This window comes from Paenibacillus rhizovicinus (assembly GCF_010365285.1).
Lineage (GTDB): Bacteria > Bacillota > Bacilli > Paenibacillales > Paenibacillaceae > Paenibacillus_Z > Paenibacillus_Z rhizovicinus.
This window is the reverse complement of the sequence record NZ_CP048286.1, coordinates 3,255,001-3,312,671: the sequence shown is the minus strand read 5'-3', so window position 1 is coordinate 3,312,671 and position 57,671 is coordinate 3,255,001. Positions and strand designations below refer to the sequence as shown.

Genomic DNA, 57,671 nt, shown 5'->3' with positions numbered 1-57,671 from the left:
GCGGCGCGCATCGTTAACCGTGCGGCGTTCTACTTGGGCAAATCGATGGCGACCGTATCCGTCGTGCTGAATCCGCAGCGCTTTATCATTGGCGGCGGCGTGTCGAAAGCAGGCGAATTCCTATTCGAGCAAATTCGCGAGGTATTCCGCAAAGCGGCTCCGGATATGGCGCAAGTGGGCGTTGAAATCGTCCCTGCGATCCTCGGCAACGATGCTGGCGTAGTCGGCGCGGCAGGTCTCATTATTCGTTCTTAAGTTTGACGTTTGCCAGAGATGGCGATAGGGAAGAAGCTTGTTCTGCTGTCTGCAAGGGCGGCGGTAACTGCTTGTTCTTCGAATAGATAAGTACGTCTACCAATACGTATGCGCTGCTTATCTTTCTGTTTGATGAAACGCGCGCCGTGGTTTACACGGCGGCGTTCGTTTCATCTGGATGAGGAGGGATTGACGATGAGCTCGATAGTAGCGAAGGCTAGACTCGTCATCATCACGGGCATGTCCGGTGCCGGCAAGACGATTGCGGTACAGAGCTTGGAGGATCTAGGCTTCTTCTGCGTCGATAATTTGCCGCCGGTGCTTATTCCGAAATTTGCCGAACTGATCGAGCAGTCCAATGGCAAAATCGGTAAAGTGGCGCTTGTGATCGACCTGCGTGGACGCGAGTTTTTTACGGCGTTGTCGGAATCTCTCAACTATGTGAAAGAGCATTACACGATCGGGTACGAAATCTTGTTCCTGGACGCGACCGACAGCGTGCTCGTTCAACGTTATAAGGAAAGCCGTCGGATGCATCCGCTGGCGACCGAAGGGCTTCCGCTCGAGGGCATCAAGCTGGAACGCCGTATGCTGGAGGATCTGAAGGGGTGGGCGACGCAGGTTATCGATACGAGCAACCTGAAGCCGGCCCATTTGAAGGAACGCATCATGTCCCGGTTTACGAACACCGACTTGAGCACGATTTCAGTGAACGTGACCTCCTTTGGATTTAAATACGGCATCCCGATCGATGCGGATTTAATCTATGATGTCCGTTTCCTGCCGAACCCGCATTACGTAGACCATCTGCGTCCGAATACGGGCCAGGATCCCGAAGTTTACGAGTACGTCATGAAGTGGCCGGAGACGCAGACATTTCTTGCGAAGCTGCTGGATATGCTCCAATTCCTGATTCCTCTCTACCGCAAGGAAGGGAAGAGCCAGGTCGTCATCGGTATCGGCTGCACCGGGGGCAAGCATCGCTCGGTCGCCATTGCGGAATATTTGGGCCGCATGCTCGGCAGCAGCGATACGGAGGTCGTGCGTGTCAGTCATCGAGATGCAGATCGTGATCGGAGCTGAGGCGAAACATGACGGAACGTAGACAACAAGAACAGAAGCCTCGGATTGTCGTCATTGGCGGCGGTACGGGTCTATCGGTTATGCTTCGGGGATTGAAGGAGAAGCCGCTCGACATTACCGCGATCGTAACGGTCGCGGACGATGGCGGCAGCTCCGGCATTCTCCGAAACGAACTGCAAATGCCGCCTCCGGGCGATATCCGCAGCGTTCTGATCGCTCTTGCGGATGTCGAGCCTTTGCTGTCCGACATGCTGAAGTATCGGTTTAATTCCGGAGCCGGTCTCGCGGGTCACAGCTTGGGCAACTTGATGTTGGCGGCGATGACGGACATCTCAGGGGATTTCGTCTCGGGGGTTCGCATGTTAAGCAAAGTGTTGGCCGTCCGGGGACGCGTGCTTCCGGCAGCCGGCGAAGCGATCGTTCTGAAGGCGGAGACCGTCGACGGAATGATCATTACGGGCGAATCGAATATTCCGAAAGCGGGCAAGGCGATCAAGCGGGTCTTTATCGAGCCGCCGGACGTCGAGCCGCTGGAAGAAGCAGTCGAAGCGATCCGGGAAGCAGACGCGATTCTGATCGGGCCCGGCAGCCTGTACACCAGCATCATTCCGAATTTGCTCGTGCCGAAGCTCGCGCAGGGCATCGTGGAATCGGACGCGGTCAAAATCTTCGTCTGCAACGTCATGACGCAGCCGGGCGAGACGGATAATTATTCCGTCGGTGACCATTTGGCGGCGGTCCATGCGCATATCGGACATCATTTGTTCGATTACGTGATCGTGAATGACGGTGAAATTCCGGAGCAAGTACAGCAGAAGTACGCCGAAATGGGCGCGAAAGCCGTGCATTTGGATTTGGAAGAAGTGAAACGGCGCGGTTATGAAGTCATTGCCGACAAGCTCGTCTTGTTCCGCACTTATCTGCGGCATGACGCGGCGAGATTAAGTCATCATATTTATCAGCTTGTGGAGAATTGGATGCAACGAAAGAGGTGAGGTTACATGTCTTTTGCGGGACAAACCAAAAAAGAATTGACGCTCATCGAAGCGGACCCGTGCTGTGAGCGGGCAGAACTGTCTGCGCTGATTCGCATGAACGGTTCAGTCTCGTTATCCAGCCGGAAAGTCATCCTCGATATTTCGACGGAAAACGCAGCAATCGCAAGACGGATTTACTCCCTCATCAAGAAGCAGTTTGCGGTGCACACCGAGCTGCTCGTTCGCAAGAAAATGAGGCTGAAGAAGAACAATGTCTATATCGTTCGGATCCCGACCAACGTACAGGAGATTTTGAGTCAGCTTGAAATCGTATCGGAAGGATTCGTCTTCAATCAAGGGATCGACCGGGAAATGATCCGCAAGTCGTGCTGCAAACGTTCCTATTTGCGGGGGGCCTTCTTGGCTGGAGGTTCGGTGAATAACCCGGAAGGATCTTCGTACCATTTGGAAATTGCCACGATGTATGAAGAGCACTGTCAGGCGCTCGTGGAGCTGGCGAACAAGTTTGACTTGAACGCGCGCTGCATCGAACGGAAGAAGGGGTTCATCTTCTACATGAAAGAGGGCGAGAAGATCATCGAGCTTCTCAGCATCATCGGCGCGCATCAAGCGCTTTTCAAGTTCGAGGATGTCCGAATCATGCGGGATATGCGCAACTCCGTCAACCGGATCGTAAACTGCGAGACGGCGAATTTGAATAAGACGATCGGTGCGGCTGTCCGCCAGATCGATAATATCAAGCTGCTGGAGCGGGAAGTGGGACTGAGTTCGCTGCCCGAGAAGCTCCGTGAAGTAGCGCATATAAGGCTGATGCACCCGGATTTGAATTTAACGGAAGTCGGCGAAATGCTCAAAGGTAAAGTGAGCAAATCGGGCGTCAATCATCGCTTGCGTAAAATTGACGAGCTTGCGGAAAAATTAAGGAACGGATAGGCAAAGGCTAGTGTACAAGTCGCAAAAGTGGTATAATAATGAGTAAAATGACGTTTGCATGTATGTAAGGGATGAATTTCGTATAGGGGGTAAGGTTTCCATGACAAGGCATCCGGTTGTCGTTCGACTGAAGACGGGTCTTCATGCAAGACCGGCCGCACTTTTTGTTCAGGAAGCGAATAAGTTTTCTTCCGAGGTCTTCGTAGAGAAAGACGATAAAAAAGTGAACGCAAAATCGATTATGGGGATTATGAGCCTTGCAATTAGTTCAGGTACTGAGGTTACGATTAGCGCGGAAGGTTCGGATGCCGACCAAGCTGTAACCGCTTTAGTCAACCTGGTCAGCAAAGAAGAGCTCGAGAATCAATAATTGTGATCGAGCAGCCGTTTCAGGCTGTTCGTTTCGGTGACGAGGAAACTCCCGCAGGGGGGTTTTTTCTGTTTTTTCAGGGGAATTAACAAACTTGGCCGTTTACGCAACATTGGCGGACAAGAGCGCGTCTTAATAGGTAAGCAACACCTATTCTTGGTAAAAAGGGGCGAGATGAATGATGATGATGAAACCGAAATGGGCGCTTGTACCCGTGTTGGCGCTAGCCGTAGGCGTAGGCGCAATGTTTGGAGCAGGCGGACATGGCAGCAAGCCGGTTTATGCGGTAGACAATCCCTCGGTCGCACAGAAAAGCACGATTACGGTAGCGGGTACCGGCAAAATCGATGCGGCACCGGACGTGGCGTATTTGAACGTAGCGGTGGAAGCGAGAGCGGCAACGGCGAAAGAGGCGCAATCGAAGAATGCGGCACAATTCGCGGGACTCACGAAGCTGCTGTATGACACGTACAAAACGGCGGCGAAGGATGTAAAGACGACGGGCTTCTCCGTGCAGCCGGAATATGAATACAACAGCAAGGACGGCACGAGTAAGATTAAGGGCTACTTGGCCGTTCACAACATTCAAGTCACGACCCGCAACCTGGATGGCATCGGCAAGCTGCTGGATGATTTGTCGGCTTCGGGTGCCAATCGCGTAGACGGCGTACAGTTCGATACAGAGAAACAGGATCAATACGAGCTGCAGGCGCTGGATAAAGCGATGGCGAATGCCAAAGCGAAAGCAGATACGCTGGCCAAAGCAGCGGGCAAACAAGTCAAAGAAGTGACGGCTATCACGCAAAACGACGCAAACAGCGGACCGATTTTCTACAACAAGAACGAAATGTCCGCAGCGGCGAGTGACGCAGCTGCCCCGGCAAGCACAGCCATCCAAGCCGGAGAAATCACCATCTCGACCGATATTACAGTCGTCTATGAAATGCAGTAATTAATAAAGGCAGACCAGTCTCCGGTCAGGAGATGGGTCTGCCTTTTCTTACAGAGCACTGTATGGTGAAGAGCGCCAGAGAAAGAATAGACCGCGCCGTTTGCGAACGGCGCGGTCTATCTCTGATTATGCGTAATGCTTATGATGGCGTCTGAGTCGGTCTAGGCTAGTGATTGGCGTTCATCGTCGATGCTCAATCCGCGCTGCTCGATGGCATGTTCGATCAAGGCGATAAATTCTTCGGACAGCTGCATGGCCTTCGCTTCTTGATAAACTTCCATCAAGTGAGTATCGCTGAGCGGACGCAGCAACAACGACCTGTCCTGCATCGGCAAAAACAAGTTGTGGGTATCGGGTTCATGCGTGGAAGCGTGTTGGAGATTCGATTCGAACGCAGGCGCATAAGGTGTATAGGAAGTGCTTGTGTGGTTGGATCGAATGAAATTTCGCACGCTTGCGAATGGATTCGTAAGTTTCATGCGTGTGCAACTCCGTTTTATAGATTTCAAAACAACATATATTTACAAATACGAGAACCTAACTCGAGGTGGATATGGAATCATTTAGTACATATTAACATGGTTCGAGAGTAGCGTCCCTAAGCATTCGGCGGGTTGAATGATAGTTGACAAAACGTCGAATGTATGTTAATTGAAACTCCGGTTCCGCCGACAAAAATAAAAGAGCGTTAATCCAGGAAGGATTAACGCTCTTTGCTTGCGAGTAGAACCGTTCTTACAGCTTCTCGATGACTTTGTCGACGAGACCGTAGGCTGCGGCTTCCGCTGCGGACATGAAGTAGTCGCGGTCGGTGTCGCGCTCGATTTTCTCAAGCGATTGGCCGGTGCGCTCTACAAGAATGCGATTCAGCGTATCGCGCGTTTTGAGAATGTGCTTCGCGCGAATTTCGATGTCGCTGGCTTGGCCTTGCGCGCCGCCGAGCGGCTGATGGATCATTACCTCGCTGTTAGGCAGGGCATAACGTTTGCCTTTGGCGCCTGCGGCCAGAAGGAAAGCCCCCATGGAAGCGGCCATACCGACGCAGATCGTCGAGACTTCGGGCTTGATGAAATTCATCGTATCGAATATAGCGAGACCTGCCGAGACCGAACCGCCAGGACTGTTAATGTAGAGTGAGATATCTTTGTCGGGATCGTCGGCCGCAAGGAACAACAGCTGCGCGATAATGGAGTTGGCGACCATGTCGTTGACGGGCGTGCCAAGGAATACAATGCGATCCTTCAGCAAACGGGAGTAAATGTCGTAAGCACGCTCTCCGCGATTGCTCTGCTCGATAACCATTGGTACGAAATTCATCGATTCCATTTTAATTCCCTCCTAAAAAGGTAATGGTTGTTATGATGGTGAAACGTGTAAACCCATCATAGCGGAAAAATAAACAAAAGTCAAAGAAGGTCAAATTATCAGGCAAAGGCCCGCAGTACCTGAATCTCATGGGCGATACAATGCGGTCATGCTGGCAGAGGAAGCTCGATAAACCTGTGCGGCCGGAAGGTTACGTTGGGTCGGATTTGGAGATGCTTGTTGAGGTGGCGGGAGCAGAGAGGCATGAAAAAAGGGCCTCCCGATAATCGGAAGACCCTTGCTCTGTATGTAGTTGAAGCATGCATAGAAGTTAATGGCGCGCCCGCGAGGAATTGAACCTCGATCTCAGGCTCCGGAGGCCTACGTCATATCCATTGGACCACGGGCGCATTGTGACAGCAAATATGATTATAGAGGATAACGATTAGAAAAGCAAGCATGGGTTGAGAAATAATTTTGTGTAAATCGTGTCGGTAATCGGTTTCATTCAGCAAACCGACCTTGCTCCCTTCCATCGAATGGGTTACAATAGTGGTGGGACTTAAAACGATCAGGCGGGACGATTTACGTCCCTAGCGTTTTCGTCCCAACGAATTGACCCAGCTCTTCTGCAACAGGAGTGGATGTTGAATAATGCACGCTCTTATCGCCATGCAACAACAGCTTCTGCCGGATTTGCTTGTCGTCATGCGCAAAAGGTATCTAATCCTCCGCCAGGTCATGCTCTCGGATATGATCGGCCGCCGTTCTCTTGCCGCATCGCTGGAGATGACGGAGCGCGTACTCCGAGCGGAAACGGATTTCCTGAAGGCGCAGGAGCTGCTGATCATCGATGCCGCGGGCATGCGAATCAGTGAAGCGGGAAGACGCTTGCTCGAAGAGATGGAGCCGTTCTACAAAGCCATGTTCGGCTTATCCGAGCTGGAAGAGAAAATCCGCAGGCATTTCGGCTTGCAGCAAGTGGTCATCGTACCGGGAGATTCGGATGAATCGCCTGTCACAAGGCGCGAGCTTGGCAAAGCCGGCTGCTCCGTGCTTCGGAAGGCCATGGGCAACAACGATGTCGTCGCCGTCACAGGCGGAACGACGCTTGCCCAAGTGGCGAACCAACTGACATCTCAGACCCCGCTCAGAGGGAACTGGTTCGTTCCGGCTCGAGGGGGATTAGGAGAAAGCTTGGATTACCAGGCCAACACGATTGCCTCCACTATGGCGAAACGGACGGGTGCGCAATACCGGATGCTTCATGTGCCTGATCATTTAGGTGAAGAAGCTTATACCTCCCTGATGCAGGAGCCGAACGTGCGCGAAATCGTCGAAGTGATTCGCAAAGCCCGCATCGTCATTCATGGCATCGGGGACGCTATGGTAATGGCCCGGCGCAGACGCGTGGACGATTCCGTCGTGAATGCCATGGAAGCCGAAGGGGCGCTAGCCGAGTCGTTCGGGTATTATTTCGACCGGAACGGAGCCGTTGTCCATAAGATGCTCACCGCAGGCTTGCGGCTGGAAGACATTATGGATACCGAGGTCGTCATCGCGATCGCGGGCGGAAGGAGCAAAGGCGAAGCCATTGCCGCCGTCATGCGTTTCGGTCATGATGACGTACTGGTAACGGATGAGTCTGCTGCGCTTGAAATCGCGGCGATCATTGATAATAACCCGGATTGATTGCGAGACTACGAACACTTAGAACAGTAAGAACAGAATTGTTATCATGACGAGTCGAAGGCGGCCCGCCGGCTGTCCGCGATCTACGTCTTGAAATAAATGAAATTATGCCTAGGAGGAAACAAAAATGGTAAAAGTTGGTATTAACGGATTTGGTCGTATCGGTCGTAACGTGTTCCGTGCAGCATTGAACAACCCGAATGTTGAAATCGTGGCTGTTAACGATTTGACAGACACTAACACACTGGCTCACCTGCTTAAGTACGACACGACTCATGGTCAACTGAATGGTACGGTTGAAGCTAAAGAAGGCGCGCTGATCGTGAACGGCCGCGAAATCAAAGTTTTTGCTGAACGCAACCCTGAGAACCTTCCATGGGCATCCGTAGGCGCTGAAATCGTTGTTGAATCCACAGGTATCTTCACAGCGAAAGAAAAAGCCGAGCTTCACTTGAAAGGCGGCGCGAAGAAAGTAATCATCTCCGCACCAGCTTCCAACGAAGACATCACGATCGTAATGGGCGTTAACGAAGACAAATACGATGCAGCTGCTCACACAGTTATCTCCAACGCATCTTGCACAACGAACTGCCTGGCTCCATTCGCAAAAGTGCTTAACGACAAATTCGGTATCGTTAAAGGCATGATGACTACGATTCACTCGTACACTAACGACCAATCCGTACTTGACGTTCCTCATAAAGACCTGCGCCGTGCTCGCGCTGCCGCAGAAAACATCATTCCTTCTTCGACAGGCGCTGCAAAAGCAGTATCCCTTGTACTGCCTGAGCTGAAAGGCAAATTGAACGGCATGGCTATGCGCGTTCCTACGCCTAACGTTTCCGTAACTGACCTGGTTGCTGAACTGAAAGTTAACGTTACGGTTGAAGAAGTTAACGCTGCGCTGAAAGATGCTGCTAACACTTCGCTTAAAGGCATCTTGAACTACTCCGAAGAGCCGCTTGTATCGAGCGACTACAATGGCGACCCTGCTTCCTCCACGATCGACGCACTGTCGACCATGGTAGTTGAAGGCAACATGGTTAAAGTGATTTCTTGGTACGACAACGAGTGGGGCTACTCGAACCGCGTTGTTGATCTGGCTGCATATATCGCGTCGAAAGGTCTGTAAGAGGAGACCATCCCCCTAAGTCCCCCTTGCAAAGGGGGATTCCGAGGGTCCCCCTCTGGACACCCGATGTTTGGCGAAGGAGCTGCCTTGGTAGCTCCTTCGCGGTGGTTTACGGGGACCCGCCATACGCCCTTGTTGCTCCGCCCTGCGGGGCTCCGCGGGGGCGTAAGCTTCCATTTTGGCGCTCCTGTGCAACTGGCAGGTCAAGAGACTTCTGGGCCGTTCGAGAGGCTGAGAGGCCGCATCGGCGCTTCGCTGATGCTTGGAAGGGCGTATGGCGGTTCCCTGCTGGAACCCGGCAGGGCATGATGCCTGCGGCACCACAATGATACGAGCATGATGCCTGCGGCATCACTACACATAGATATAGATCCGCGCTTGCGGAATGGATAGCTTGGAGAATTTAAAATATACTTTGACCTTTTTTCCGCCTTATGGCGGCTTGGGTACTCGGGAGGATTTCTGCTAATGAACAAGAAAAGTGTGCGCGACGTAGAAGTGGCAGGCAAACGTGTATTTGTTCGTGTGGATTTTAATGTGCCGATGGAAAACGGAGCGATTACGGACGACAAACGTATCCGCGAAACGCTGCCTACCATCAATTATCTGATCGAGAACGGCGCGAAAGTGATTTTGGCGAGCCACCTGGGTCGTCCTAACGGTCAAGTCGTGGAAGAATTGCGTTTGACGAAAGCCGGCGAGCGTCTGTCCGAGCTGCTGGGCAAGCCTGTCGTTAAAACCGACGAAGCGGTCGGAGAAGCGGTTCAAGCGAAAGTGGCCGAGCTGAACGCCGGCGACGTGCTGTTGCTTGAAAACGTTCGTTTCTACGCGGGCGAAGAGAAGAACGATCCGGAATTGGCGAAAGCTTTTGCCGAGCTGGCCGACCTGTTCGTTAACGACGCATTCGGCGCCGCTCACCGTGCGCACGCATCGACGGAAGGCATCGCTCACTACCTGCCGGCCGTATCGGGTCTGTTGATGGAGAAAGAGCTCGACGTACTGGGAAAAGCGCTGCTTAAACCTGAGCGTCCGTTTACGGCGATCGTTGGCGGTTCCAAAGTGAAGGACAAAATCGACGTCATCAACAAAATGATCGAGATCGCCGACAACATCATCATCGGCGGCGGCCTGTCCTACACGTTCTTCAAAGCGCAAGGCCATGAAATCGGCCAATCGCTGTGCGACAACTCCAAGCTGGACCTGGCGCTTGAGTTCATCGAGAAAGCGAAGTCGCTTGGCAAGCAATTCCTGCTGCCGGTCGATATCGTCATTACGGACGAGTTCAGCGCGAAAGCGAACACGCAAATCGTTGATGTCGACGGCATCCCTGCTGACTGGGAAGGCATTGACATCGGACCGAAAACGCGTGAACTCTATGCGAACGTCATTAAAGAATCCAAACTGGTCGTTTGGAACGGACCGATGGGCGTATTCGAAATCGAGCCGTTCTCCCACGGTACGCGCGCTGTAGCACAAGCTTGTGCCGAAACTGCGGGCTACACGGTTATCGGCGGCGGCGACTCCGCTGCGGCAGCCGAGAAGTTCCACCTGGCCGACAAAATGGATCACATCTCCACGGGCGGCGGCGCATCGCTGGAATTCATGGAAGGCAAAGCGCTTCCGGGCGTCGTTGCATTGAACGATAAATAAGCAAGAATCAAATAAGTAATAAGTAAGCAAGCAGAAGGAGCGATAATGACAATGCGTAAACCGATTATTGCGGGTAACTGGAAAATGTTCAAAACCGTTTCCGAAGCGACTGCATTCTTCGCGGACGTGAAAGGCAAAGCAGAAGTAGACGGCGTTGAAACGGTCATCTGCGCACCGTTCACGACGCTGCCGGCGCTCGTTGAAGCGGCGAAAGGCACGACGATCTCCATCGGCGCGCAAAACGTCCACTTCGAGGACAACGGCGCGTACACGGGTGAAATCAGCGGCGTGATGCTGAAAGATCTTGGCGTGAACTATGTGATCATCGGCCACTCCGAGCGCCGTGCTTATTTCGCGGAATCGGATGCGATCGTGAACAAGAAAGTCCATGCGGCATTCAAGCATGGCTTGACGCCGATCGTTTGCGTAGGCGAGAAGCTGGAAGAGCGCGAAGCCGAGCAAACGAAGGATGTTTGCAAAGTGCAAACGGAAGCGGCTTTCCAAGGCCTGTCCGCAGAGCAAGCGGCTGAAGTCGTTGTCGCTTACGAACCGATCTGGGCGATTGGCACAGGCAAATCGTCGACTTCGGCTGACGCGGAAGACGTTATCGCGTTCATCCGCGACGTTATCGCGGGTCTGTACGACGCAGCGACGGCAAATGCGGTCCGCATTCAATACGGCGGCAGCGTGAAACCGAACAATGTTAGCGAATATATGGGTCAATCCAACATCGACGGCGCCTTGGTAGGCGGAGCGAGCCTTGAGCCTGCTTCCTTCATTCAGCTAGTCGAGGGGGCGAAGTAAATGACGGCACCGGTAGCGCTGATTATCTTGGACGGCTTCGGCCTTCGCAATGACGTGACGGGCAACGCGGTCGCGCAAGCGAATAAGCCGAACTACGACCGTTATTGGGCGACCTACCCGCACACGACGCTCACGGCGAGCGGCGAAGCGGTAGGTTTGCCGGAAGGCCAAATGGGAAACTCTGAGGTTGGGCACCTGAACATCGGCGCAGGACGAATCGTATACCAGGATTTGACCCGCATCAGCAAGTCCATCCGCGACGGCGAGTTTTTCGACAACGAGACTTTGCTTGGCGCGGTTCGCCATGCGAAAACAAACGGCAAGAAGCTTCACCTGTACGGGCTGCTGTCTGACGGCGGCGTTCACAGCCACATCGCGCATTTGTTCGCGCTGCTGGAACTGGCGAAGAAGGAAGAGCTGGACGACGTGTACATCCATGCATTCCTCGACGGCCGCGACGTCTCCCCTGACAGCGCGAAGGGCTACCTGGAGCAGCTGACGGCGAAGATTCAAGAAATCGGCGTTGGCCGCATTGCGACCGTGCAAGGCCGCTATTTTGCAATGGATCGCGACAAACGCTGGGAGCGCACCGAGAAATCGTACCGCGCGATGGTGTATGGCGACGGCCCGAAATATACGGATCCGATCAAAGCGGTAACGGAATCGTACGAGAAATCGGTATTCGACGAGTTCGTCATGCCGACGGTTATCGTAAAAGAAGACGGCAGTCCGGTAGGCGTCGTAGAATCGGAAGATGCGGTCGTGTTCTTCAACTTCCGTCCCGATCGCGCGATCCAGCTGTCGCAAGTATTCACGAACGAGGATTTCCGCGGTTTCGACCGCGGGCCGAAAGCGCCGCAGAACCTGTATTTCGTCTGCCTGACGCTGTTCAGTGAAACGGTAGGCGGGTATGTTGCGTATTCACCGAAGAACCTGGACAACACATTGGGCGAGGTTCTCGTGCAGAACAACAAACGCCAGCTTCGCATTGCCGAAACCGAGAAGTATCCGCACGTGACGTTCTTCTTCAGCGGCGGACGCGATCACGAGCTTCCGGGCGAAACGCGCATTCTCATTCCATCGCCGAAGGTAGCGACTTACGACCTGAAGCCGGAAATGAGCGCGTATGACGTTGCGGCGGCAGCGGTGAAAGAAATCGAAGCCGACCGTCAAGACGTGATTATCCTGAACTTCGCCAACCCCGACATGGTCGGCCACTCCGGCATGCTGGAGCCAACCATCAAGGCAGTCGAAGCAACGGATGCTTGCCTCGGACAAGTCGTAGAAGCGGTGCTTGCCAAAGGCGGCGTTTGCCTGATTACGGCGGACCACGGCAACGCGGATATGGTAATCGACGAGAGCGGCCGTCCATTCACGGCCCACACGACGAATCCGGTTCCGTTCATCGTGACGAAGAAAGTCGGCGCGCTGCGCGAAGGCGGCATTCTGGCGGACATCGCTCCGACGATCCTGCATTTTGCAGGTCTGAGCCAGCCGGAAGAAATGACCGGCAAGTCGCTTGTTCAAGCTTAAGAGATACAGTACAATCGATAACGATTAAGTCCGGTCGGACTGTGCCGCGATCGGCGCGTCCGGCCGCAAACAAAACGATAAATTTTAAAGGAGTGTTTCGTTCATGTCTATCATTACTGACGTATATGCACGTGAAGTGCTTGATTCCCGCGGTAACCCTACAGTTGAAGTCGAAGTTATGCTGGAGTCCGGCGGCAAAGGCCGCGCTATCGTACCATCCGGTGCTTCCACTGGCGCTTACGAAGCAGTCGAGCTTCGCGACGGCGACAAATCCCGTTACCTCGGCAAAGGCGTTCTGAAAGCCGTCGAGAACGTAAACACGATCATCGCACCAGAAATCATCGGCCTGGACGCGCTGGACCAAGTGCTGATCGACCGTAAAATGATTCAACTGGACGGCACGCACAACAAAGGCAACCTGGGTGCAAACGCGATTCTTGCCGTATCGATGGCTTGCGCACGCGCAGCTGCCGACGCGCTTGATGTACCTCTGTACACGTACCTGGGCGGATTCAACGCGAAAACACTGCCAGTACCAATGATGAACATCGTTAACGGCGGCGAGCACGCGGACAACAACATCGACGTTCAAGAGTTCATGGTTCTGCCAGTCGGCGCAGAAAGCTTCAAAGAAGCGCTTCGCATCGGCGCTGAAATCTTCCACAACCTGAAATCGGTTCTGAAAGACAAAGGCCTGAACACGGCTGTCGGCGACGAAGGCGGCTTCGCACCGAACCTTGGTTCGAACGAAGAAGCAATCACGACGATCATCTCCGCTATCGAGCGCGCTGGCTACAAGCCGGGCGAAGACGTATTCCTCGGTATGGACGTTGCGTCCACGGAATTCTACAAAGACGGCAAATACCACCTCGAAGGCGAAGGCCGTTCGTTCACGTCCGCCGAGTTCGTGGACCTGCTCGCTTCTTGGGTTGATAAATACCCGATCATCACGATCGAAGACGGCTGCTCCGAAGACGACTGGGAAGGTTGGAAGCTGCTTACCGACAAACTGGGCGGCAAAGTCCAACTCGTTGGCGACGATCTGTTCGTAACGAACACGGAGCGTCTGTCCGACGGTATCGAGAAGGGCGTAGGTAACTCCATCCTCGTTAAAGTTAACCAAATCGGTTCGCTTACAGAAACATTCGACGCGATCGAAATGGCAAAACGCGCTGGTTACACGGCTGTTATCTCCCACCGTTCCGGCGAGTCCGAAGACAGCACGATCGCGGACATCGCGGTTGCGACTAACGCTGGCCAAATCAAAACAGGCGCTCCGTCCCGTACGGACCGCGTTGCGAAATACAACCAATTGCTTCGCATTGAAGACCAACTGGGCTCCACGGCGCTGTATGCAGGCAAAAGCGCGTTCTACAACCTGAAAAACTTTAAATAAAAGGTTTGCGGGATTGGATTGCCGGATCATTCCGGCATCCCCTAGCAAAACTACATCGGGAGCATAAGCTTTGGTTGCAGGTGCAGCTGAGGGCGAAAGCCAAAAATGCAAAAGAATGTCCCACAAGGTACGGTAGTTTCGCCTTGGGGGACAGCTATAATTAGGGGAGAGAAGCGGGGCGCAAGGACCTGCAGCTCTCCTCTTTTTATTATGTCATGGCAGACTATACTCATTATTCGAGGTGGATATTGTGGCAAAACCGGTAGTTAGCTTGCAATTGTACACGCTTCGTGATCAAACGGAGAAGGATTTTCTGGGCACGATTCGCAAAGTAGCGGAGATGGGTTACACGGCAGTTGAATTCGCGGGGTATCATAATACGCCGGCGAACGAACTCAAAGCGCTGCTAGACGAGCTTAAATTGGAAGCGCCTTCGGCGCATGTCGGACTGAACTTCGGCGAGCCGGAGAAGATCGCTACCGACCTGGACAAGCAAATCGAGTATGCCAAAGAGCTGGGCCTGAAGTATATCGTAACGCCTTGGGCGCCGCTGCCGGAAAATCCGACGATGGACGACGTCAATAAACTGGCCGGCATCCTGGAAGCCGCAGGCAAGCAAGTGACCGCGGCAGGACTCAAATACGGTTACCACAACCACGATTTCGAATTCAAGCAAGTAGACGGCAAACCGGTCATCGACTGGCTGCTCGAGAAAGTTTCGGCGGATTACCTGATTGCCGAATTCGATCTGGGTTGGGTGCATATGGGCGGCCAGAAGCCGGTTGATTACGTAACGCGTTATGCGGGCCGAGTACCTTTGGCGCATTTTAAAGATTTCGGCGTAGGCCGCAGCGATACGGAAGTCGGAAGCGGCGTCGTTGACTTGAAAGGCGTGCTCGCAATCGCCGAGCAGGTCGGCATCGAGTATTTCATCGTGGAACAAGAGCAGTTCCAGAATTCGTCGCTGGAGAGCGCGAAGCTGAGCTTGAATTTCTTCCGCGAGAATGGGTTTTAAGGATAAGAAGGCCCCGGGCTTGGGATTTTCCTGAGCTTCGGGGCTTTTTTTCGCGTCGGGGGACCCGTGGCTCGCAAATGGCAGTAGAGTATGGACAGGCTCCTATGCTATAGTGCAAAAAGACCAGAATGTGGGAGCGAAGCTTCGTGAATGTCATCATTGTTATCGTGTTGTCGGCTTTATTAATGGTTGGCGGCTTTATGCAGGGACTGTTTTTCGATAAGGACTTCTATAGTATCGCGGTTGTTGCGACGGGACTCTATGCCGTTGTTTCGGCTGTCGCGCTACGGAAGGGAGAACTGCGGGTACGAGGCGGCGGGGGCAAGCGGGCGGCGCTCGCGCTGCTGCTTCCGGCTGTTTTGGCTATTTCGCTGGTTCACGCCGAGAGTGTTAAAGCGACATTGGATCAAATCGTGCGTTTCACGACCTATGGCTGCATCTTCCTGCTGCTGCGCCAGGTCAGAACGCGGGTTCCGAATGCCCGCGCGCTCATGCTTGCGATCGTACAAGCTTCCGGGGCGGCGCTCGGGATTGCTGCTTGGCTCGGCTATGCAGGCTGGCTTCCTTCAGCCGGCACGGTAGTGGCCGGGCGAATGGCCGGCGCGCTGCAATATCCGAATACGTTCGGCGGGGTGTCCGCGCTGCTGCTGCTCGTGTCGCTGCTGCTGCTTGTTGGGAAAGGGCAAACGGGCAGGGGGGAATTAGGCGGTGCGCAAACAAGCGGAGCGCGAACAGGCCATGCACAAACAAGCGGAGCGCGAAAACGGCGCAGCTTAGGGATGCTGCTGCAAGCCGCGCCGCTTGGCGTGCACGCAAGCGGCTTGCTGCTGTCGCAGTCGCGCGGCGCAATGCTCGCGCTGGCGGCGGCCTTGCTCATCGCCAGCGTGCTGCTGCCGCTGGCGCGCCAGCTTGCGCTGGCGGCGGCAGCGCTCGCCGCGCTGGGCTGCGCCTTCGCGGCGGCGCTGCTCCTGCCGCCGCAAGAGACAATGGCGGCGGCCCCTTCCGCAGCCGCGCCGCTCGTGCTGGCGGCGGCTTCGCTGATCGCCGCCGGGCTCGGCGCAGCCGCGGCGCGCGCGATCGCGGCCTTCGCCGCCGCAAGTCCGCGCTTCGCGCGATTGGCCGCGCGCCCTCATGCGCGGCTGGCCGTGCCGGCAGGCGCGCTGCTGCTCGCGGCGCTGGCCGCGCTGGATCTGATGCGGCATGGCCTGCTGTACGCGAGTCTGCCCGCATCGTGGAAGCAAAGCATCGCCGCGCTTGCGCAAACCGATACGCTGCGCGAGCGGCTCATCATGCTGCAGGATGCGATGGCCCTCGTGCGCACCTCGCCGCTGTTCGGCCACGGCTGGGGCAGCTGGCGCATCCTGTTCACGCAAGTGCAGCAGACGCCCTATGAGTCGGGCGAAATCCACAATGGCTGGGTGGAATGGCTCGTGTCCGCCGGTACAATCGGGCTGGCGGCATTCGCTGCCATGATGGCAGCGGTACTGATCGCCTTAGCCCGTCAGTGGAAGCGCGGCAAGGCGGATCCGCTGCCGCTGGCGGCGATGACGGGGCTGCTGCTCGTGCTGCTGCACAGCCTGACGGATTTCGACCTCTCCTTCGGCTATGTATGGCTGCTGCTGATCTGGCTGATCGCGGCGGCGCTGCCTGCGGAAGCGCGCGAGTCACAAGCGGCAGCAGCGCCCGCGATCCCGCGGTGGCGGCATCGTGCCGCCAGTCTCGCATTCGCGCTGCTAGCGCTGGCATCCTTCGGTATCGCGTCGCTATCGATAACCGCAAACACGGTTTACGCGCAGCTAACCGATCGCGCGAGCACGGACGAAGCGATTGCCATTCTGAAGCGGGCGAACGCGCTCGACCGTTTTCAAGCCGTTCGCGAGCTTCAGCTTGCGGGCGCCTTTGCCGTACGCTATATAACCGAGAATGGCAACAAGGACGATGCGGCCGCCGCAGACCGTGCGCTGCGCAGAGCGATCGCACTCGAGCCGCATAACGCCTCGCTGCTGCAGAAGTGCGCGGCGGTCTATTATCAGATTGCCGACGCGAATCAAGCGATTCGGCTGACGGAGCAAGCCTTGGGGCTGGATCGCTTCAACGCTGCCCTGTACGGCGAAGCGGAGCGGCTTCGAGTGAATGCCGCGCTGTTGGCTTCGGACAGCTCGGCCCGGCAGTACGGGCTGCAAAGCGCGCTCCAGCACTATGAGCGCAACCGTCTGGCAGTGGCGGAGTTTCACGCTCGCATGCCGGAGTCGGACTGGCATGCCTTTAACGGCAGGGGACTGCGCATGGAGCCCGCGGCTGCCTATTATGGCGCGATCGCAGCCTATCTGCTGGGGCGAGACGAGGACGCGCTTACGATCGTAAGCACCGGGGATTACACCGATGATGTTGCAATGGCAAGCAGAGCAGCCGCGCTGGAGGTCGTCGTTCTCCGCAAGCAAGGCAAGACGGACCAGGCGGAAGAGCAATACCAAGCGGACAAAGATCGCTTCTTGAGCTTTGATGATGCGATTGCGTCGTTCGAATCTCTGACGACAGCAGCAAGCTAAAGAAACTGGTTTCCTTCCTGGTCTCCTTCTTGGTTTCCTTCCTGGTTTCCTTTCTAATTTTGCCGCTTTTCAACTAGAATGATATAGCTGCGCTTCCAAGCCGGGAAGCGCGGCTTTTGTCGTTTCTGCTGCCTTTTCCGCAACAAACGACAGTTTTCAGCACGGATTATCCACTCTGCTTACTGGTATTTCACGAATTGTCGAATTTTGAGAAAACGGTTGACAGATATTGCTAGTCTTCTTAGTATTAGTGGTAAACTAGGAAATAAGAAGGAGATTCACAATGAAGATGAGGCTTTCTACCCGCATTAGCTTAGCAGTTTCAGCATCCGTACTGGCATTCGGCGTAACCGCTTATGCCGCTAGCGCTATTTTTCCCGATGCAAGTCTGAACAAACTGATCGAAGAGTCGACCGGCAAGAAGAACGTGACGGCGGCTGACGTAGCGCGTGTCAACTATGTAGAAGATTACGACGATGCAGCGAAAATCAAGTCGCTCAAAGGGTTGGAGAAAGCGACCAGCCTAGTCATGCTTTCCCTGCCGCGCAATCAGATTACGGACGTGGCGCCGCTCAAGGGATTGACGAAGCTCGAGTATCTGTATCTAGGCAGCAATCAAATCGCCGATGCCGCGCCGCTTAGCGGTTTGAGCGGTCTCCGCTCGCTCGACCTGAGCAATAATAAAGTGACGGACCCGGCACCGCTGAAAAGCTTGAAGAAGCTGCAAACGCTCAATCTGTCGAACAATGCCGTGAAAGATATTAAATCGCTTGCGTCCTTGTCCGAACTGCAATACTTATATGTCAATAACAACAAGCTGACTGATGCGAGCGCAGTAGCGGGCCTGTCGAAGCTGCAGGAGCTGAACCTGTCTAACAACCAGCTGAAGTCGATCAAATCGCTCCAGAACCTGAAGAACGCTCGCGCGGTACTGCTCGGCGGCAATCAATTCAGCGATCTGAGCGCGGTCACTGCGCTTGGCGCGAAGAAATCCGTGACGGACAGCACCTACCTGTGGCTGGATATGAAGCAGAACGGACTCGCGAACCTGAACGGCATCGAGAAAATGACCCGTCTGGAGCAGCTTGACGTCAGCTTCAACAAACTGACCGATATCTCCGGCATCGTTAAACTCGTGCAAGCGCAAACGCAATATCCGTTCCTGACGACGCTTAACCTGAGCGGCAACAAAATTTCCGATCTCAGCGGGTTGTCTCAAATCGCTAACAAAATCAATTCCATTAACATCAAAGGCAACCCGGTCAACTATGAATCGCCTGCAACGCTGAAGCTGTTCAAGCAGATCGAGCTGAATGGCGGAACGGTTATCGGGAGCAAGCCGGTCGTGAAAACGTCGAAAGCGGCCGCGCTGAAGCTGATTACCGTGAAATCCGCGGATAAATTCGCTATCAACTCCTACGATGCGATGTATTCCGATATTCCGGCGTCCTTGTCTCCGGCTTCTTACATCTACAGGCTGGACAAAATCAAGCCGGCCGACGGCCAGGCGAAAGCGGGAACGCTGACGCTGAAAGTCGAGCAAGCGCTGCTGTTCAATACGAAGACGGACAAGCTTGCGATCTGGTACCAAGGCGGCGACAACAAATGGGTTAAAGTCGGGGGCACCTTCGACAAAGCGACGCACTCCATTACGGTTTCGCTTAAGAACGGCGGTTCCTATGCCGTGTTGCTGAGCAAATAATAGGCAATGATTAAAGGCGGCTGCCTCCTGCGAATAGCGGGAAGCGGCCGTTTTTATTTACCGTGCCGCAGCGTCCCGGTGCAGCGCGGAGACGTTTGCGGAATGTCGCTAAAAGTTAAATTGTCGTCGGGTAATTGCAAATACTTCTGATTGCGTTAAGCATACAATGAGCGCATAGGGTCAAGAATGGGGCGGTTAAAGCCGACAATCAGTAACCAACTTATAAGAGGGGCAGGGATCGGTATGGATCCGGCAATCAAACCGGCATCGCGGTCATTCGAGGATGCGACGCCGCTGCTGGCGGAACCGGCAGAATTGAGGAGAGTCGCTGCCGAGAAGGGGTATTTATTTTTCAAGCGCTTTTTCGCCCGGGAAGAGATTATGGAAATGCGGGAACTGCTGCTGGGCGTTCTTCAACAAGAAGGACTGCTGGACGCCGGCTCTCCGCTCCTTGACGGGATCGGCCATCTGCCCCTCATTAATAAGCTTACGCCCGAGGAGATTAATTGGAACGGCATCGGCACGACGCAGCGGGTGTATCATAACGTGCAGAAGCTGCAGGAGTTCCACGCCTTCGCGCATCATGCCAAGCTGCTCGCCATGTTCGGCGTCTTGTTCGGCGAGCGCGCGTTTCCGCATCCGCGCAATATTGCACGCATTATGCTGCCAAGCGAATCGCTCAAAGTAACGCCGCCGCATCAGGATTTTCTGCATATCCAGGGCAGTGCCGATACTTGGACTTGCTGGGCGCCGATGGGCGACGTGCCGCGTTCGCTCGGCGGGCTTTCCCTCCTCGAAGGCAGCAATCAAGCAGGGCTGCTCGGAGTGACGGCTGCCGAAGGCGCGGGCGGGCTGGAAACGATTCTCTGCAACCTCGGCTACGAATGGGCGGAGGGGGATTACGAGGCGGGCGATATGGTCATCTTCCACAGTCTGACCGTGCACAAAGCGCTGCCGAACCGACAGCCCGGACGGGTGCGATTGTCGCTTGATCTGCGTTATCAGCCGGCGAGCCAGCCGATCGAACAGGCATCTCTGCTGCCGCACGGGCCATTCGAATGGGATGAGCTCTACGAGGGTTGGACGAGAGAGGACCTGAAGTATTATTGGAAGCGGGAATCCTTCGTTTTCCTGCCGTTCGACGAGTCCATCCGCTGGCAGAAGGATAAAATCTGTTAGCTTGTATTCATTTCCCCCCTATGGTACAATGAGATTGCTGTTTCTAGGTCTTGTCCCCTCTATCGACAAGGCATCGGCAAACGACAAATTTGCTCCTTGTGCAGGAGGTGGAACCATGGATATTACGTTTAAAATTTTGCTTGTTATTTTTGCGCTTGCGTTGATTGGCGTAGTTCTCCTTCAAAAAGGGAAGAGCGCAGGGCTCTCCGGTGCAATTTCCGGCGGTGCCGAGCATTTGTTCGGAAAAACGAAAGCGCGCGGCTTGGACCTGTTTCTACAGCGTCTGACGGTTGCTGTCGCGGCGGGCTTTTTTATACTGGCACTTGTTGTTGCATACTTGGTTAAAGTTTAATGACAAGCATGGAAGCGGGCTACGGCCCGCTTTTTTTAATGCCTTCTGATTATGGAAGATGTTAACAGGTTAATGACACGAGGGTAATTTTGTGATTTTGAGGGCTGCCGCGGATGGTGGTTCCTGCTTTCGTGTATACTATATGGTATATAATAATCTATTAACCGACTGCTGCAATTGTGGATGGACGGCATCGCGGTATTATGAGGTGAGAAAGAATGGTAACAGAGCAGCAGCTCCTTGATTATATGCGCGAGCAAACGTACAAGCCGTTGACATACCAAGAGCTGGATAAGCAGCTTGGCGGAGCGGGCAATGCGGGATCTTTCCGGACGTTTCTGGTTTTGCTGAACGAGCTGGAGAACGAGGGGAAAATCGTTCGCAATGACAGCGATCGATATGGCCTTCCCGAACGGATGCATTTGGTACGCGGACGGATTCAGGCGCATGCGAAAGGATTTGCTTTTCTTATCCCGGAGGATAAGGGACATGGGGACGTGTATATCGGCGCCCATGATTTGAAGAGCGCGATGAACGGCGATATCGTGCTGGTGCGCGTTACGTCGCGCAGCGCGGCGGGCGGCCGCATGGAAGGCGAGATCGTGCGCATCGTGGAACGCGCGGTGACGCAGATCGTCGGCACGTTCCAGAACCACGAAGCATACGGCTTCGTGCTGCCGGACGACAAACGGATTAACCGGGATATTTTCATCCCGCAAGGGCAGTTCCACGGAGCGGTCACGGGACAAAAGGTCGTGGCGCGCATTATTTCGTATCCGGAGGGCCGCTCGGCCGCGGAAGGCGAAATTATCGAAGTGCTCGGCCATAAAGATGATCCCGGCATCGATATTTTATCTATTATTCGTAAGCATCAGCTGCCGGAAAGCTTCCCGGATGATGTAATGGCAGAAGCGGAAGCAGCGCCGGACGCGATCACCGAGGACGAAATCGTGCGTCAGGGACGCCGCGATCTGCGGGATAAAGTCATCGTCACGATTGACGGCGAAGATGCCAAGGATCTCGACGACGCGGTCAACATCGAACGGCTGGAGAACGGCAACTACGTGCTAGGCGTTCACATTGCGGACGTCGGTTATTACGTGCGCGAGAACTCGGCGCTGGACCAAGAAGCCTATCGCCGCGGCTGCAGCGTTTATCTCGTGGACCGGGTTATTCCGATGCTGCCTCACCGTCTGTCGAACGGCATCTGCTCGCTGAATCCCAAAGTGGATCGGCTGACGATGTCCTGCGAAATGGAGTTCGACGCGACGACGCTGAAGCGGGTTCGCCATGACGTGTTCACGAGCGTCATTCGGACGAAAGAGCGGATGACGTACACGAACGTACGGAAGATCCTGCAAGGCGAGGACGCGGAAGTAACGGAGCGTTACGCCGAGCTGGTCGATACCTTCAAGCTGATGGAAGAGCTTGCGATGCGCCTGCGCGGCATGCGCATGAAGCGCGGCGCGATCGATTTCGACTTCGTGGAATCGAAGGTGATCGTCGATGAATCGGGCAAAGCCGTCGATATCGTGAAACGCGAGCGTTCCATCGCAGAGTCGATCATCGAGGAATTCATGCTGGCGGCGAACGAAACGGTCGCCGAGCATTTCTATTGGCTGAAGGTGCCGTTCATCTACCGGACGCACGATAATCCCGACCAGGAGAAGCTGCTGCATTTCGTGCAGTTCGCGGCTAACTTCGGGTATACGATCAAGGGCAAAGGCGGCAGCGTTATTCATCCGAGAGCGCTTCAGACGCTGCTGGACGACGTTCGCGGTTCGAAGGAACAGACGGTTATTTCCACGGTCATGCTGCGTTCGATGAAGCAGGCCAAATACGACGCGGAAAGCCTCGGTCACTTCGGCCTTGCCGCAGAATTCTATTCGCACTTCACTTCGCCGATCCGTCGCTACCCCGATCTTGTCATCCATCGCGTTATGCGCGAGGTGCTCGAGAGCAAGGGCACGCTGAGCGAGCCGCGCCAAGAGGCGCTGGCCGCGCGGATGCCGGACATTGCGCAGCAGTCTTCGGAGCGGGAGCGCGTCGCGGTAGACGCGGAGCGCGATACGGAGAAGCTGAAGAAATGCGAGTATATGCTGGACAAAGTCGGCCAGGAATTCGAAGGCATCATCAGCAGCGTGACGAGCTTCGGTATCTTCGTGGAGCTGCCGAATACGGTCGAGGGGCTCATCCGGCTCAGCGAGCTCTCGGACGATTATTACCACTTCCACGAGCAGCACATGCTGCTTATCGGCGAGCGGACGTCGAAGACGTTCCGCATCGGCGATGAGGTGCGCATCCGCGTGGAGCGCGTCAATATGGATGAGCATACGATCGACTTCACGATGCTCGAGAATTTGGAGCAGGGCGCGGACAACGGCGAGCTGGCGCGGGAGCTTGGGTTTAGCGGCCGCGGAGAGCGCGGTTCTGCGCGCGGCGGCCGTGGCGGTCGCGGAGGCCGGGGCGGCAGCAGCGACGCGAACTCCGCGCAGCGGAGCGTTGTGCGCGAGCCGCGCGCGGGCGGTGCGCGCGGCGAGGGCCGCGGCGGCCGTGGCGGAGCCGGCCGCGATAGCGGCTCCGCGCAGCGGAGCGAACGCGGCGGCGCGGGAGCGGCGCGTGGCGCGAGCTCGGGCCCGCGGGGCCGCGGGCCGCGCAGCGGCGAAGCCGGCGGCGGCGCGGCGGCTGGAGCCGCAGGCGCGGCGAGCGGAGCGGAGCGCCGCGGGCGCAGACGCGGCAATCGCGAGGAACGCGGCGGGCAGCAGCCGGTTAACGGCGGCGTTGCGGAGCAGGCAGCCGCGCCGCGCGGTCAACGCGACCAGCGCGCATGGAAACCGGAGGACGACTTCAATTTGAATCGTCTCCTCGGCAACGATAGCAGCTCGGGCGGCGAAGCAAGCGGCGGCGCTCAAGGTAGCGGCGGCGAACGCCGTAAATCGGTTCGCACCGATATGTGGGGCTTGCCGGTCCGCAATGCCGGGTCGCTCAAAGACTACGGCGAAGATCCGGACGACGCGAACCGTTCGCGCGGCAGACGCGACGGATCGGGCCGCGGCCGTTCAGGCGGAGATCGCTTCGGCGGCGGCAATGGCGGTGGCAGATCCAGCGCAGGACGCCGCAGCTCCCGTTCGGGCAGTCAAGGCGGTCAAGGCGGCGGTCAAGGCGCTCAGGGTAATAAACCGGCAAACGGAAATGCAGGCGGTGCGCAAGGCGGCGGCCAGGGTAACGGCACAGGCTCCCGCCGCAAGAAACCGGGCGGCGGCGCGGCAGGCGGCCAGCTGCAAGTGGCACCTAACGCCGGCGGAGGAACGGCCGAAGGCAGCGCGCAGCCGCGCAAGAAGAAGTCCGGCGGCGGTAATGCGACGGCGGCTTTCGTCCGGAAGAAACGCAAGTAGCACGCGGGTTCTGCAAGCTTTACCATTTCTTGATTTCGGTTCGCAAAGTTGTTACAATGGACTTCTAGCTGCGGTTAGAAGTCCTTTGTATCTTTTGGGGCATTTGGCAGCGGCAGGCAGGTCAAGCCTAATTACGATTACGGGAGAGGTGAACGGCATGGCGAAGAAAAGTGACGGCAAACAGCTTGCGCAGAACAAGAAGGCTTCCCATGACTATTTCATCGAGGATACCTTCGAAGCGGGCATGGTGCTGATGGGGAGCGAGATTAAGTCGGTGCGTATGGGCAAGGCGAATATTAGCGATGCGTTTGCCACCATCCGAAACGGCGAGATTTTCATCCACAACATGCATATCAGCTTTTTCGAGCAGGGTAACCGAAGCAATCCCGTCGATCCGACGAGGGCACGCAAACTGCTCATGCATAAAGCGCAGATCCACAAGCTGCTTGGCTTGTCCAAGCAAGAAGGCTATGCAATCGTACCGCTTAAGATTTACGTCCGCAATGGTTACGCGAAGCTGCTGCTCGGCCTTGGCAAAGGGAAGAAGCAGTACGACAAGCGCGAATCGGCGGCGAAGAAGGATGCGCAGCGAGACATTCAGCGCGCACTTCGCGAGAAACAGAAGGTTGCCCGTTAGCGGCTGGTTGTTAAGGCGGCAATCGGAAGCCAAGGAGAACGTAGCCATCGCTTCCAGCAAGACAGTGGCTCATGAATGTAAAACCTGTGTTATACTAAGTGAGCAACGAACGAAGGCAAGATCGTTTTAACATGCTCAATGATTCGATGTCCGGCTTAGCGAGCGGCATCATTCGTCGGAGCGCTTCACCTGCTAAACGGAGGGCAAATCGCCGTTTATGCGACATTGGGGGCGTTTATGGATTCGACGGGGATAGTTCGAGCATGGGTTGCGGGTAGCAGGGAGTCGTCTGCTTCATCAACGCTAAAGCCTATTAAACGGCAAACAACAACAATCCTACGCTTTAGCAGCTTAATAACCTGTTAGCGTGCTCCTACCTAGCATCGCCCATGTGACTAGACTAGGGGCTAACAAATAGTGGGATACGCCGTTCGGTCTCCGCCTGGGGTCGACGGAATAAGACAATCAGGCTGACCCAACGCATAGCCGGTTACGGGGCGCTGCTAGGGTGACATCAAAACTGTGACTACACCCGTAGAAGCCTGTGTGGCGTTGTCTTCGGACAGGGGTTCAAATCCCCTCGCCTCCACCATGAAAAGCCCGACCTCACGCGGTCGGGCTTTTGTTGTCTGTAAACCCATGAAGGAGCCGCTGCATTTGCTATAAAAGACAATCAGGCAATCAGGCTGACCCTAACCAGAGCCGGTTACGGGGCGCTGCTAGAGAGGCCGCAACTCTGTGGCAACACTCGCAGAAGCTTTGTGACTCTTCGAAAAGGGGGCAAGTCCCCTCGGCTCTATTCATAAATGACGAATGCGTATTTTTGTCCTATTTGGACAGGAGTATGCATTTTTTTGTTCTCCTACTGCACCAAAAGTGGATGGAAACAAGAGTAGAATAACCGGAGGAAAAGGAAGCTAATAAGAAAATATAATAGCGATTACCTAGGTCCACTGTTAAAAGGCATTTATCATAAAAGGGGGAGATCCCCTCCTATGATGAAGACAAGAAACGTCAAAAAGGCCGCATGGACGCGGCCTTTTCCGAAAATTAACTGTATCACCAACTAAGATGCCTCTTAGCGCCCAACGTGTCGGTTATATCGATCGTCAGATGGCGGATGCTCAACCGATCGCGCTTGTAAGCATGGCCTTGATCGTCAACGAATTTGGCTAGCGGGACGCTGGATTTGCCCGAGGTCATCATCGCTGCTACATAGGTGTACTTGCCGTCAATGGTAAGCTTTGCATTGTACCATATAAATCCGGTTTCATTTTGGACAATCACATGGTTGTTCGTAAGGGCAATGTCGGCAATCGGAATCGAGCTCTTCGGAGCCGGGACACATCCGGTCATTAACAAGACGAGAACAACGACCAGCAAACATGAGATAACATGACGCCTTGTTGGTTTTCTTAGGCGATTCGGCACGTTCGTGAGCATAATCAACGTTCCTCTCCATTGGATTCAACAGACAGGCCGAGGTCAAAAAACAGATTGGGCGCGCCGGGGTGACCGCGATGTACTTCAACCGCAATTTCATTGGTCCCCTTCACAAGCTTGTTTAGATGGGCCTTGAGATCAATTCTCCGATAGAAGGTGAATTCATTCGGAAACGCAAGCGAGGATTCGGTCAGGATCCCGGTAATAATGGCGTCCCGAGATACTTCCTGGCCGTTCAGATAAACGACGTAACCATCCTCGAAGGCGATATTCAAATCCAAATCAGACAGTTCCTGCGGATCGCCATTAAGTTCGAACGACTTGCGGAAATAATAGGTCGGGGACGGCACGACCTCTAATTTGGTTTGAAGATAAGTTTGCAGCTCCTTGTTATTCGTAAATCCCAAAGGAGCCCTGCCGGTTTGCCAGCTGGAATCATCGTAATCGGGACTGCGCCAATCGTTAGCAGGCAGAGGAACCGGTTCCGTGTGGGTGGTTTCAATAATCGGTCCTTCTCCCACTAAGTCTACGCCCTTCGGAATGGAGGATTTGATCGAATCGTCACCGGGGTGATAATGCCATAGGGATTGAATGCCCACGAGCGGAATTTCCTTTTTCTCCTTTAACGTGGCAAGGTCCCACGATGCCAGGTTATCCGCATCCAGTTCCAGTTGATCCACGATTTGTCCTTGCTCGTTCTCCGCTTTCATGGTCAACGCACTTGCATTCGCTTCCATTACCGTAATGACAGGCTTTTCCTTGATCTCGGACAAGCCCCATTTGTCCCAGTCCTCGTATTCGGACGGTTGATAATTGGAAGGCTCTTGGGAAACGCCTACATGAAGTACGTAGACGGTATCGCGGACGAATACCGCGTTAATACCGGCAGTCCGGAGCGCCTTCCACACCTCGGGAAGTTTCGGATCTTCGCTTAGCCAGGCAAGGGCGAAGGTTTGTTTACTTCCGCTCATGGTCTTGCGGATCCATTCCAACTGATTGTCTCCCGCATCGTGAAATCGGTCGGCGTTAAGGAAGAAGAGCTTAGCGTTTCCTTGCTTAATTGAATAAACGGATTTCCCGTATCCGGGAAGCGTCTCGGTAGGCACATGAGGATACGATTGGTCGAAGTCCTGTTCCGTCGCAGAATCGTCATAGACGGGGTAGAGCTGAAACGATCGCGCTTCCGGATGATCCTGCAGCAACCGGTTGGACGCAGCGAAATACGAGATATCCCGGAATTGCTTGATCCATTTCCCGATGTCCCCGTCCTGCTGGCCGAAATATCCAAACCGAAACGACGTCGAAGACGAGGCGGATAACTTGGATCCCTCCATGGGTACCCTTGTCCAATAAAAGGAACAAAACAGAACCGCGATTAACACGAGCAGCGATAAAGAAAGCTTATATTTGTATAAGGCCGCCATAAGCTTAACCCTCTCCTCCCGGTAACGTGTTCGGCAAGGAAGGCCACCACAAGATGGTATGGTAGACGGTCGGCCAGAGAATGATCAGATTGACGATAAAGGCAACGGCAAATCCGATCGTCCAAGGCTTCAGCTTGACCTCTATCCGTCCGAGCGTCCAGTGGAGTATTGCCCATGTGCCCAACCAAACGACCAGTCCCGCCGTTTCCTTGCCGGTGTAGGGACCGATGGCCCACCAAGAGGGGATCCAGGAGCCCCAATTCAGCAAGATCGGATTCGCCTGAAGCGGATTATAATAACTCCACAAGTGAGAGAGCGTTGTCGCTACGATACCGAGCCATACGGAAAGCAGGATAGCGGCGATTTCGCCTGTTTTGCGTTGTTTTGTTTCTTTCACCGTTTATTCTCTCCCTATCATGTTGAAAATCATACCATTTTCAGTTTCGTCAAGCCGAGCCCGCATGCAAATCCGATCAGTAAACAGATCCAGAATAGCGTGATCAGTAACGCAATGATTCCGCTAACCGCCGAGCCCGGTTCGAGCTTATGGCGAAACCGGCGCAATAAGACGGCCGCCGCTATTCCCAATGGGAGCGGGTACAGCGAGACGAATTCTTTAAATTCCATTACGATTAAATGCACTTCTGGGCTGCGGTACATCAGCCACTGCTGGGGACCATCAGGTCCTCGGTAAGCGATGTAAAGCCAATTGCCAAAGATGATCGTAATCAGGACCAGGATATTTGTGAGCCAAAGTACCCATTCCAGGGTGATCGCTGCCCCTTTCTTGCCCCGCAGCATGGGATAGGTCAGATGAAGCACTTGGCAGCTCATGATCACGGTGATGGTCGCGCCTAAACCATGCAGTACGGCCTCCAGCTTATGATTGCTGAATCCGATGACATTAAACAACGGGATCGATAAAAAAAGCAGCGCGGCTACGCTCGCTTGCGTAACCGCAAAATCTCTTGCATTGAAGATTGATTTCATCGCCAGTCCATCTCTTTCGTTAGGGATTATGATGAGGAGTATTGTAAAGAGAAATTATTAAAGGAATGTTATAGCCATTTTAGGAATTTGCAAATGCCACATCGATATTCGGACACGCGCAGGTCATACGTTGCTTCGGAACGGTGCAAAATGCCGGGCTGGGCAAATTCGAACCGCGCTGGCTGAGGCAATCGCCATGCTTAAAATAAGGTTAATAGAACCTTAACTTTATCTTAAATATTATTTTGAAGGTTTACTTAGTATAATGGCTGAGGCAGTTGGACCTCGGGATGATTTGTGATTTTGTAGTCCTTTATGTGGTAGGAAGGGTAGGAAATACCATATTAAAAAGGGGGGATTTTCTTTTTCTTGGACTAATTGAAAGAACAGTAGAACATAGGGTTCCGTGATTCCGACTGCTAATGGAAGAGAAGGAGAGGAAGACATGAAGGTGAAGTTGAAAGCCAAATGGAGAGGTTTAACATTGGCTCTGTTTGTATGTACGATTCTGTTCTCTATCGGGATTTTAAACGTCTCGGCTGAAAGCACGATCATTAAGGGGCCGTATTTGCTGTATACAGGATCAAACAGCGCGATGAGCGTCCTTTGGCAGACGAGCGATAGCCAACCGAATACGATCAAGTGGGGGACCGACACCACTTATTCGCTGGGTGAAAAGTCCGTCGAGACATACGGTAGCGACAACCAGCACAAGATCGACCTCACCGAGTTGCAGCCGGCTACCAAGTATTACTATGAGGTAGACGGTCAGGCCGGTTCGTTCGTCACCGCTCCTGCGGCTGACGCAACTTCCGTGAAATTTCTCTCCTACGGCGACAGTCGTACCCAACCGGCTTACCAGGAGCAGGTAGCCGCCCTGGCACGGGAGGCTTATACCGCCGACCCAGCCTACCAGTCGCTTCTCCTGAACAGCGGGGATATTGCTTCGAGCGATTCCGAAAGCAACTGGACCGCTCAATACTTCATGAATGATAAGACCGCTTACCCGGCGTTGAGTGCTCTCCAGTCCGAGGTTCCGATGATGGGGGCAAGAGGCAACCATGAGGGCGTAGGTTCTGTCTACGAGAAGTACTTCCCTTATCCATACGTGAATGACTTTTACTGGTCCTTCGATTACGGTCCGGTCCATATCTCCGTAATGGACGAGTATGCGGACTTTAAGCCCGGCTCGGCGCAGTATAACTGGCTGATCAACGACTTGTCCACCACGACCAAACCGTGGAAAATCGTCATGGGCCATCAACCGGCTTGGGGTGCCGGCACGCATGAGAACAATACGGATCTCCAAAAATACATCCACCCTATCCTGCAGCAGTTTGGGGTACCGTTGTATCTGAACGGACACAATCACAACTATGCCCGTGCCGTGGTCGACGGGATTCAGTATATCACTTCCGGCGGCGGCGGCGCTCCGTCGTATGACGTGGACCCGAGCTGGCCGAATATCGTCACGGCCGATAAGTCGTACTTCTTGACCAAGTTCGATATTGAAGGGGACACGATGAAAGTAACCTCCCGTCGGATTGACGGCACGGATATCGAGACCATTACGGTTAAGAACACGCAGACTCAATTGGACATTTCCGAGCTGACCATGACCCCAGACAAAGATACGTTGCAAACGGCTTCCCCCGAAAGCAGCATTAAGCTGGGTCTGGCGGCTGTCGACAGCAAAAATGCAAATGTGGATCTTGCCGGTGCCGTTGTAAGATATTTCACGGATAAGCCGGACAGACTCACCATTGCGGGAGACGGAACAGTGTCGCTGAAGAACAAGCCTGTGTTTAACGAATCGGCTCAGGTTTGGGCTGAAATCTATGATGGCAGCAAATTGGTTACGAGTAACAAGGTGACCATCAAGATCCAAAATCCGGATGGGCTGGCGGAAGCGACATTGACAACGGATCGCGGTTCATTGTCCGGTGATGCCAAGGCTAAGCTAGGCTTGTCGGGGAAAGACAGTTTGGGAGCGGACTTGGATCTTTCTTCGGCTACCGTCGTCTATAAGCCAAGCTTGGAAGATGTCTTGTCCATTTCCGCTGACGGCACGGTAACTGTGAAAAATACGCCGGCTCGTACGACGGCCGTAACCATTCAGGCAGCAGTCACCGTCGGAGGAATAACGGTCGATAGTAATTCGGTATCCATCCTTGTCGGCCCTTCAGCGGGCGAAGATGCCCAAGTGCTCGTAGCTCCAATCAAAGGCCAATACGACGATACGGAAGAACTTGCAGATGGAACGTTGGATTTGGAGAGTTCCGACCTGGAAATTGTAACGGAAGACTCCAACCAACAGATCCTGCTCCGATTTGCTGACCTGGCTATTCCGAAAGGGGCGAAGATTCTTGACGCCTATATCCAGTTCTCCGTTGACGAGCCCGATAAAAACGTGGATCCGTTTGACGTGAATATTTATGCGGAGGACGTTGCGAACTCACAGCTGCAAGATCCCCCGAATGTTTCGTCGCGGGTTAAGACGAAGGATTCTGTAAACTGGAAGGATATACCTAAGTGGGAAGTCGAACATGAAGCCGGCCCGGATCAGCAAACGCCTAACGTTGCATCTTTGGTCCAGGACATCGTAAATAAGGATGAATGGGTTGAAGGAAATACATTGGGCTTCATTCTAACCGGTCAGGGCACCAGAACCGCCGAGTCTTTCGAAGGCGCAGGCACCCATGCAGAGCAGATTCCACAACTCCATGTCATCTACCAAAAAGCAGATACGACAAATCCGGGTAACGGCGGCGGAACGACGCCTCCGAGTAACGGCGGCGGAACGACGCCTCCGAGTAACGGCGGCGGAACGACGCCTCCGGACAACGGCAATGGAACGACGCCTCCGGACAACGGCAACGGAACGACGAATCCGGGTAACGGCAGCGGAACGACGAATCCGGGTAACGGCAGCGGAACGACGAATCCGGGTAACGGCGGCGGAACGCCGGTCATTCCGGCCAACCCGTTCAAAGACGTCGATTCGCATTACGACTGGGCAAAAGACGCGATCGCGGTGCTGGCCGACAAGGGCATCATCAACGGCACCTCGGCCACGGTCTTCGAGCCGGGCAAGCAGATCACGCGGGCGGACTTTATGGAAATGCTCGTCCGCATGCTGGACCTGAAGGCGGACGTCACGTCCAACTTCAGCGACGTGAAGGCGAACGACTACTTCTATAAAGCGCTTGGCATCGTCAAAGCGCTCGGCATCGCGAACGGTACGGGCGACGACAAGTTCAATCCGCGCGAATTCATCTCGCGTCAGGACATGATGGTCCTGATGAGCCGAGCGATGGATGTCACCGGCATGCTGGATCTAAGCGGCACGCAGGCAGATCTGAACGGCTTCAAGGACACGGCGAAGCTCGCGCCTTACGCGGTTAAAGCCGTGGAAGAAATGATCAATGCCGGTATCGTGAAGGGCAGCGGCTCCTTGCTGAACCCGACGGGTCAAGCGACGAGAGCGGAGACCGCGCAAATGATCTACCGTCTCTATCTGATGCTGCAGCAAAACGGCAGCCTTTAAGCCATGAGCGGCAGCGGGGCATGTCACGCGCCCTGCCTGCCTCGTAACGAACTGTCATAAAAGGCAAGACCACCTCCATCGCGGGATGGATGGTATACCAAAAACATAGGTAATCCAAAATGGCGGCGTTAGGGAATTCATCCTTTCTCCGCCATTTCTTTTTTGCTGCGGCATTGTTGCTTTGGATCGCGCCGCACCTTCGATTTTACGAGAAAACAACATAAACTTAACGTTCGGCATACATATCTTTCATACTATTAACTAAGTAAGAATAATGGATTCAGTCCGGTTTCCGTATTGCCATCAGGTCAATCGTCGCAGCGCGTTCCTTTCGGCCTCGGCATAACTTACAGAAGAAAAGAGTGCATCGTGATGCTTTTACAAGGGTACAGAAAACTAGCGGCTTTGATCCTGGTCATCGCTTTATTTCTTTGCGGAATGACCCCCGTGCTTGCTCACGACATGTATCTGGGAGGCTCCAAATGGGCCTTTGGCAAGGATCGTATTCTGTCCACGATAGAGCTCGACCCCGCTTTGTTTCAGGAGATTAAAGGAATCAAGGAACTTGGGTATGACCTGGATAAGCTCACGGATGACCAGCTCCGCGAAATGACGACCGAAGTCATCCAACCGTATATCGACGAGAAGCTATCGGTTTCCATCAACGACCGCTCCTATCCGGAAAAGGTGGTTAAGATCGAGCGGGAAGGGACACTGTGGAAAATATGGCTGAGAATAAGCGATCTGGACTTTGATTGGCAAGAGAACAAAGTGAAAATCGCGTATCATCTTTTATTTGACGAAACCAACAATCAACATGCGAATCTTGGCTATATTTATTATACCGATGCCGATGACGATTCGGTGCAGGCGGTCTTCGATAAGACCCAGCCGGATTTGCAATATATATTCGACGCCAACAATAGCGTATGGGAATTCTCCGATAAGACCGCGGCATTCTTGTCCGATATCGCCACTTTCGTAGGCCTCGGCATCAAGCATATCTTAACCGGGTATGATCACGTCGCGTTCTTGCTCGCTTTAATCGTGATCGGTTTATCCGCAAGGGAAGCCATAAAAATTATCACGTCGTTTACCGTGGCGCACAGCATAACTTTATTGCTGGCGGCCATGCATATTGTCAATCTGAACGCGAAGTTCGTCGAAAGCGTCATTGCCCTTTCCATCTGTTATATCGCGGCGGAAAACCTATTGTCCAAAGAGGTCAATTATCGATGGCTGGTTACCTTTATGTTCGGCTTGGTTCATGGATTCGGTTTTGCCAGCGTCCTTCAGGAATATGTCGCGGACAAGTCGAATCTTGTTCGCTCGGTGGTTTCGTTCAATGTCGGCGTAGAACTCGGACAACTGTCGATTTTATTAATCACGCTGCCCCTTCTTTACTTGATAAAGAAAAAGTTTTCTCTCAGAAGAGTAACCGTCGTAACATCCGCAGCCATTTTTATTGTCGGTTTCATTTGGTTCGTCGATCGGCTATTCGATTTGCAACTCGTACCATTCTAAGAAAGCAGGAAGAGAGATATCCATGAAGAAGAATCGTGCACCGTATTTCTTTGCTTTCATGATGATAGTCATGATCTTCATTATGATTACTGGCACTTGCATGGCTCAAAGCAGTTCTGCCGTCGACGAACAGGAATACCGCACTAAAGCGAACGAACTCTTTGCCGCTAAAGATTATGAGCAGGCGGCAATGGTCATGGAAGAACTGTTGGCCAAGAACCCGGACCTGAATGACCAGGTCGTGTACAAGCAGTTAACGCATATCTACGACGACTATCTATTTGATTTTGACAAGGCATTGACCTTGTATCAGACGTATCTCGACCATTTCCCGAAGGGGACCTTCTCCAAGGACTTTCGAGACAGAATAACGTATCTCGAGGAGAGACGTTCCGAATGGCAAGCATTGCGGGATTTTAGAAGCGCTCAGTCGGAAGAAGACAATATTTCGATTCAACAAAGACTGGCGAAAGTCGAAATCATTCTTTCAAAGAATGAGCAGGCAGCGATTGCGCCCGAAATGCATATCTATTTGGCTAACAAATATTTTGAAGCTGCCGAATATCAAGCGGCAAGCGAGCACGTGCAAGATTATATAGCCGGCTTTGGCAAGGCGGACATTGCAAATACGGACCAAGCTTTGGCCCTGCGATTGTACGCTGACATTCTCGTGAAGCAGCGTCATGTTAGTAAGGCTATTCGAACCCTCAATCAGGCCATAGCACTCGCGAGTCCGGAAGACCGCTTTAATTATGCCGTTAAGAAAAGCGAACTTGTACGCCATAAGAACATGATGGTCGGCTTTATCGGTTGTCTTATTTATTATCTGGCTGTAGTCATATCGCTCTTTCCGGCTAAATTTTGGAAATATTTCAATGCGAGCCATTACTTTGACCGGCTTGCCAAGCCTATTTTCCTTCTTGCCCTGACTTCACTTGGCCCTATTCTAATCCTGAAGTTCAAGCAAGAGCCGGAAGTCGATCCGCGGTTTTTCCTGTGGCTGCTGGGCTTATCGATCCTTTCCATCCTGGTAATCAAGCTGCTTGCTCCGCTGTCGCGGATAACCGGCAGAATGGTTTTCGTTTCCTTGAGCGGTTTGCATATGGCTGCCGCTTTGTTCATGGCTCATTATCTCACTGTGTACAGCGGACGGAAGATACTCCTGAACACTGCAATAGAGGCAGATAGGGATCCCCTTTCTTCCACATTCAGGATCTTACTATGGAGCTCGGGTATGGCAAGTTTATGCATCTATCTGATCTTTAGTTTTGTTTATTCAAAAGGAAAAGGAAATGACTAATCTTTGGAAATTCGGGGGGGGGTTCATAGAAATGATTTCTGCATTCATCTCATTCTTCAGACTAGGCGTAGAACATATTTTGACGGGCTATGATCACCTCTTGTTTATTTTTTCGCTGTTGATTGCAAGGCAAACGATTAAACAATATGCGGCGGTCATTACGGCATTTACCATCGCGCATTGCTTAACGTTGACCTTGACGGTGCTCGATATTATCAACGTTCCGTCCAGTATCGTTGAACCGGCGATTGCGCTTAGCATTTGCTATGTCGCCATTGAAAATATTTTCAAAAAAGACGTGAAGAAACGCTGGATGATTACGTTCGTATTTGGTTTGATCCATGGCATGGGGTTCGCCGATCTATTAAAGGGCATGAACCTGGCAAAGAACTATTTGGCATTTAATATCTTTAGTTTCAATTTAGGAATAGAGGTTGCCCAGCTAGGAATTCTCGCGATATTGTTGCCTCTGCTCTTCTTTATTCACAAATGGAAGTTTTCAGTGAGAGTCGTCAATGTCTGTTCAGCGATCGCTTTTGTATTAGGGGGCTTGTGGTTAACCGAAAGAATGTTTTTTTAAGCGCCCGCAACCCTGTTGTAGGTCGGCGGACTCGTGATCATAATATATAAACTGGCTGGACACCGCTCCGGTTTGAAAGTGATTGCTCGACGCACTCAATTAGTCGACTGCAACGGATCAGAGGCCAATATACATCTTGATCATCAGCTGCGCAAACGGTTCGGGTTCTCCTCGCTTCGCAAACGAATCATGGTGCTGTTGACCATAGGTTCAGTCGGATTCGCCATCTTTATGGCTTCGGTCTCTTACAATGCGATCTACACGATGCAGCATGATAAGATCAAGACGTCCATGGCTTCGATCTGTACCAGCAGACCTCGAAGCTCTACGCGCTAGTGCTTACCGATTCGACGGGGATAGTTCGAGCATGGGTTGCGGGTAGCAGGGAGTCGTCTGCTTCATCAACGCTAAAGCCTATTAAACGGCAAACAACAACAATCCTACGCTTTAGCAGCTTAATAACCTGTTAGCGTGCTCCTACCTAGCATCGCCCATGTGACTAGACTAGGGGCTAACAAATAGTGGGATACGCCGTTCGGTCTCCGCCTGGGGTCGACGGAATAAGACAATCAGGCTGACCCAACGCATAGCCGGTTACGGGGCGCTGCTAGGGTGACATCAAAACTGTGACTACACCCGTAGAAGCCTGTGTGGCGTTGTCTTCGGACAGGGGTTCAAATCCCCTCGCCTCCACCAAATGAAAGCCCCGTCCTCGTGAGGACGGGGCTTTGTTCTGTCTTAAATTGAGCCCAATTGTAGCCCGAACTGGTTTGGAGGTAGTATTGCAACTGTCATTCTACTACTAACGCATCGCGTCTTTGACGGACTTCGTTCCGGCAGGACAGCGATGCGTTTTTTTGTGGCGGTTCCCGACAATATATTCAAGCATGCCAAAAAGCCCCCTGCATCGAACACATTCAAAAATGTCCCGTGCAGGGTACCCATGCAGATCGGCCACAAGAAACCAGTTGTTCTAGTTGAGAACTAAGATGTCAGTTGTCTCGTTGATTCACGCGGTATCAATTTGGCAGGAAGCAGAATTTCCATATGAGGTTCATTCGGGTTGTCTATTCTCCATAACAGTTGTTCAACCGCCTTCCGTCCATAAATGGGAAGATCGATTGTGACCGTCGTTGTCGGCGGCGAACTAATCTGCGACAATTGGCCGTTATCGAAACTGCATACGGATATGTCGTCAGGAACCTTGATTCCTAATTGATTAAGACTGGATATGAGTAGAAAGCCAAGTCCATCGTTGACGCAAAACCAGGCAGTCGGAAAAGCCTTCATGTTCGAAAGCTTCTTTTGCATATCGTTGATATCCTCGATTGCGTCTTTAACGACCCATTCAGGATCAACAGGGAGGCTGGCGTCATTCATGGCCCGGAGGTACGCCTCGAACCGCTCGTAATAACTTGGGGAAATGTTCACGTTACCCCAATATCCTATTTTTTGGTGGCCGAGCTGAATTAAATAACGTACCGCCTCATAGCCCGCGAAGCGGTTATTCGTCAGGATGCAGTCCGCATGAATATCAGGGTGATGATGGTCAATTAGAATGGCGGGAATGTTCGTTTCCAATATGGCATTTATATATTCGGTACTGATGTGCGAGAGAATGAGAACGCCGTCTATGGTCTGGCTGTCAAGAACAGAAGGGAGAATAAGCCGGTCTCTCGCTTCCGTATTCACGGATTGTATCAGCAAGGAAATGCCGCGTTCGGAGCACTCCTTCTCGATCGCGAGATAGATTTCACCGAAGAAACTACGCTGAGAGAAAGCGTATTCCGAAGCGATCAGGGCGATGGTCCGGCTCCGCTCCTGCTGTTTCTTCTTCCGGGTTTCGGAGTACACATAGCCGAGCTTCTCTGCCGTTTCGAAGACGAGACGTCTGGTTTCCTCGCTCACGCCGTCTTTGCCGGTCAATGCCTGCGAGACGGAGTTTTTGGAGATATGTATCGTGTCTGCAATTGTCTGCATGTTCACTTTCGTTTGCTTCAAATGATGCCGCCCCCTTCCATATGAGCAAGCGCTCAAAAAAAATAACAGGTAGTAACGTTACAAATTATATTGGAAAAAAGCGAAAAAAGAAAGCGGTTTTCTTGGAAAATTTAGGACTGTTCTTTTGCGATTGACAACATGATAGAAGTAATAAATAATGTTGTTAGCCTAATTTCAAGATTATGTAATTTGCTATTTGAGGATGAGTCACCTTGTTTGTCATGTCGAGATCGAATCAAGTCGTTCAGAGGAATTCAAACGATGATGCGTTATCCAAGAACGAAATGATGACCTTCAGGATACGTGAGTCGAAGGACAGCGAGCATTCGGAAATGCTGTTCTTTGTAGAGAAAAATGGTGTCTAGAAGCCTAGATCGGGCATGCCGAAGCTGAAGCTACAGGCTTCGTTCTATACGCGTATCGGAGGGGAAATCGTTCTCGATTTTCCTGTTTTCGTGTGGGGATTACATGACAAGACATTACAATAAAATATTTAAAATAAATAATTAATTACAAACCTGTTAAATAATGTTGACAAAATCAAAAAGTAACTTAAAATGTACATTATAAAACGTTTTCAAATTTTTTGTAAGGAGGGTGATAAGGTGCGTTTCAAAAAATACGAAGGTTATTTATACATTTCCCCTTGGATTCTCGGGTTCATCTTGTTAACTGTAGCACCGCTGATCTTTGCGTTTTATATCGGGCTTACAGAATGGGACACGTTCAATGCGCCAAAGTTTGTCGGCTTGCAGAACTATTCGGATTTATTTCGGGACGAAGATTTCGTCAACGCTTTATGGATTACAATCAGGTTTGCAATTATTTCGGTTCCGCTCGGCATCGCAACTTCCATCTTGATTGCCGTCCTGGTCAATTCCAAACTGAAAGGGATGGCTTTCTTCCGAACCGCGCTTTATATGCCGGCCGTCGTTTCCGGGATTGCGATTTCGCTCCTTTGGAAATGGATGCTGGATAAAGACTTCGGGATGATTAATCTGATTTTGTCGAAGCTGGGCATTCCGGAGCAGGGCTGGCTGACGGATCCTCATATGGTTCTTTACTCGTATCTGATGATGGTCGTCTGGGGAGCGGGCGGCGGCATGCTGACATATCTCGCCGGCTTGCAGGATATTCCGGGTCATCTCTACGAGGCTGCGGAAATCGACGGCGCGAATGCGTTCCAGAAATTCAGACATATTACGCTCACGATGCTGTCCCCGGTTATTTTCTATAATCTGATCATGGGAATCGTCGGTGCGATGCGTAAATTCGGGGACGCTTATATTATTGGCGGCGCGGGCAATCAAGGCCGCTTCTATATGGTTTATCTTTATGAGAACGCGTTCAAATTTTTCAAGATGGGTTATGCGACGGCGATGGCTTGGGTTCTATTCGTACTTATCATGCTTCTGACGATGGCGGCATTTAAATCATCTTCGGCCTGGGTCTATTATGAAAGCGAAGTCAATACAAGACCAAAGCGAAAAAGGGGGTAACTAGCATGTCGTCTTATGTGGCTGGCAGTAAACGAAAAAGAACCAAACGCGCTATCGTCCAATATAGCCTGCTGGTGTTGTTGTCCATTACAACATTACTTCCGCTGATTTGGATGTTGTCGACTTCCTTGAAATCGGGAGACGTCATCTTTGAAATTCCACCGAAGTTTTTGCCGGACGGTTTTCATTGGGAGAACTATTCGCGAGCTGTAAGTGAAATTGAATTTGCAACGCTGTTTAAAAACTCGTTGACGATTACGTTCTTTAATCTCTTATCCAACGTATTTGTCTCGGCGCTCGTTGCCTACGGTTTTGCCCGGTTCCAATTTCCTGGTAAAAGTATATGGTTTCTTCTGGTGCTGTCTACTATCATGCTCCCCGGGGAAGTCACGATGATTCCCGTGTTTATTGGCTTCAGCAAGATCGGTTGGACGAATACCTTCAAACCGCTCATTATTCCGGGCTTTCTGGGAGGAGCTCCCGTATTTATCTTCCTGCTGCGTCAGTTCTTTATGTCGATACCTAAGGAACTGGATGAGTCGGCGGTGCTCGACGGGGCGAGCAGTTTTAAAATCTTTTACCGCATTTTCCTGCCCTTGTCGATACCGGCTTTGGTTACGATCGGCATATTCTCCTTCCAGGGAAGCTGGAACGATTTGCTCGGACCGTTGATTTATTTGAACGATACGAATAAATTCACGCTTCCGTTGGGACTCGCGATGTTTCAGGGGGTTATGAAGGTAGAGTGGGGGCCGCTCATGGCAGGCTCGATTCTGGTTTTGCTACCGGTACTTGTGATTTTCTTCCTGGCGCAGAAGCAATTTGTGGAAGGTGTTAAACTAAGCGGTATTAAAGGCTAGTGGTCACTGAACCGCGTTGATTTTTGATCTCCTGCCCTTATAGCCGGAAATCAATTTCAAATATTATTGAGGGGGAAGTACATCTATGTTAGGCAAAAGAAGATTTTATTTCATGGTAGTGTGCATCATGGTTTTCTCGATCGTCCTGTCAGCATGCGGTTCCAATTCGTCCAAATCGAATGAAGGGAATCAACCAGCTGCGAATGCGGGCAATCAACCTGCCGGAAACGCAGCGCCAGCCGAGAAAGTGAAATTGAAAGTAGCGACATGGGCAGGTGCGGGCGAACTGAAAGAATTTCAAGATCTGATCGACAAGCTCAATGCAAGCGCAACCGATTATCAGATCGAAGTCCAAAGCATTCCAGCCGACTATTACGTCAAGCTGCAGACCATGGTAGCTGCTCATCAGGCTCCGGACTTCATGTGGCTGTCGCAAGAATATGTTCCGCAATATGCAAGCCTGGGCGCAATTGCTCCGCTTGACGATCCATTGGCTTCCGTAAGTTCGTTCCAGGCCGACGATTACTATCCAGGCCCGCTCAATGTAGGCAAGGTAAACGGCAAAATCTACGGACTGCCTTGGATTTCCCAGCCGTACATGCTTTATTACAACCAAGATATGTTTGACAATGCAGGCGTAGCCGCTCCGACGAACGATTGGACGTGGGACGACTTCGTCGAAGCAGGCAAAAAACTGACGAAAGACGGCCAATGGGGCGCGCTGTTGAACAATATGCCGACAGCGATGTACACCTGGTCCTACGGCGGCGATATCTTCGACACAGCCGGCAAAATCGTACTGGATTCGCCTGAATCCATTCAAGGTCTTCAAATGTATCAAACCATCGTAAAATCCGGCATTATGCCGCAGCGCGCGCAAGCTGACTCCATGGGCAACGGCGATATGTTCAAAACCGGCAAAGTGGCGATGTATATCGGCGGCGCTGGCGACGATGTCGAGAAGACATCGAAGTTCAAAGTGGGCATGGTCGTTCCGCCGAAAGGCACGCAGCAAGTCACATTCAGCTGGATGGCTGTAACGGCGATGTCCAGCACGACCAAAAATCCTGCCATCGCGGCAAAAGCGCTTAACGATATGACGCTTGCGATTCACAAATGGAAGGTTGTCGCACCTACGAAATCCGGTTTCGACTTGATTTCGACAAGCAATCCGGATAAAACCTACGCAGTGGATGCCATCCGCAAAGGTTCCGAGGTTGCTCGCGGCTTCAACAACCAGCCGAAAGAAGGCGAAATCGACGGAGCGATCTGGGAGAAGCTGACGCAGCCGATCGAAAGCGGCTCTGACATTACTGCCGCCGTGAAAGCTACCATTGCAAAATTCAATGATATCAATAAGTAACGATCAATAAGTAAACTTGGACGTACAAATAAATTGCTCACACCCGCCGCCAGCGGAGGCCTTTGCCTCATGCAACGGCGGGTGTTTAGCATCTGGGAGGAACTTATGAACAAGCGAATCACCCAGAAGCTTGGCATTATGGGGCTTTCTGTCTCCATCGGCAGCGCGGTTATGTTCACCTCGCTGCTTTCGCCAGCTTTTGCATCCGGTGTGAATGAGCCGGTGAGCGCCGTGCCTGACGTGCAGAAGCGCATCAACAAGATCGAGGAAATGCCCAATCTTCCTCAGCCATATGAGATGAAGAATTGGAAGCAGACGGCGCGCCAGTACGATCAATTCGTGTTCGATTTTACGAAGCAAGGAACGTTTCTGCCTGTGGGCTGGTGGGACAAGACGCATACCAACATGCAAGAAGATACCTTTGGTCTGATGTCTTACGTCGGGAAGTTCTCGCAGGGCAACGACGGTTCGCAAGAAGCGATCAATATGATGGCGGCCGTACTAAGCGCCACGCTTGTCGGTATCGATAAGAGCAACCAGAATGGCAAGAATTACGTGAAAATGCTGCAGACGTTCTATAACAAGGATAACGGGGAGAACGTCATTCTGAACAACCCGAACACCGTAAGCGGCCAGACGTTCTGGTATGAAATTTTACCGCATGTTCTTTTCTATGCGCTCGATTCTTATTATCCGGATGTGGACAATATGGATGCAATCATGCGGAGTACGGCTGACAAATGGGCCAGTGCGGTGCAGGAGCTGGGCGGCAAGTACGGACAGGCGGATTTTAATTACACGGCCTATAAATTTTACCGAACAGAGCCGTTCAACAACGAACAGTGGACGGAACCGGATGCTGCAGCCGGCGTAGCCATGCTCGAATATATGGCTTATGCCAAATTCAAAGACGCCAAGTATTTGCAGGCTGCGCAGCTCAGCATGGATTTTCTGCAGCGGCAGAAAGACAATCCCCTCTATGAGGTGCTGCTATACTTCGCGCCGTATATGGCAGCGAGGATGAACGCCGAGCAAGCCCAGTCCTTCGATGTCGACAAAATGATCAACTGGGTATTTGACGGAGGCAGCGCGGTCCGGGACGGATGGGGAACGATGACGGGCAAGTGGGGCGGCTACGATGCCGACGGCTTGCTCGGCAGCTTGAAGGATAACGGGGGATATGCGTTTGCCATGAATACGTTCTCGGCATTCGGCGCATTGGCTCCGGTAGTGCGCTATGATCCCAGGTATGCCCGGGACATCGGCAAGTGGATGCTGAATGCCGCGAATCAGTCGCGCCTGTTCTATGCCGATGCTCTGCCTCCCGATCATCAATCGGGATCCGATTGGCAGGGAGATCCGCAGCACGTCATTCCTTATGAAGGCTTGCGCAAGGAGATGAAAGGAAAGACGCCTTACGCGAGCGGCGATCCGACGGTAAGCGGATGGGGCAATACCGATTTCTCGCTCTACAGCGGATCCTACGCAGGGTTTCTTGGCGGCTTGATCGATACGACGAACGTTGAGGGCATTCTGAAAATCGATACATTGAAAACGGATTATTTTCATGAGGACGCTTACCCGACTTACTTGTATTACAATCCTTATAAAGAAGCCAAGTCTCTGGATGTTACGGGCATCGGAAGCGCGCCGGTGGATTTGTTCGACTCGGTTTCCGGTCATGTATTGGCCGCAAGTGTTACTAATCAGGCCACGATTACGCTGGCTGGCGATAGCGCGGCTGTCATTGTCGTCGTTCCGGCCGGAAAGGCGATCGAATCGAGCGCTAAGGGCTTGAGCGCCGGAGGTGTGTTCGTTGCGCCGCTCGCGAGGCCTGCTATCAATATTCGCGATCTGCAAGCCGGCCAAACGGTGAGTGGCGCGCTTCCTGTTACGCTTGAAGCAGCCGTTCCTGTGAACAAGAAGATCAAGCAGGTGACGATCACATTTGCCGATCAGGAAATTTACAAGGGAAGCGAGATCCCGAGCCCCTTGCAGCTGGACACGAAGAAATTTCCGAACGGATTTCAACAGCTGCAGGTGGACCTGGAAGCTTCGAACGGACAGCGGGATACGGCGCAGATGCAGCTTTTCGTGCGCAATGAAGGCGGGACTTCCATTCTGACGGCCGATCCTGCGCAGATGGCCGCATGGACACCGATCTCCGTCATGAAAGGGAAAGGCGAGTTGAAAGACGGCAAGGTGGTCGTTACGGAAACGAATGATGACGGCGCATACGGAGGGATTGCAAGCCCTGCCTTCAAACTTGATTTCAGCCGTCAATCTTTTCTAATCGTGGACGTCGATTCCGCAAGTCCGGAGTGGACGCTGCAGCTGCATGTGAAAAGCGAAAAATGGGGGCTCTATATTAAACCGGATGGGCCCGAGACGGGACATTTTGTCTTTGACGTCATGAAAGAGCTGCGAAGATTGCGGCCGGATCTGCCTTATTTGGGCGTTCAGGACGTCGAACTGTGGTTGGTCGCGGCCGATAAGGAGGGTGCGCAGGCCTCATTCGGCGGAATCGATATGTTTTATCAAGACGAGCCTGTATGGAAGGAGAAGGAGTGGAAAGCTCCTCAAGGAGCGGAAGCGATCGCAAACTGGATCCCGTTGGCTTCGATGAAAGGCGCTGCCGTGAAAGCGGACGATGTTGCGCTCATTCGCGAGGACAACCTGCTCGACCGCGGAGGCGTCGGCTCGCCGTTCATGAGCGTCGATCTGCAGCGTGACCCGGCGCTGGATGTCAATATCGCCCAAGCGTCGAACGAATGGTCGCTCATGATTTATGTAAAGGGCAAGAACGAAGGGGTTGAGGTTCAAGCTCCAACCTCGCAGCTCGGCAAGAAATCCTATAAGTTAAAAGATTTGGTCTATGAGGCGTACCCGCAGCTTGATCCAAAGCAGCCGGTTGATTTGCAGTTGTGGATGCTGGCGCAGGGAGACAACAAAGCCAATGTCGGCATCAAGAGCGTGAAGCTGTCTTACGGCAGGAACACACATGCGAAATGGCTCTATATCGATATTGTCGCCCTCCTGGTCGCGGCAGCTATGATCGCTTCTTTCATGATTAGAAGTCGAAAAACGCGAGGGAAATAGCGTCGTGCAAGATTGAATTGCAGAATGCAATCTCACTCCCCAAAGAAGTGCTATTGCTATCGTTAAACCGGCTCGCTTAACAAGGAGCCGGTTATTTGGTTACCCAAATACGGATAAACGTTGGCTAATTGTAGAATATATCGGGTCTGTTCTGAATTCATTGGGTTATCTCAAGCGGTTAAATAAAACTATACACAGTGTTAACAATCTCTAGTTTGATCATATGCATTGAATACTATAATGTCATGATATTGGAGAATTCGTTATGGGGACGTTCCCCCTAATCTTTAGAAAACAGGAGATAACTATGACGGATCAAAACGATTGGGATGAATCCTTGCGTGAGATTATTTTTGAATGTAAACAGCTTATTCAGCAGCTTGATCAGCAGCTTGAAGGAATATCTATATTATTTACGGAGAAGTCGAATGCGTGTATGGATGAACTTTATAATCGTGAGCAGCTCGAATTGATTCTTGACGGCACTGATTGTACTACAATGGAACTCCACAAAGTCCAAAATGGAGAGCTGACGGATGGAAATCCAGATGCTCCAAAGGAATAAGCGTCATTTACTGCTAATGGAAGAAAACATGGGGAGTAGGACATTCATATGAAGATTACAACTTGGCTTAAGGCAACAAGTGGTGTTTTTATCTTATTGTCGGTTTTGAATGGAGGGAGTATTTATCTACTTCATAGCAGTGTGGCGCAAGAACGATCCGCTGTGAAAAACCAAGCTGTATTCAAGCAATTAGGGATCGATTTAGCCAATGCCTCGGACTATTTAACAAACGAAGCGAGAGCTTATGTGCAGTTTGGAGATATAGTTCATTATGACAATTACTGGAGAGAAGTTAACGAAACCAAAACAAGAGATCACGTCTTGGATGAATTGACTAAATTAGGTGCACCGAAAGAGGAAATGGATTTCATTGCAAAGGCAAAACAAAATTCAGATATCCTCGTCGCAACGGAAGATGCAGCTATGAAAGCCGCGGAGAGCAAGGATTTTACTGAAGCCCGGCAGCTCATGTTCGACAGCAACTATGACTCGAACAAAAAAGTCATTATGGAATCACTACAACAGTTTCAGCACATGATGAATACGAGAGCGGAAAGCGAAGCGACTGCCGCAAAAAATAATGCAAGTTTATTGCTTAAGGTAACGATACTCTTGCTCATGATTACATTTGCCATACTACTTGCAATGATCATTATGATTTACGTGAAATTGAAACCACTTAAGCTTGTCAATGAAAAAATAGCCGAACTTGCGAAGAGCGGCGGCGATCTCACTGGAAGACTGGATTATTCAGGGAATGATGAGATCGGAAAAATTTCCAAATCTTTAAATGAGATGTTGGACGCACTGCAATCTATTATCACAGATGTACGAGATACGTCATGGAGCGTATTAGACTCGTCAAGCAAGTTGGTTGTGAATACAAAAGAAACCGCAAGCGCAACAGAGGAAATTACGAGACGAGGAACAGTTATTGAGCAAGGTGCAATAACCTCTGTACAAAATACGCTTGATGCATTCCGTGCAATTGAAGAAATGTCCAAGGGTGTGCAGCGCGTTGCTGAATCTGCAGAGGTTCTATCCGAAGCGGCATTAAATACAGAGCAAGACGCTCAAAATGGAGTAGCTTACATACAGCAAGTCAATTCTCAGATGGCTCAAATCGGACACTCAGTTAGTGGTACGGTAGCTATCGTAGAACAGCTGAAAGGAAGATCAGCTCATATTGAAACTATTGTTTCCACGATATCTGAAATATCCAATCAAACGAATTTGCTTTCGCTGAATGCATCCATTGAATCGGCAAGAGCCGGCGAACATGGTAGAGGGTTCTCTGTTGTGGCTAATGAAATTCGTAAACTGGCCGAGCATTCCTCATCGTCGGCAAGGCAAATAACGGAACTTCTAGTAGGTATTGAAAATGATTCGTTCGAAACGGAACGAGCGATGCAACAGGTGACGGAAGAGGTGTTGAACGGTCAGAAGAGGATAGAAGAAGCGATCGTATCGTTTGAAAGTATTTTGAAATCAAGCCAGCAAGTGGCTTCGCATGTCCAGGAGGTGTCTGCTGTTAGCGAGGAAATGGCGGCCGGATCAGAAGAAATCGCAGCATCCGTTGCCGATATGGCATCGGTTGCTGAAGAATCGCTTAAAGGAGTGAGAAGCGTTAACGATATGACGGTAAAGCAAAATGTCTTAGTTAAAGAGGTCTCAGCTTTTACCGAACTTCTCAGCAAAGATTCTCAGAACTTGGAAGCTCTTGTTATGAAATTTAAAGTATAGCAGTGATGGGGGCTGGCGGTTATAACGAACCCTATCGCCTTATACATGGCGGGCACTCATTGAGAGTGAACGCCTATTAATTTCTTCCTGTATGGAGAAACAATTTATTCGCATCGAGAGAAGCATTAGGGAGCAGTTTACTAGGACTTGGTTTCCTTTTTAATCAAATTGAGCTCTTACATGTTTGGAGAATTCCCTGGTATAGCTGGATAGATTCGTATTGCAATGAACGGCCCAAATATCTCTATAAAAATAATCAGGATCTTTAAATGGAATAGCAAATAAATTTTCATTCATAATGTAGATATGACCCTTTAATGTAAAATTATCCATAATTGTAAAGGCGTTTCCTTGCAGAATAAACTCACCAATTGGTTCAGTTCGGGTCACCGTTACATAAATCGGATTGCCGTCTAGATTTGCTCTTTTGATCATTTCTTTATGAGCGGGAGAGTCGAGGACAACGATGGATTCGTTCCTTAAATCCTCCGATGTTAAATATTCTTTAAAGCGAAAACGGGACTCTTTTCCGAGGCAAATGCACAAATAGCTTGTATATAAAATTTCAATATCAAAATTCCGATTCATTAATTCTTTTTCTTCACCAAGAAAAGCAAGGTCGATGCTATTGGTTGAAATTTCTTCGCAAATCCGCTGAGGTGTTTTTTCAAAGAGCTCTATCTGGATATCTTTAAACTCCTTTTTGAAAGAAAATAACGCTTCTTTAATGATATGTCCAAACGCAGAAGAATACGATATTTTCAATTTCAAATAATCGCCATTTTTTGCGCGATTAATATCTTCGTATAATTCGATATATTTAGTTTTCATTTCTAATAGTTTTGTAAGCACGATTTCGCCTTCATGTGTTGGAATTGTTCCTTTGCTCGTTCGTTGGAATATGGTTACTCCTAGTTCATTTTCTAATGATTGAATGGATTGACTAATGGCAGAGGCAGTTATATGCAATTTATCTGCTGCTTTTCGTATTGATTTGTCTGCGGCTACTTGTAGAATATATCGGATCTGTTCTGAATTCATCGGGTCACCTTACCTCAAGTAGTTAAATAAAACGATACACAATGTGAATAATTTCTAGATTGATCATACGGTGGTGGATAACTATGGATGATCAGAACGGCTCGAATGAATCTTTTACTAGGGTTAATTTTGAACGTTAACAGCTTATTCATCAACTAGAAGGATCATCCATATTATATCTGGAAAAGTCGAATGAGTATACGGATGAACGCTATGTTTCAGGAGCAGCGCCCGTAACATAGCTATTTGAAACTACATTGCATGATTTGAGAGAGGGAGAGCGGCCCAAGAATGACCCAGAATTATTATTTGATCAAACATTTAGGCTGAATATACTGACTGTCGATATCAATGCTGACGCAGATATCATCTAGCTCATATTTGTGATTGTGACAACGTGAGAGAAATGAGGAATACAGCTTGGATGAGTTTGATAGCCATGATTACGTGGAAGCTAGCCCCAGTTTGGAGTTTGAAAGCAGACAACAGTATCTCGAAGAACTGAGGCAGCAACTGGATGTTTTGAATGATCCTTCAATCATAATCCGCTCTGACGAGGTCATCGAACGAGCGAGAGAATGGTACCGGATCGGCCACACGATCAAAGGAACCGCCCCCATTCTGGGGATGGAACGCATGGGGCGAGTAGCCGAACTGTTTTCCCAATCCTGGGAATGGAGCTACGATACGAGTTCCTTCGCAGTAGACGAAGTGCAAAATCTGTTTCAGGATTGCTGCTTGGCCAGCGCTCCCCTCTTGCAGGAGCTTGAAATGGAATTCGAAATCAACTGCAAGGCACTGCTATTGGAACAAGAGCAAGCACCGCGCAAGCAGGCCCTTCCCTCCCAACTCTTAGGCAGCAGATTGCTGATCGTAGATGATGACCGGGTGTTACGGTCCTTTTTGGCTCGCAAGCTTAGGCTTGAGGGTTATAACGTAGATGAGGCCTCGAACGTGGAAGCTGCGATCAAGCTGCTGAAAGAGAATGACTATCAGTTAATTACGCTTGATCTGATGATGCATCCGCATAGCGGCTATGAAATATTCGAGGTACTGAAAGAAGATCCAATGATTAAATGGCTTCCCATGCTGGTATTGTCCGGCCGCAATGATATGAAGGATGTCGTGCGATGCTTTCGGATGGGCGCTGATGATTTCGTCACCAAACCTTTTCGTTATGAAGAGCTAAGCGCGCGGATTCAACGGATGCTGCTGCGGCACAAGGAGTTGGCGCTCCTGGCGTTCAACGATCCGTTGACCGGAATTCATAACCGGCGGTATTTCGACCTGCAGCTCCAAGTAGAAGCGAACCGTGCGCAGCGATACAATGAGCCGTTGACGCTGGTCATCATCGATATTGATTTCTTTAAAGAGGTTAACGATCGACATGGTCATCCAGCCGGCGATCTCGTGCTGCAGAAATTCGGCCATTTGCTGCAAAGCTGTCTGCGGAACACCGATATACTGGCGCGCGTCGGTGGTGAAGAGTTCGGTGTCATTTTTCCGGGGATTACCGACCTTGAAGCGGAAAAAATCATGAATCGCATCTTGCAGCGCGTCCGAAGCGAGTCGATTGCTAGCCACGATAATTTTGATTATTTTATTACCTTCTCGGCAGGCATCGCATCTTGGAATACAAGCAAGTCCGTTCAGAATTGGTTCCAAGTCGCGGATTATGCGTTGTACAAAGCGAAGCGGACCGGGCGGAATCGTGTTGTCCGAACATCCTTCGGCATGGCGAAAAAAAATCCGGCTGGCTTGGAAACTCAAGCCGAAGAGTCCAAAACGATTCTGATTGCCGACGATGACCGTATGCTCCGCAAGATGATCGCCGATCAATTCAGGAAAGAGCCTTACAAGCTGCTCGAGGCGCAAGACGGAGAAACGGCTTATCGGATCTTAGTCGAACAGCAGCCGGATATCTGTATCTTGGACTGCATTATGCCGGGCATGAGCGGATTTGAAGTGCTTGAACGATTGAGAACGGAAGGCACGCGTGCGTCAAAGACCCAAGTCATACTCCTTTCCGGAAGAAGCAGCGAAGAGGACGTACATAAAGGGCTGGAACTTGGCGCAGATGCGTATATGTTTAAACCATTCTCCTTAATCGATGTGGAAATGAAAGTGAGCAAGATGCTGCTCGCCGTACGAGGTCATTGATGTTTCATTTTAAGGAAAAATCCGGGCAAGGGGGTTTATCATGCAATTACATGAAATAAGATCAAAAAATGATTTTCTGCGGTTTCTTACTGTTCTTAGGAGCGACTTGGTTAAAAATTCGAATGACTGGGAAAATCCGACTTTAGATAAGTACCTCGAAGCCATGCAAGGGTGGATACAAGATATGGATGGTTACTATTCAGACACCGACCAGACCATTCCAGAACAAACGTGGAAGGTTTTTGCCGATATTTTATATGCAGCCAAAATATACGAGTAACTAAAGGCACTCCATTCGGATCCATTTTCCTGACATATTCAAAGGATACTCAGCAACCTTTTAGCTAGATTTAAGCTTCCTTTTAGAATCGTCCCACATAATAGAGTCATCAAGAGCAAGAGAGGATGATTCGAATGAACGAGAACAAGGATATCAAACATGAACGTGACAACGCCAGTGAAGGTCTAACTATATATCGCTACGATTCCCCGAAGAAGGCGGCTGACCTGCAAGCAGCGTATAAAGATGCAATCGCGGAAAATGACCGGAAAGGGGCTTCGGGGAGCGGAGCGCAACGGCGCAAAAGAACGTCGTCCCAAACGCTTTTGGCCGCTTTTCTTGCCGGCGCTTTGACGATCGGCGGGTTAGCTTACATGTCCGATCGCATGAATCTATTCAGCGGAGGGACAGCCAACGTGGTCCAAACGTCCGCATCGACCGCTAACCCTGCTTCGGCCGATGCCGGAGTGAAGACCGCTTCTCTCCAGTCCTCTACGGAGGATTTCGCTGCGGTATTTAATCAAGCGAACCCGGCGGTCGTGGAGATCGGCAATTACGGCGTCGAGAACAATCAGTCGAGATCCAACCTCTTCGGCAGCAGCCGAGGTCAGTCGGGCAGTCGGCAGCAGTCGTTGCCGACCAACGAAGAGCCGGTGCTGATGGGCACGGGATCCGGATTCTTTTTCAATAAGGACGGCTATATCCTGACCAACCAGCATGTCGTTGCAGATGCCTCGGAGCTGAAGGTAACGGTGCCCGGTTACGACGAGCCGCTGGAGGCCAAGGTCGTCAACGAGAACGAAGATTTGGATCTGGCGGTGATCAAGGTGGAGACGCAGGACGGCAAAGCTTTTCCGACGCTAGGCTTCGGTGACTCGAATCAGGCGAATATCGGCGACTGGGTCATCGCGATCGGCAATCCGTACGGCTTGGATCATACGATGACGACAGGCGTTCTGAGCGCGAAGGAGCGTCCCATTACGGTCGCGGAGGACGATGGATCGGAGCATAAATACGAACATCTTCTCCAAACCGACGCTTCGATTAACCCCGGCAATTCGGGCGGACCGCTGCTGAACACGAAAGGCGAAGTGATCGGAGTGAACACCGCAGTCAACGCCGAAGCCCAAGGCATCGGATTCGCCATTCCATCCAGCACGATTCAGGATGCGGTGAAGGAAATGATGAAGGGAACGACAGAAAGTTCATTATAACTAGTACCGAAGTCTCCGTAACTCCTCCGCCAGTTAAACCACATCCTTTCAAGGATGTGGTTTTTCGTAGTACGCCCAGCATGGGCGTCGTCTCTAGGGTGAAAGTCCCGAACGGGGGCTGGCGAACGCCTACCGTTAGCCAAGAGCAAGGGTGTCCGCCGCGAGGCGGAATCTGAAGGAAGTTTAGGCAAATGCACGAGCCAAAGTACACGAACTGGATTCGAGGCAGGGTTAGCCGGATGAGTCACCCACACATGACGAAATCCAAAGTCGCCAAAGGCTATCCCTGTAAACTCCAGTGGCTGCGGGCAGAAAGATGACGTTCTTATCTGGGGAGATCTGCGGGAGAAAAAAATGCGAAGTCACTTCGTAACCGCAGCCGAGAGGTTGCGCTGAACCCGCAGAAGTTAGCAGAAGCCATAGTACATAGGCTGTTGCAACAGCCCACGGAAGGGCTGAACCGAAAGGAGAGTGGAAACCGATGCGTTCGCGCAAAGAGCAGAACGACCTGCTGGGGCGGATGCTCGAAGGAGAGAACCTTCGGCTCGCTTACAAACGAGTCGTACAAAACGGAGGAGCGCCCGGTGTGGACTGCGTAACGGTAGCGCAGCTACAAGCTTACCTGAAAACACACTGGGAAACGGTGAAAGCCGAACTCCTAACGGGAACGTACAGGCCTTCGCCCGTCAAACGCCCCGCAAAGCATCTCGCGATTCAAAGAGCGAGTACGTGAGCTGACGAACCGAACGCGCTCCATAGCCATGGAAGACCGCATCGGGCAAATTAACCGATACATGATGGGATGGCTTGGCTATTACCGACTAGCCACGGCAAAGAGTCGCGTAGAAAGATTCGATCAGTGGATACGGCGAAGACTTCGGATGTGTCTATGGAAGCAATGGAAACGGGTACGAACGTGAGCTGCGAGCGTGAGGAGTGTCCAGAGCTGCTCGATTTCCTTTTATTCATTACACTTCTTTTTATCATTTCATTCCTTGCATGCTCGACGCCTCCGCCTCTGAATGCAAACATTATAATGTTTATTGACGCCATCCTAAAACCCATATAGAGTAACATTATAACGTTATAATCTTAGGGTGAACTTACGATGAGCGACAACATGGTATTGCGCGGGGCCAAGCTGACGGACGGACGGAAGGTGGATATTGCGATCGTGGATGGCGTGATAGCCGAAGTGGCGGAAGCAGGGAGCGGCGGTATCGCAGGCGGCCGGGAGCTGGATTGCTCCGGCTTGTTCGTCTCGAGCGGCTGGATTGACCTTCATGTCCATGCGTTTCCGGAATTGCATCCCTACGGGGATGAGATTGACGAGATCGGCGTGAAGCAAGGCGTTACGGTGATCGTGGATGCGGGCAGCTGCGGCGCGGACCGAATCGGCGATTTGGCGGCAAGCCGCGCGGCCGCGTTAACGACCGTGTTTGCGCTGCTTAACGTATCCAGGGTTGGACTGCAGCGGATTGACGAGCTGTCAGACCTCGCTTGGCTGGACAAGGAGCAGGCGATGCAAGCCGTTCGGCTGTACCCGGATTTCATCGTCGGTTGGAAGGCCAGAATGAGCGGCAGCGTCGTTCGCGAGAACGGCATTCGGCCCTTGGAGATTGCAAAGGAGCTGGCCGAAGCGACCGGTCTGCCGTTAATGGTCCACATCGGTTCAGCGCCGCCGAAAGTCGAAGAGATTCTTCCCTTGCTCACGCGAGGCGATGTCGTAACGCATTATTTGAATGGGAAGAGCAACCGCTTGTTCCAAGCGGACGGCAGGCCGATTCCCGCATTAATCGAAGCCGTTGCGAGGGGCGTTCGCATGGATGTCGGACACGGGACGGCCAGTTTCTCCTTCGGGACGGCGGAAGCGGCCAAGCATAGCGGGGTCAGGTTCGATACGATCAGTTCGGACATCTATCGCGGAAACCGGCAGAACGGTCCCGTTTACAGCTTGGCGCATGTCCTGTCGAAGTTTCTGGCCTTAAACTATTCGCTCAGCGAAGTAATCGGCGCCGTGACGGCTAATGCGGCGCAATGGCTGGGCAAACCGGAGCTGGGCCGTATTCAAGCAGGAGATCGAGCGAATTTGACGTTATTCTCTGTCACGGGCGAGCAAATCACATTCGTCGATTCCGAGGGAGCGACGCGCATAGGCGAGCATCAAATTATTGCGAGAGGGGTTTATACGAATGGGCGGTTCATTGCATGCTAAGTACGGATTGAAACGCGTGATCAACGCTAGCGGGCGCATGAGCATTCTCGGCGTGTCCGCGCCTGCGGATTCGGTCATGGAGGCGATGAGACAGGGCGGGCAAAGTTATGTTGAAATCGCCGATCTCGTAGACAAGGCAGGCGATTACATCGCGGGCTTGCTGGGCTCCGAAGCCGCGGTAATCGTGAATTCGGCATCAAGCGGCATTGCGCTGTCGGTGGCCGGCATCGTTACGCAAGGGAACCGGCGTCTGAGCGAGCGGCTTCATCAGGAGCCGATCGCGCGGAACGAGATTATTATCTTCAAAGGACATAATGTCCAATATGGCGCGCCGATTGAAACGATGGTATACCTCGGAGGAGGCAGGCTCGTCGAAGTCGGCTACGCGAACGAAGGCAAGGCCGAGCATATCGAGGATGCCATCGGCGAGCGGACGGCTGCGATTCTGTACGTCAAGTCCCACCATGCCGTGCAGAAGAACATGATCGGCGTGGAGGAGGCTTGGGCGGTCGCGCAGCGCAGAGGAATTCCGCTCATCGTCGACGCGGCGGCGGAAGAGGACGTCTATAAATACGTGAAGCTCTCGGACCTTGCGATATATAGCGGATCCAAGGCGATCGAAGGACCGACCTCCGGTATTGTCGCGGGCAAACGGAGTTTTATCGAGATGGTCAAAATGCAGCTGCATGGGATCGGCCGATCCATGAAGGTCGGCAAGGAAACTTCGTTCGGGCTGCTTCAGGCGCTCGACGAATATACGGCGAAGAAGGATAACAGCGAGCAGGAAAAAGCATCCCTGCAGGCGCTGATGCCGCTGAACGAGCAGCCGGGCGTCAAGGTGACGATCGTTCAAGACGAAGCGGGGCGCGCGATATTCCGAGCGCGCATCCAGATCGATCCGCAACTTGCGGGGACGACGGCCAAAGCGGTCGTCGAGGGGCTGCAAAACGGCGACATTGCCATTTATACGCGCGATTATGGCGTGAAGCAGGGCTATTTCGATATCGATCCGCGTCCGCTTCTCGGCGATGACATCGATGTTATTGCGGACGGCATACGTTCGCTTACGGGAGGCCAATGAACATGTCTAACATGACGAAACGATTATATAAAGGCCGCGCGGCTTTGAACGTACTGGCAAACGGTTTGGAAAATGCAAAAGAGGTATTCGATGCCGCTGAAGGCTTCGTGCTCGTCGGCGTTCTATCGAAGGACTATCCGACCGCCGAAGCCGCCGTCTCCGCAATGAAACGAATCGGCGAAGCGATCGATGACGCGGTCTCGATCGGACTCGGCGCCGGAGATAACCGGCAGGCGGCCGTCGTCGCGCAGATTGCGAAGCATTACCCCGGCACGCATATCAATCAGGTCTTCCCTGCTGTCGGCGCTACCCGGGCGAATTTGGGCGAGAAGGACAGTTGGATTAACAGTCTTGTTTCTCCTGCGGGACAGGCAGGCTACGTGAATATATCGACGGGGCCAGTCAGTGCGGCGCATCCGGAGCAGGCTATTGTGCCTGTGAAGACGGCGATCGCACTCGTGCGGGACATGGGCGGCAATGCGCTCAAATATTTCCCGATGAACGGATTGGCTCGCGAGGATGAGCTGCGTGCCGTGGCGAAGGCATGCGGGGAAGAAGGATTCGCCCTCGAGCCGACGGGCGGAATCGACTTGGACAACTTTGAGGCGATTCTGCGCATTTCGCTTGAAGCCGGCGTGCCGCAAGTCATCCCTCATGTCTATTCATCCATCGTCGACAAGGCGACCGGCAGGACGAATGTGGAGGATGTGCGCGTGCTGCTGGAGATCATGAAGAAGCTGGTTGACCGGCATGGCTAACGCTAAACGCATGCGCGTCGCCGCGTTCGGGGAAGTCATGATGCGTTTGCAAACGCCAGGGTATGAATTGTTGTCGCAAGCAGACAGCCTTCGCTATTCGTTCTCCGGGACCGGCGTGAACGTAGGCGCGGCGCTTGCCCGTCTTGGACATGACAGCTTTCTGGTCACAAGGCTGCCGGATAACCCGCTTGGAGACGCTGCGGCGGCGAATGTGCGGAAACTGGGGTTGTCGCTGGATTTCGCGGTCCGTGGCGGTCAGTATCTAGGCATGTACTTCCTCGAGAACGGATTCGGCGCGAGGCCGAGCCGGGTCACGTATTCCAATCGGCAAGAGAGCAGCTTTAACGCTGCGCCGTCTGGCGCTTACGAGTATGAAGCGATCGCCGTAGGCATCGATTTGATTCATTTTTGCGGAATTACGCTGGCGATGAATGATGTCGTCAGGGGACACATGCTTCGGCTTGCAAATGCGGTGAAAGCACAAGGCGGCAAGGTAGTTTTCGACTGCAACTATCGGCCGGGCCACTGGGGCGAGAATGGATACGCGAAAGCCAAACGCCATTATGAGCAGATGCTTGAACTCGCGGACATCGTCATGATGAACGAGCGGGATATGATCCACATCCTCGGCATGAAGTCGGACAAGACGGATCGCCTCGAGCAGCTCGCGGAGCTGTTACCGGCAGCGGCCAGCCGGTACGGCATTTCCGTGATCGCGGGCACGCACCGCACCGTTCATGCCGATAACAAGCACTCGCTGCTCGGGTTCTTGTATAAGAGCGGCGTCCTCTCGTTCGCAGGACCTCGCACATTTGCGGTCTACGACCGGATCGGAGCGGGAGACGCGTTCGCCAGCGGTATCCTGCACGGCGAGCTCGCTGCCTTCGAACCGGAACGGACGGTTGAATTCGCCGCAGCCGCAGCAGGGCTTGCCCACACAGTGTCGGGAGACACGCCGATGTCGGGCGAGGGCGAAATCCTGCGAGCCATGACGGATACGAACGGAGATGTGATTCGTTAATGAAGCTGTCGCGCATCAAGAAGCCGCTGTATGCGCAAATCGCGAACATCGTGAAGGATCGGATTCTGCACGGCGTCTATCCTGTCGGAACGAACATCCCGACGGAACAGCAGCTGGAGCAAGAGTTCAACGTCAGCAAAGCCACGGTGCGAGGCGCGATCAAGGAGCTGGCGTGGGATGGCTACGTGGAGACGGGCAGCGGGAAAGGCACCAAGGTCATACGCAATACTTCCGTGTCCAAGCTGTCCAAGCTGAAACGCTTTACGGAAGTGCTCGTTGAGGAGGGCCATCGGATTCGCAAGCAGCTGCTTTTCGCGGAGAGCGCCGTGAACGAAGCGGGATCGGCGGCGTACCACTTATTCGGCGAACGGTGTCTGCGCATCGAGAGAGTGTATTATTTAAATGACCAGCCGTACATTCATTACACGCACTACCTGTCTAGCCGGGTTGGATGCCCCGAATTGCCGGATCTAAGCGAGCAGTCGCTCTATGATTTGCTTGAAGAACAGGCCGTGTCGCTCGGCAAGTACAGGGATGAATTCTCTGTCTCTGCGGCAGCGCCTGCTTCCGTCTTGGCCGCCTTGCGAATCGAGGCGGGAACGCCGTTACTCAAACGCTCGCGTTATGCGTACGAGGAAAGCGGTGAATTGATCGAATACAGCGAAGGCTATTACCATACCGAGCATCATCATTACGTTGTCAATTATGATGTCTGAGCGCAAACAACCCTTTTTCACCCATGAAAGAGGGTTATTTGCATGTTAAGTCTTTATGTTAATTAATCTAAGAGGAATACGCTTACTTACACGCCATTAAGGCTGTCTCAACAGGAGCGAAAACCACGTCCATACGAGGATGTGGTTTTATTTACATAGGAAGAAGACGAAGGAATTCTGCGAAAATTGTTGATTGCGACCCGGGTTAGGGTACAATCTATGTATAAAGTTTACTTATAAAGGAGTTTAGGCATGGGTTTGGAAAAAGGTATGGATTTGGAAAAAGAGATGCTGCAGCTGAATGTTAACAATGCG

49 protein-coding genes, 1 tRNA gene and 2 other RNA genes (2 of these 52 only partly in view) are annotated in these 57,671 nt (G+C 52.2%); 43 read left to right on the top strand and 9 right to left on the bottom strand.

Annotated features, from left to right (window positions below; translation table 11 throughout):
- From GZH47_RS14765 to GZH47_RS14740, 6 genes are all read left to right on the top strand, one after another.
- Positions 1–255, top strand: the final stretch of a protein-coding gene (locus GZH47_RS14765) for an ROK family glucokinase (RefSeq protein ID WP_162640759.1). It extends 696 nt beyond the left edge of the window; only the last 255 of its 951 coding nucleotides appear in the window; its start codon lies beyond the left edge, outside the window; the stop codon is at positions 253–255.
- 195 nt (positions 256–450) lie between these two features.
- Positions 451–1,338, top strand: a complete 888-nt coding sequence (gene rapZ, locus GZH47_RS14760) for an RNase adapter RapZ (RefSeq protein ID WP_162640758.1) — start codon at positions 451–453, stop codon at positions 1,336–1,338.
- A gap of 8 nt (positions 1,339–1,346) precedes the next feature.
- On the top strand, positions 1,347–2,333 hold the full coding sequence (locus GZH47_RS14755; RefSeq protein WP_162640757.1) for a gluconeogenesis factor YvcK family protein: 987 nt from the start codon (positions 1,347–1,349) through the stop codon (positions 2,331–2,333).
- A gap of 6 nt (positions 2,334–2,339) precedes the next feature.
- Positions 2,340–3,269 carry a DNA-binding protein WhiA gene (whiA, locus tag GZH47_RS14750; RefSeq protein ID WP_162640756.1) on the top strand — a complete coding sequence of 310 codons (930 nt, stop codon included), beginning with the start codon at positions 2,340–2,342 and terminating at the stop codon, positions 3,267–3,269.
- Positions 3,270–3,369: 100 nt separating this feature from the next.
- Entirely contained in the window at positions 3,370–3,639 is a 270-nt protein-coding gene (locus GZH47_RS14745; protein ID WP_090583454.1) for an HPr family phosphocarrier protein, read from the top strand.
- 178 nt (positions 3,640–3,817) lie between these two features.
- Positions 3,818–4,591, top strand: coding sequence for an SIMPL domain-containing protein (locus GZH47_RS14740; protein ID WP_162640755.1), 774 nt, complete (start codon positions 3,818–3,820; stop codon positions 4,589–4,591).
- A 161-nt stretch (positions 4,592–4,752) separates the two neighbouring features.
- On the opposite strand, the gene sda is transcribed toward GZH47_RS14740, so the two are convergent.
- The 3 genes from sda to GZH47_RS14725 form a co-directional block, all read right to left on the bottom strand.
- Positions 4,753–5,070 carry a sporulation histidine kinase inhibitor Sda gene (gene sda / locus GZH47_RS14735; RefSeq protein WP_162640754.1) on the bottom strand — a complete coding sequence of 106 codons (318 nt, stop codon included), beginning with the start codon at positions 5,068–5,070 and terminating at the stop codon, positions 4,753–4,755.
- A 256-nt stretch (positions 5,071–5,326) separates the two neighbouring features.
- The gene (gene clpP / locus GZH47_RS14730; protein WP_162645256.1) at positions 5,327–5,908 is read right to left on the bottom strand and encodes an ATP-dependent Clp endopeptidase proteolytic subunit ClpP; all 582 of its coding nucleotides are present in this window, start codon (positions 5,906–5,908) and stop codon (positions 5,327–5,329) included.
- 323 nt (positions 5,909–6,231) lie between these two features.
- Positions 6,232–6,306, bottom strand: a tRNA-Arg gene (locus tag GZH47_RS14725).
- 244 nt (positions 6,307–6,550) lie between these two features.
- Here GZH47_RS14725 and GZH47_RS14720 point away from each other — a divergent pair.
- The 14 genes from GZH47_RS14720 to ssrA (GZH47_RS14655) all read left to right on the top strand — a co-directional run bounded on the left by GZH47_RS14720 (position 6,551) and on the right by ssrA (GZH47_RS14655) (position 25,524).
- Positions 6,551–7,588, top strand: coding sequence for a sugar-binding transcriptional regulator (locus GZH47_RS14720; RefSeq protein WP_162640753.1), 1,038 nt, complete (start codon positions 6,551–6,553; stop codon positions 7,586–7,588).
- A 127-nt stretch (positions 7,589–7,715) separates the two neighbouring features.
- Complete coding sequence (gap, locus tag GZH47_RS14715) at positions 7,716–8,720, top strand: type I glyceraldehyde-3-phosphate dehydrogenase (protein WP_162640752.1); 1,005 nt, start codon at positions 7,716–7,718, stop codon at positions 8,718–8,720.
- Between the two features lie 468 nt (positions 8,721–9,188).
- On the top strand, positions 9,189–10,370 hold the full coding sequence (locus GZH47_RS14710; protein WP_162640751.1) for a phosphoglycerate kinase: 1,182 nt from the start codon (positions 9,189–9,191) through the stop codon (positions 10,368–10,370).
- A 51-nt stretch (positions 10,371–10,421) separates the two neighbouring features.
- Positions 10,422–11,174: a triose-phosphate isomerase gene (gene tpiA, locus GZH47_RS14705; RefSeq protein WP_162640750.1), complete on the top strand. Its 753-nt coding sequence runs from the start codon at positions 10,422–10,424 to the stop codon at positions 11,172–11,174.
- Complete coding sequence (gene gpmI / locus GZH47_RS14700; protein ID WP_162640749.1) at positions 11,175–12,707, top strand: 2,3-bisphosphoglycerate-independent phosphoglycerate mutase; 1,533 nt, start codon at positions 11,175–11,177, stop codon at positions 12,705–12,707.
- Between the two features lie 103 nt (positions 12,708–12,810).
- On the top strand, positions 12,811–14,103 hold the full coding sequence (eno, locus tag GZH47_RS14695) for a phosphopyruvate hydratase (RefSeq protein ID WP_162640748.1): 1,293 nt from the start codon (positions 12,811–12,813) through the stop codon (positions 14,101–14,103).
- A 250-nt stretch (positions 14,104–14,353) separates the two neighbouring features.
- The gene (locus tag GZH47_RS14690) at positions 14,354–15,118 is read left to right on the top strand and encodes a sugar phosphate isomerase/epimerase family protein (protein ID WP_162640747.1); all 765 of its coding nucleotides are present in this window, start codon (positions 14,354–14,356) and stop codon (positions 15,116–15,118) included.
- Between the two features lie 146 nt (positions 15,119–15,264).
- The gene (locus GZH47_RS14685; RefSeq protein ID WP_162640746.1) at positions 15,265–17,667 is read left to right on the top strand and encodes an O-antigen ligase family protein; all 2,403 of its coding nucleotides are present in this window, start codon (positions 15,265–15,267) and stop codon (positions 17,665–17,667) included.
- Positions 17,668–17,950: 283 nt separating this feature from the next.
- The gene (locus GZH47_RS14680; RefSeq protein ID WP_162640745.1) at positions 17,951–19,369 is read left to right on the top strand and encodes a leucine-rich repeat domain-containing protein; all 1,419 of its coding nucleotides are present in this window, start codon (positions 17,951–17,953) and stop codon (positions 19,367–19,369) included.
- A gap of 243 nt (positions 19,370–19,612) precedes the next feature.
- Positions 19,613–20,548 carry a phytanoyl-CoA dioxygenase family protein gene (locus GZH47_RS14675; RefSeq protein ID WP_162640744.1) on the top strand — a complete coding sequence of 312 codons (936 nt, stop codon included), beginning with the start codon at positions 19,613–19,615 and terminating at the stop codon, positions 20,546–20,548.
- A gap of 115 nt (positions 20,549–20,663) precedes the next feature.
- On the top strand, positions 20,664–20,900 hold the full coding sequence (gene secG, locus GZH47_RS14670; protein ID WP_162640743.1) for a preprotein translocase subunit SecG: 237 nt from the start codon (positions 20,664–20,666) through the stop codon (positions 20,898–20,900).
- Between the two features lie 218 nt (positions 20,901–21,118).
- Positions 21,119–24,295: a ribonuclease R gene (gene rnr, locus GZH47_RS14665; protein WP_162640742.1), complete on the top strand. Its 3,177-nt coding sequence runs from the start codon at positions 21,119–21,121 to the stop codon at positions 24,293–24,295.
- 157 nt (positions 24,296–24,452) lie between these two features.
- On the top strand, positions 24,453–24,932 hold the full coding sequence (gene smpB / locus GZH47_RS14660) for an SsrA-binding protein SmpB (protein WP_162640741.1): 480 nt from the start codon (positions 24,453–24,455) through the stop codon (positions 24,930–24,932).
- A gap of 227 nt (positions 24,933–25,159) precedes the next feature.
- Positions 25,160–25,524, top strand: a transfer-messenger RNA (tmRNA) gene (ssrA, locus tag GZH47_RS14655).
- Between the two features lie 467 nt (positions 25,525–25,991).
- On the opposite strand, the gene GZH47_RS14650 is transcribed toward ssrA (GZH47_RS14655), so the two are convergent.
- The 4 genes from GZH47_RS14650 to GZH47_RS14635 are packed head-to-tail and all read right to left on the bottom strand — an operon-like array spanning position 25,992 to position 28,789.
- Positions 25,992–26,381 carry a hypothetical protein gene (locus tag GZH47_RS14650; protein WP_162640740.1) on the bottom strand — a complete coding sequence of 130 codons (390 nt, stop codon included), beginning with the start codon at positions 26,379–26,381 and terminating at the stop codon, positions 25,992–25,994.
- Positions 26,378–27,799 carry a hypothetical protein gene (locus tag GZH47_RS14645; RefSeq protein WP_162640739.1) on the bottom strand — a complete coding sequence of 474 codons (1,422 nt, stop codon included), beginning with the start codon at positions 27,797–27,799 and terminating at the stop codon, positions 26,378–26,380. Before GZH47_RS14645 ends, GZH47_RS14650 begins: the two co-directional genes overlap by 4 nt.
- 4 nt (positions 27,800–27,803) lie before the next feature.
- Positions 27,804–28,196 carry a hypothetical protein gene (locus GZH47_RS14640; protein ID WP_162640738.1) on the bottom strand — a complete coding sequence of 131 codons (393 nt, stop codon included), beginning with the start codon at positions 28,194–28,196 and terminating at the stop codon, positions 27,804–27,806.
- Between the two features lie 29 nt (positions 28,197–28,225).
- A complete protein-coding gene (locus GZH47_RS14635) occupies positions 28,226–28,789 on the bottom strand; it encodes a hypothetical protein (protein WP_162640737.1) in 564 nt (187 codons plus the stop codon).
- 445 nt (positions 28,790–29,234) lie between these two features.
- Between GZH47_RS14635 and GZH47_RS14630 the strand changes: the two genes are divergently transcribed.
- The 6 genes from GZH47_RS14630 (at position 29,235) to ssrA (GZH47_RS14605) (ending at position 36,436) form a co-directional block, all read left to right on the top strand.
- Complete coding sequence (locus tag GZH47_RS14630) at positions 29,235–32,336, top strand: S-layer homology domain-containing protein (RefSeq protein ID WP_162640736.1); 3,102 nt, start codon at positions 29,235–29,237, stop codon at positions 32,334–32,336.
- 372 nt (positions 32,337–32,708) lie between these two features.
- Positions 32,709–33,860: a HupE/UreJ family protein gene (locus GZH47_RS14625; RefSeq protein WP_225446542.1), complete on the top strand. Its 1,152-nt coding sequence runs from the start codon at positions 32,709–32,711 to the stop codon at positions 33,858–33,860.
- Positions 33,861–33,882: 22 nt separating this feature from the next.
- Positions 33,883–35,160, top strand: a complete 1,278-nt coding sequence (locus GZH47_RS14620; RefSeq protein ID WP_162640734.1) for a tetratricopeptide repeat protein — start codon at positions 33,883–33,885, stop codon at positions 35,158–35,160.
- 31 nt (positions 35,161–35,191) lie between these two features.
- Positions 35,192–35,740: a HupE/UreJ family protein gene (locus GZH47_RS14615; protein ID WP_225446494.1), complete on the top strand. Its 549-nt coding sequence runs from the start codon at positions 35,192–35,194 to the stop codon at positions 35,738–35,740.
- Positions 35,741–35,773: 33 nt separating this feature from the next.
- On the top strand, positions 35,774–36,076 hold the full coding sequence (locus GZH47_RS14610; RefSeq protein ID WP_162640732.1) for a hypothetical protein: 303 nt from the start codon (positions 35,774–35,776) through the stop codon (positions 36,074–36,076).
- Positions 36,077–36,083: 7 nt separating this feature from the next.
- Positions 36,084–36,436: a transfer-messenger RNA gene (gene ssrA / locus GZH47_RS14605) on the top strand.
- A gap of 288 nt (positions 36,437–36,724) precedes the next feature.
- Here ssrA (GZH47_RS14605) and GZH47_RS14600 read toward each other — a convergent pair.
- Positions 36,725–37,741, bottom strand: coding sequence for a LacI family DNA-binding transcriptional regulator (locus GZH47_RS14600; RefSeq protein ID WP_225446493.1), 1,017 nt, complete (start codon positions 37,739–37,741; stop codon positions 36,725–36,727).
- A 605-nt stretch (positions 37,742–38,346) separates the two neighbouring features.
- Here GZH47_RS14600 and GZH47_RS14595 point away from each other — a divergent pair.
- From GZH47_RS14595 to GZH47_RS14570, 6 genes are all read left to right on the top strand, one after another.
- Positions 38,347–39,240, top strand: a complete 894-nt coding sequence (locus GZH47_RS14595; RefSeq protein ID WP_162640731.1) for a carbohydrate ABC transporter permease — start codon at positions 38,347–38,349, stop codon at positions 39,238–39,240.
- Between the two features lie 5 nt (positions 39,241–39,245).
- Positions 39,246–40,100 (top strand): carbohydrate ABC transporter permease, encoded by an 855-nt coding sequence (locus GZH47_RS14590; protein ID WP_162640730.1) that lies wholly within the window; start codon positions 39,246–39,248, stop codon positions 40,098–40,100.
- 85 nt (positions 40,101–40,185) lie between these two features.
- Positions 40,186–41,463, top strand: coding sequence for an ABC transporter substrate-binding protein (locus tag GZH47_RS14585; protein WP_162640729.1), 1,278 nt, complete (start codon positions 40,186–40,188; stop codon positions 41,461–41,463).
- Positions 41,464–41,568: 105 nt separating this feature from the next.
- Complete coding sequence (locus GZH47_RS14580; protein WP_162640728.1) at positions 41,569–44,562, top strand: hypothetical protein; 2,994 nt, start codon at positions 41,569–41,571, stop codon at positions 44,560–44,562.
- Between the two features lie 307 nt (positions 44,563–44,869).
- The gene (locus GZH47_RS14575) at positions 44,870–45,127 is read left to right on the top strand and encodes a hypothetical protein (RefSeq protein ID WP_162640727.1); all 258 of its coding nucleotides are present in this window, start codon (positions 44,870–44,872) and stop codon (positions 45,125–45,127) included.
- 48 nt (positions 45,128–45,175) lie between these two features.
- On the top strand, positions 45,176–46,870 hold the full coding sequence (locus tag GZH47_RS14570; RefSeq protein ID WP_162640726.1) for a methyl-accepting chemotaxis protein: 1,695 nt from the start codon (positions 45,176–45,178) through the stop codon (positions 46,868–46,870).
- A gap of 159 nt (positions 46,871–47,029) precedes the next feature.
- On the opposite strand, the gene GZH47_RS14565 is transcribed toward GZH47_RS14570, so the two are convergent.
- Positions 47,030–47,911 (bottom strand): LysR family transcriptional regulator, encoded by an 882-nt coding sequence (locus GZH47_RS14565; protein ID WP_162640725.1) that lies wholly within the window; start codon positions 47,909–47,911, stop codon positions 47,030–47,032.
- Between the two features lie 420 nt (positions 47,912–48,331).
- Here GZH47_RS14565 and GZH47_RS14560 point away from each other — a divergent pair, with 420 nt between their 5' ends.
- The 11 genes from GZH47_RS14560 to GZH47_RS14515 all read left to right on the top strand — a co-directional run.
- Positions 48,332–50,071 carry a response regulator gene (locus GZH47_RS14560; RefSeq protein ID WP_162640724.1) on the top strand — a complete coding sequence of 580 codons (1,740 nt, stop codon included), beginning with the start codon at positions 48,332–48,334 and terminating at the stop codon, positions 50,069–50,071.
- A gap of 40 nt (positions 50,072–50,111) precedes the next feature.
- Complete coding sequence (locus GZH47_RS14555) at positions 50,112–50,351, top strand: DUF7660 family protein (protein ID WP_162640723.1); 240 nt, start codon at positions 50,112–50,114, stop codon at positions 50,349–50,351.
- 134 nt (positions 50,352–50,485) lie between these two features.
- A complete protein-coding gene (locus tag GZH47_RS14550; protein ID WP_225446492.1) occupies positions 50,486–51,565 on the top strand; it encodes a S1C family serine protease in 1,080 nt (359 codons plus the stop codon).
- Between the two features lie 481 nt (positions 51,566–52,046).
- Positions 52,047–52,298, top strand: a complete 252-nt coding sequence (locus tag GZH47_RS34640; protein WP_225446491.1) for a hypothetical protein — start codon at positions 52,047–52,049, stop codon at positions 52,296–52,298.
- Positions 52,299–52,326: 28 nt separating this feature from the next.
- A complete protein-coding gene (locus GZH47_RS34635) occupies positions 52,327–52,485 on the top strand; it encodes a group II intron maturase-specific domain-containing protein (RefSeq protein ID WP_263866917.1) in 159 nt (52 codons plus the stop codon).
- Positions 52,486–52,673: 188 nt separating this feature from the next.
- A complete protein-coding gene (locus GZH47_RS14540; RefSeq protein WP_162640721.1) occupies positions 52,674–53,780 on the top strand; it encodes an amidohydrolase/deacetylase family metallohydrolase in 1,107 nt (368 codons plus the stop codon).
- Entirely contained in the window at positions 53,758–54,861 is a 1,104-nt protein-coding gene (locus GZH47_RS14535; protein ID WP_162640720.1) for a DgaE family pyridoxal phosphate-dependent ammonia lyase, read from the top strand. The genes GZH47_RS14540 and GZH47_RS14535 overlap by 23 nt, the downstream gene beginning before the upstream one ends.
- 2 nt (positions 54,862–54,863) lie before the next feature.
- Positions 54,864–55,619 carry a 2-dehydro-3-deoxy-phosphogluconate aldolase gene (gene dagF, locus GZH47_RS14530; protein ID WP_162640719.1) on the top strand — a complete coding sequence of 252 codons (756 nt, stop codon included), beginning with the start codon at positions 54,864–54,866 and terminating at the stop codon, positions 55,617–55,619.
- Entirely contained in the window at positions 55,612–56,640 is a 1,029-nt protein-coding gene (locus tag GZH47_RS14525) for a sugar kinase (protein WP_162640718.1), read from the top strand. Before dagF ends, GZH47_RS14525 begins: the two co-directional genes overlap by 8 nt.
- Positions 56,640–57,356 (top strand): GntR family transcriptional regulator, encoded by a 717-nt coding sequence (locus GZH47_RS14520; protein ID WP_162640717.1) that lies wholly within the window; start codon positions 56,640–56,642, stop codon positions 57,354–57,356. The genes GZH47_RS14525 and GZH47_RS14520 overlap by 1 nt, the downstream gene beginning before the upstream one ends.
- 252 nt (positions 57,357–57,608) lie before the next feature.
- A protein-coding gene (locus GZH47_RS14515; RefSeq protein ID WP_162640716.1) for a YecA family protein crosses the window boundary here: on the top strand, positions 57,609–57,671 show its beginning. It continues 1,098 nt past the right edge of the window; 63 of the gene's 1,161 nt are visible here — the first part of the coding sequence; it begins with the start codon at positions 57,609–57,611; its stop codon lies beyond the right edge, outside the window.

What these genes read in the sequence shown, in the direction of transcription:
- rapZ (WP_162640758.1), top strand. Translation starts at nt 451, where the DNA reads ATGAGCTCGATAGTAGCGAAGGCTAGACTCGTCATCATCACGGGCATG.
- GZH47_RS14755 (WP_162640757.1), top strand. Translation starts at nt 1,347, where the DNA reads ATGACGGAACGTAGACAACAAGAACAGAAGCCTCGGATTGTCGTCATT.
- whiA (WP_162640756.1), top strand. Translation starts at nt 2,340, where the DNA reads ATGTCTTTTGCGGGACAAACCAAAAAAGAATTGACGCTCATCGAAGCG.
- GZH47_RS14745 (WP_090583454.1), top strand. Translation starts at nt 3,370, where the DNA reads ATGACAAGGCATCCGGTTGTCGTTCGACTGAAGACGGGTCTTCATGCA.
- GZH47_RS14740 (WP_162640755.1), top strand. Translation starts at nt 3,818, where the DNA reads ATGATGATGATGAAACCGAAATGGGCGCTTGTACCCGTGTTGGCGCTA.
- sda (WP_162640754.1), bottom strand. Translation starts at nt 5,070, where the DNA reads ATGAAACTTACGAATCCATTCGCAAGCGTGCGAAATTTCATTCGATCC.
- clpP (WP_162645256.1), bottom strand. Translation starts at nt 5,908, where the DNA reads ATGAATTTCGTACCAATGGTTATCGAGCAGAGCAATCGCGGAGAGCGT.
- GZH47_RS14720 (WP_162640753.1), top strand. Translation starts at nt 6,551, where the DNA reads ATGCACGCTCTTATCGCCATGCAACAACAGCTTCTGCCGGATTTGCTT.
- gap (WP_162640752.1), top strand. Translation starts at nt 7,716, where the DNA reads ATGGTAAAAGTTGGTATTAACGGATTTGGTCGTATCGGTCGTAACGTG.
- GZH47_RS14710 (WP_162640751.1), top strand. Translation starts at nt 9,189, where the DNA reads ATGAACAAGAAAAGTGTGCGCGACGTAGAAGTGGCAGGCAAACGTGTA.
- tpiA (WP_162640750.1), top strand. Translation starts at nt 10,422, where the DNA reads ATGCGTAAACCGATTATTGCGGGTAACTGGAAAATGTTCAAAACCGTT.
- gpmI (WP_162640749.1), top strand. Translation starts at nt 11,175, where the DNA reads ATGACGGCACCGGTAGCGCTGATTATCTTGGACGGCTTCGGCCTTCGC.
- eno (WP_162640748.1), top strand. Translation starts at nt 12,811, where the DNA reads ATGTCTATCATTACTGACGTATATGCACGTGAAGTGCTTGATTCCCGC.
- GZH47_RS14680 (WP_162640745.1), top strand. Translation starts at nt 17,951, where the DNA reads ATGAAGATGAGGCTTTCTACCCGCATTAGCTTAGCAGTTTCAGCATCC.
- GZH47_RS14675 (WP_162640744.1), top strand. Translation starts at nt 19,613, where the DNA reads ATGGATCCGGCAATCAAACCGGCATCGCGGTCATTCGAGGATGCGACG.
- secG (WP_162640743.1), top strand. Translation starts at nt 20,664, where the DNA reads ATGGATATTACGTTTAAAATTTTGCTTGTTATTTTTGCGCTTGCGTTG.
- rnr (WP_162640742.1), top strand. Translation starts at nt 21,119, where the DNA reads ATGGTAACAGAGCAGCAGCTCCTTGATTATATGCGCGAGCAAACGTAC.
- smpB (WP_162640741.1), top strand. Translation starts at nt 24,453, where the DNA reads ATGGCGAAGAAAAGTGACGGCAAACAGCTTGCGCAGAACAAGAAGGCT.
- GZH47_RS14645 (WP_162640739.1), bottom strand. Translation starts at nt 27,799, where the DNA reads ATGGCGGCCTTATACAAATATAAGCTTTCTTTATCGCTGCTCGTGTTA.
- GZH47_RS14635 (WP_162640737.1), bottom strand. Translation starts at nt 28,789, where the DNA reads ATGAAATCAATCTTCAATGCAAGAGATTTTGCGGTTACGCAAGCGAGC.
- GZH47_RS14630 (WP_162640736.1), top strand. Translation starts at nt 29,235, where the DNA reads ATGAAGGTGAAGTTGAAAGCCAAATGGAGAGGTTTAACATTGGCTCTG.
- GZH47_RS14625 (WP_225446542.1), top strand. Translation starts at nt 32,709, where the DNA reads ATGCTTTTACAAGGGTACAGAAAACTAGCGGCTTTGATCCTGGTCATC.
- GZH47_RS14620 (WP_162640734.1), top strand. Translation starts at nt 33,883, where the DNA reads ATGAAGAAGAATCGTGCACCGTATTTCTTTGCTTTCATGATGATAGTC.
- GZH47_RS14615 (WP_225446494.1), top strand. Translation starts at nt 35,192, where the DNA reads ATGATTTCTGCATTCATCTCATTCTTCAGACTAGGCGTAGAACATATT.
- GZH47_RS14590 (WP_162640730.1), top strand. Translation starts at nt 39,246, where the DNA reads ATGTCGTCTTATGTGGCTGGCAGTAAACGAAAAAGAACCAAACGCGCT.
- GZH47_RS14585 (WP_162640729.1), top strand. Translation starts at nt 40,186, where the DNA reads ATGTTAGGCAAAAGAAGATTTTATTTCATGGTAGTGTGCATCATGGTT.
- GZH47_RS14580 (WP_162640728.1), top strand. Translation starts at nt 41,569, where the DNA reads ATGAACAAGCGAATCACCCAGAAGCTTGGCATTATGGGGCTTTCTGTC.
- GZH47_RS14575 (WP_162640727.1), top strand. Translation starts at nt 44,870, where the DNA reads ATGACGGATCAAAACGATTGGGATGAATCCTTGCGTGAGATTATTTTT.
- GZH47_RS14570 (WP_162640726.1), top strand. Translation starts at nt 45,176, where the DNA reads ATGAAGATTACAACTTGGCTTAAGGCAACAAGTGGTGTTTTTATCTTA.
- GZH47_RS14565 (WP_162640725.1), bottom strand. Translation starts at nt 47,911, where the DNA reads ATGAATTCAGAACAGATCCGATATATTCTACAAGTAGCCGCAGACAAA.
- GZH47_RS14555 (WP_162640723.1), top strand. Translation starts at nt 50,112, where the DNA reads ATGCAATTACATGAAATAAGATCAAAAAATGATTTTCTGCGGTTTCTT.
- GZH47_RS14550 (WP_225446492.1), top strand. Translation starts at nt 50,486, where the DNA reads ATGAACGAGAACAAGGATATCAAACATGAACGTGACAACGCCAGTGAA.
- GZH47_RS34640 (WP_225446491.1), top strand. Translation starts at nt 52,047, where the DNA reads ATGCGTTCGCGCAAAGAGCAGAACGACCTGCTGGGGCGGATGCTCGAA.
- GZH47_RS34635 (WP_263866917.1), top strand. Translation starts at nt 52,327, where the DNA reads ATGGAAGACCGCATCGGGCAAATTAACCGATACATGATGGGATGGCTT.
- GZH47_RS14540 (WP_162640721.1), top strand. Translation starts at nt 52,674, where the DNA reads ATGAGCGACAACATGGTATTGCGCGGGGCCAAGCTGACGGACGGACGG.
- GZH47_RS14535 (WP_162640720.1), top strand. Translation starts at nt 53,758, where the DNA reads ATGGGCGGTTCATTGCATGCTAAGTACGGATTGAAACGCGTGATCAAC.
- dagF (WP_162640719.1), top strand. Translation starts at nt 54,864, where the DNA reads ATGTCTAACATGACGAAACGATTATATAAAGGCCGCGCGGCTTTGAAC.
- GZH47_RS14525 (WP_162640718.1), top strand. Translation starts at nt 55,612, where the DNA reads ATGGCTAACGCTAAACGCATGCGCGTCGCCGCGTTCGGGGAAGTCATG.
- GZH47_RS14520 (WP_162640717.1), top strand. Translation starts at nt 56,640, where the DNA reads ATGAAGCTGTCGCGCATCAAGAAGCCGCTGTATGCGCAAATCGCGAAC.